This window comes from Leptolyngbya sp. Heron Island J (genome assembly GCF_000482245.1).
GTDB lineage: Bacteria > Cyanobacteriota > Cyanobacteriia > Phormidesmidales > Phormidesmidaceae > Leptothoe.
Map to the genome: position 1 here is coordinate 1 of NZ_AWNH01000019.1, position 57671 is coordinate 57671.

Here is a 57671-nt window from a genome sequence, read left to right on the forward strand (position 1 = left end):
CGGTCGTTTGATCTTCCAGTACGCCTCCTTCAACAACAGCCGTTCCTTGCACTTCTTCTTGGGTGCCTGGCCCGTTGTTGGTATCTGGTTCACTGCACTGGGTATCTCCACGATGGCGTTCAACCTGAATGGATTCAACTTCAACCAGTCCATCATCGACTCTCAGGGTCGTGTTGTGAGCACTTGGGCTGACGTGATCAACCGCGCCAACCTGGGTATGGAAGTCATGCATGAGCGTAATGCTCACAACTTCCCGCTCGACTTGGCTGCTGGTGAAGCTGCTCCTGTTGCTATGGTTGCTCCTTCCATCAACGCGTAGTCGTCTTGGTTTTTTGTAACCTAGATTAGTCGAAAGGCCCTCTATCTTCGGATGGGGGGCCTTAATGTTTTAAATGTGTTTTCTATAAATAATTTTCTAATGAGAAAGGGAAGCTTTATAGCTTCTCTTTATGGCTAATGATTCAGATGACTTTTTGAATGAAATTAACTAATCTTAGAGAGATTAAACGTTGAACTTGAAGCTCTCTACTACCGTTAATTGAAGCCTGATTAATAGGCAAGAGTTTCCAGTGTTTCGCGCAAATATCGTCTGACTAAGTGCTCCAGTGGAGTTTTGTCCAAGATATCAGAGGGTAGTTCTGACTTCCAACGCTGAAACCCTGCACTATTACAGATAGCGCGTTGTAAGCTTAGCCACACATTTGTGTCTTCAGAGCTAAATAGATTAGAGGATATATTAGCCATAGGTTTCCCTGCGTAAGCTGACTTAATAAATACTGCAGTGTATTCTGTTATTACCATAACGCAGCTATCCAGGAGATGTTGTGCCTATAGTCACGGTTTGTATTGAGTTATTTCTAGCTCTCATACAACAAAGGGAGACCGATTTAAAAGCTTCTCCCTTTGTTGCAATTTTTTGGCAAAAACCTATGGGGCATGAACAGATTTCCTAATAGGTTTTGCTAGCACGATCTTAATTAAGAACGACCTGCTAAAGTACGTCGTTTCGTCACCATCTTAAAGGCTTCGATCCGATCTCCTTCTTGCCAATTGCTGAACTTGTCAACACCGATACCACACTCAAAGCCGGAAGCTACTTCTTTTACATCGTCGCGCATACGCTTCAATGAATCTAGATTGCCTTCGTATACCTGAGAGCCATTACGCATAACGCGAATCTTACAGTTGCGTGTCACCTTGCCAGATAGCACGTAGCAACCTGCCACAGCTCCTTTACGGACTGGGAAGACCGCACGAACTTCGACTTCACCTAAGGCTTCTTCCACCAATTCAGGCTCAAGCAGACCTTCCATAGCGCCTTCGATATCTTCAAGGAGCTTATAGATGATGTCGTAGTCGCGAATATCCACGCCCAGTCGATCGGAGGCCTGCTGCGCACCCGGTGCAAGGGTTGTATTGAAGCCGATGATGACAGCGCCACTGGCAGCAGCTAGGTCAACATCAGTCTCACTAATTTCCCCTGGGGCAGCCATCAGCACTCGGATTTGTACCTCGTCTTGAGGCAGCTGCTGTAAAGATGCCAAGATAGCTTCGACAGACCCTTGAACATCTGCCTTCAGTAAGATGTTCAGTTCCTTCAGTTCACCTTCTTGGGCTTGGGCTGAGAGGGTATTTAAGGTAACCCGACGGGATGCCATAGCCTGCTGTAGCCTTGACTGACGCTGGTCAGCAGCACGATTATCAGCAACGGCACGCGCTTCTTTCTCGGATTCAAAGACTTCAAACTCATCACCTGCTTGGGGGACGTCGTTTAAGCCTAAGACCTCTACGGCAAAGGATGGCGATGCTGCTTCGACCCGGTTTAGTCGATCATCCAGCATAGCTCTCACTTTACCAAAGACAGATCCGACCACCATCGAGTCTCCGATCTTCAAGGTGCCGTTCTGTATGAGTAAAGTTGCAACTGGGCCCCGTGCTTTGTCTAGGTTGGCCTCAATAACGGTGCCCCTTGCCAGTCGGTCAGGATTAGCATGGAGATCCTCAACTTCAGCCTGTAGCAAGAGCATTTCCAGCAATAGATCTAGGTTCTCACCAGTGAGGGCACTGACGGGTACCATGATGCTGTCGCCACCCCATTCTTCAGGTACAAGACCTTGCTCCATCAGTTCTTGCTTAACGCGGTCGGGGTTAGCTGTTTCCTTATCGACTTTGTTGATGGCTGTGACAATGGGCACTTGCGCTGCTTTTGCATGGCTAATTGCCTCGATAGTCTGAGGACGGACGCCGTCATCAGCTGCAACTACTAACACTGCGATGTCGGTAACACGAGTACCGCGAGCTCGCATGGCTGTAAATGCTTCGTGGCCAGGTGTATCTAGGAAGACGACTTGGCGACTATCGCCATCGTGATCAACGTCAACATGGTAAGCACCAATATGCTGGGTAATACCACCTGCTTCACCGCTGGCAACCTTGGCTTCACGGATGGCATCTAGTAGTGATGTTTTACCGTGGTCAACGTGGCCCATGATGGTGACCACAGGTGGCCGCTGCTTCAGGTTCTCCAGGTCACCTTCGTCTAGCATCTCAGTGGTCTTCTTCGCTTCAGACTCGGCCTCAGCGGTTTCCACTTCAATCTCAAATGCTTCCGCTACCATCTTGGCTGTGGGAATATCCAAGGTCTGGTTGATATTGGTAGCAATGCCTTTGAAGAATAAGAACTTGATAACTTCAGTTTCAGGTTCTCTAATTTCCTGAGCTAGCTCATGTACGGTTAACCCATTGGTGAGCACAATTAGTTCAGGCTTTTCTTCGACGACTTCGACTTTGCGATCGCGCCGATTATTTCGTGACGACCCACCCCGACTGGGCATAGAGCGACTCTTAACCGTTGCTGGTTTGGCCTGACTCTGATGGGACTTGGGTTTTGGCGGCCGCATTAGCGAAATACTGATTGGAGTTGCAGCGCTATCTCCAGATAAACCAGCCTCTAGCTCGTCGATATCATCGTCATCGTCCAGACGCTGGGCGCGGCGTTTCTTCGTCGCATTCTTGCTTGCGCGCTGCCGCATTTCCTCTTCTTCACTTTCTCCACGCGGCTTACCTCGTTTGGGCGGACGTGCTGGTGCTGCAGGCCGACGAACATCAGGCCGACGAGGCGCACCGACCAAAACAGGTCCTGTATTCTCCTCAACTTCAGCCCCTTCACCGTTATCCAACTGACCGCTGTCAGAACCATTGGGTTTTGGTCGACGAGCCTCAACAACAGGCTTAGGCTTTAAGCTGGGCTTTTCCTTCAGTAAAGTAGGCTTCGCCTTGACTTCTCCAGCACTAACCTCTGTAACTGGAATCTTCTTACCTTCTGAATCCCCCCGATCTCGCTTCACCATCTTCGGCCGTGGTGCAGGTGAACGCGATGGCGGTGATACCAACTTAGGTTGAATTAGCTGTGGTGTAGATTCACCCGAAGAGTCCTGGTCGGCTGGCTTTTGACCAGATGCGGCAGCAGCTGGTCTGGACGCAGGTCGAGGAACTGGCTTTTGCGGCGGCTTGATCGCCGGTTTAGAAGGCCCTCCTGGGCGGTTCGGTGGCTGCCTGAGGTTGTCTGAAGGTTGCTCAGAGTCAGAGGAAGCATGTGCAGGAGCCTGAGGTTGTGCAGCCCTCCTCTCAGGAGGACGTGGCTCCGGTGATTGATGTCGCCGAACTTCTAATATCTGCTGCTTGCGAACAGGGCGATTTGGCGCTTTCGGCTTTGTCAGTGTTGGCTTTTGCTTAGGTTTAGGAGTCGGTTTTTGCAGTGATCGCTTTGGTGTCCCTGCTGCAGCCGCACGTATCCGCTCCGCATCTGATTCAGTAATGGTACTACTATGACTTTTTACCGCAATTTCTAAACGTTCACAGATGGCCAGAATATCTTTATTGTCTAAATCTAACTCCCGAGATAACTCATATATCCTGACTTTGCCATTGTTCATCCAAATATTCCTCGCAATTTTTCAAAAAAGGTGTCACATAGACTTACTGCCCTTATCGAAACGACATGACATCTTACCCTTGGGCATATGGGCAATATCTAATTTTATCGACTGTTGCGACTAATGTGATCAGTCTATGATCGATAAAATTGATGCTTACCCCCATCCTCGCTCAATAATATTCTGACAGGTTCGGTGATTTCTGACCGAAAATCAGCACAGGTCTTAAATTTTACCTTAGCATCAGCCCTAAAAAACGTCTTTGGGTGGTTCGGTTATCCCTGAATCTGTTTATACAGTTCTTCGTAAACTTCCTCGGGAATAGCTATTCTGAGCGCCCGACCCAGTCTGTTTTTTTTGTGAGCTAAATTTAAGCAATCCAACTGAGGACAGAGATAGGCCGATCGCCCGCTACCTTTGTTGAACTGAACCGTACCTGTTGGGTGAGTGCGGACAACTCTCAGCAGCTGGCTGCGATGAACTACCTTACGGCAACTAATGCAACGTCGGTGGTTGATTGGCACAATAACGCCCTATTCCTCCTCATATGCAGGTACTTCAGTTGCGATCGCTGCTGTTTCCTCTTCCTCAGCAGCAGCGGCTTCTTCAGCTGCCCTTTGCGCCGCCGCTGCCAGGTTCGCCGCTTTAATAGCTTCCATCTGAGCTGCTAGAGCTGCCGCCGCTTCCTCTTCCTGCTTACGTTTTGCTTCTAGCTGAGCCCGTACTTTTTCATCTTCAGCCTCATAGTCATACTTGGCTGAATCTTTGATATCGATTTTCCAACCAGTCAGACGTGCCGCGAGACGAACATTCTGTCCTTCCTTACCGATAGCTAAACTGAGCTGATCATCGGGGACTAAAACGTGTGCCTGACGATCCTCAGGATTCATCAGACGAACCTCATCGACGCGGGCGGGGCTGAGGGCATTGGCAATATAAGTCGCCGGATCCGGAGACCAGCGGATAACATCTATTTTTTCACCCCGCAGTTCATTGACAACTACCTGGATGCGAGACCCTCTTGCACCAATACAGGCCCCTACAGGATCAACGTCCCGTTCCAGAGTGTCTACGGCAATCTTGGTTCTTGGACCAACTGAGCGCGATGGCGGATTAGCTTCCCGTGCGACGGCAACGATACGCACCACCTCGTCCTCGATTTCGGGGACTTCATTAGAGAATAGCTCGACCACAAGGCTAGCATCGGCCCGAGAGACCAGAAGCTGGGGGCCACGATGGGAACCCTCTGAAACTTTCTTTAGAGCGACGCGGAATGTAGCATTAGCTCGATAGTTATCATTCGGTAGCTGATCGCGCTTAAGCAACTCCGCCTCTACGTCAGGTTGGCCCACGCCGCTGCTAACGGCCATAATCACGGACTGACGTTCAAACCGCAGAACTCGCGCTTGTAGGATAGTGCCTTCTAGATCTTGAAATTCTTCCTGAATCAGACGCCGCTGCTGATCGCGCAGTTTTTGAGCTAACACCTGTTTGGTTTGAATGGCGGCCATCCGACCAAAATCCCGTTGCTCTGGCGTAACGTCGAGGACGACTTCGTCGCCAACCTGGGCCTCTGGCGCAACTTCGACCACTTCCGCCAAAGAAATTTGATGATCGGGGTTTTCAACTGCCTCGACAATCATCTTGCTAGATAAGACTCTAAAGCCTTCTTCTTCAGGATCTAACTCGATTGAAAAATTATCGAAATAGTCTTCATCAAATTGAGCACTATCCATGCGGCGAGTACGGCGATAACGCTCGTACCCTTTGAGAAGAGCCTCGCGCAAGGCTTGTTCTACGGCGGAACGCGGTAGATTCCGCTCGCGGCTAATGCCCTCGATCATTTCTTGTAGGCTTGGCAGACTAACCATGGACATGGGCTCTCTTCTCCTTAGACAAATAGACTTTGATGCGCATAAAAGTTAAGAATGATGCTGATTTAGACCTGGTATTCTGGCGTGGCGGTTATCAGCGTATTGATCCATGGCTATGCTTCAACTTGATTGCTTAGCTGGACCGTTTCTATTAGCTCATTGGGTAAGGCAACACGCCGACCTCGTTGACTAATGGCGAGTTTGTTGTCTGTTCGTTCTAACAATGTACCTACCCATACCTTTTTGCCTTTATGGGGAGTATGCAGCGTGACTTCAATGGCAAACCCCTTGAAAACGATAAAGTCGCGCTCGGTCTGGAGCTGATTAGAAACTCCAGGGCTGGAAACTTCTAGAACATATGCATCTGGCAGAGTGTTAGAGATTTCTAGGGCTTCACCTAATGCAATGCTCATCCGTTCGCAATCATTGAGACTGGTATCTTCTTGTGTGAGGTTACGAACGTCAACGCGTAAAACCGGTGGGGTATGGTTGGTTTGAAAAACTGCGCCCACCACCTCCAACCCCAAGTCAGTGGCGATGGGGGTAGCTATTTCAAGGACCTGTGGAATAACAGGATGAGCCATGGACACGTAGTAAATTAAACAAAATAAAAAGTGGGCCTTAAGGTCCCACTTCCGACACAATCATTCTTGAACTGGGGCAGTCAGGGGCCAGTCAAAAGTTGACTTAAATAGTACTAGTACTATGGGCCTTTGCCGCGTTACACAGTTTAGCGTGTTTTTCTTTGCTTTGATTCAATCCCCGTTGCTTGAAAAAGATCGGCCACTGTGGTGCAGTAGTTGTCGATGCCGAAACTGGCAGGGGTCAGGGGATTTTGATAAGTAAAGTGACGATACTTTAAACAAAAACGATCCCAATCCTCCATGCGCACCTTAAAGAGCTTGATAAAAAAGTCAATCAGGCTTTGAGAAAGGGGAATTTGAAAGTAAATGGAGCGGCCAAGATAATGACTGACGGCAGCAACGGCATCGTCCACTGCCAGGGCCGAATTGCCTAATACCAGTTCCCTGGAATCGCCTGCTTGGGGACTATGGTCTACTAGGTAAGTGACAACCGTAGCAACATCTTTGGCGTGAATAAAGTGCAGGGTGCCGTCAGCACTGAAAAATCGAATTAGGTCGATCCATTTGGTAACTTCCGTCAACCCGCTGGATATATGGGAATAGGGTTTGTTGGTATCACCACCAAAAACGAGGGTAGGGAAGAGGGTGGTGATGTTTGGGAAAATTGCTAAATCTTTGAGCTTTTGATGGCACTGATATTTGCTGCGAATATAGTCGAAGGATACTTGACCTGCTTCTCGGAGGGGTTGGTTTTGGCGGTCTAAAATGCTGGCTGTTGAAAAGTAAAGTACCTGACGAATTCGATCTGGATCGAGCAGGGTCATTAGCTTTAAGTTAGCCGTGACATTGATGTCATAAATTGCGGGTGCGCCTCCCCAAGATGTGGCGATGAGGATGGCGGTATCTATTGTGCCTAGCAGATCAGAGAATTGCTCTATTTCGCGGATATCGCCTTGCAGGATATGAACTCTGGATTGATTGGTGACGTCTAGCTGTAGTTTGTCAGGGTTGCGCAACAGCAGGAAAAGTTCGTGCTCGCTGTTTTGAATTAGGCTTTCAAGGACATAATGGCCAATACAGCCACTGGCACCAGTAATAAAAATTCTCTGCGGTGACGATGGGATGGCTTGTACCAGTTGACTCACGGTTTAATCGAGCGCGATACGCGATATTTAAGTATCCATACTATTACTTTGCGTAACAGTTATGACAGCTGGTGTGACGCCTCGCTGAATGAATTATATAAATTTGCAGCCCATGCTTGGTTAGCTATGGACTGCAGATTTACGATCTCTTTATCCGTGGAGCGAGCTTTAGGCTGGGACCGCCATTAGCTCTTCAAGCTGTTTAGCGGTTTCAAAGAAATGCGCTGCGTTTTCTTCGGGGGTACCAGGCAGGATACCGTGGCCTAGATTCAAAATGTGTCCACCCCGACCGGCTTTACGGACGGTGTCGAGGATGCGATCTCGAATAAAGTCCTTCGACCCAAACAGAACACCTGGATCAACATTACCCTGGACCTTCATGTTGGGACCCAAACGACGACGAGCATCAGCCATGTCAACAGTCCAGTCGACACTGATGATATCCACACCAGACTCTCCCATCAGTTCCAAAACACCAGCACTACCGCTGATATAAAGAATCAGTGGCGTATCTGGATGCGTTTCTTTAACCTGCCGTACCACCTGTTGCTGATAGGGCAGGGCAAAAGTGCGATAGTCTTCAGGGCTAAGCTGGCCAGCCCAAGAGTCAAACAGCTGCACCACTTGAGCGCCACAGTCAATTTGGTAGCGCACATAGGTGGCAATGCCGTCTGCCAGGTGGCTCAAAAGCTGATGTAGCATCTTGGGCTCAGAAAATGCCATGCCCTTGATCACAGAGTAGTTCTTAGAGCTCTTACCCTCAATGGCATAGGCAGCCAATGTCCAAGGAGATCCGACAAAACCTAGCACTGTAGATTCGTTGCCAACCTCTTGACGCAGGGTGGTCAGAATCTTACGGATGAAGGGCAAATCTTCCTCGGGATTTAGCGGACGCAGGGCATCAATCTGCGCTTGAGTACGAATGGCGGGTTCAATGATGGGACCTTTGCTTTCCACAATGTCAAAGGGAATGCCCATGCCTGGCAGCGGGGTCAAAATGTCGGAAAACATGATGACGCCATCGGGGCGAAACGCGCGCCAAGGCTGTAGTGAAATCTCAATAGCAAGGTCTGCATTTTCAGAGCGCTCACGGAAGGATGGATACTTTTCCCGTAGATCGCGATATATCTTCATATATCGACCTGCCTGACGCATCATCCAGACCGGTGGTCGATCCAAGATTTCGCCCTTGGCGGCTCTCAACAAGTAGGGCGTTTGATCGGGTTGGGTCATTGAAATCTCACCACAGACTAAAAAGGTTTTTAATTCGCATTTGTTAGCTTATCATTGCGAATTAACCTCAATACCTGGAGACGTTTGACTTGTGTAGGTTTTGGCCAATGAACTGATGATTTTGACGTGACCGTCACAGCGTAAACTTAAAGGCAGATAACGAATTGTGGCCCCATGTGTCATTTTATTCAGACCTATTCATGCAGAATGTGAACTTTTTTAAAAAGCAAGGAGGGCGGTGGTTTTCTCAACGCACCACGCACTACTTAAAAACAGGTGGCTCTAAGGCGGGGAAATCGGATTTAGAGATTACCTATTTTGATGAAAATGACGATACTGTTGTGCGTCTCTGTGGTGAAGCTCACTGGCCAGCTGCAGATGCTGTAGGAGGTCTGCGGATTGTGCAAAAAAGTACCATCATCGGTGGTAAGACGCGAAACCAGTCGACATTGTTGGTTGCGATCGCAACCGATGACAAAAGTGGCAAACTCCTCAGTCAGCCCGAGGGCCAACCCATATCGCAGCTCAGTCAGTATCGATTTGAAAACGATGTACTGACAATCACGACTGATGCTAATGGTCTGCGTGCTGAAGAAAGATGGTGGTTTATTACCGATAAGCTCCGGATGCGCACCCATGTTCTAAGCGACAAAGAAGGCCAAACCATGGCGTCTTTTTGTTCAGAAATTCGCTTAGGAGATGTTAGTGCCTAGCCAGGCGTTTGCTTCGCAGTGTTGGTTGAAATGGCTGTATGGGAGACGACTCAGTCAGATAAACGTGTCCCGAAGTATTCTTTGCATTTTTATCTCTGTTACTGGATGCATTTACGGGATGACTGGATTTATCGGCTGACTCCCTGCGAGATGTGCTGGCTTGATAAACCTCTACTAAAGTGTCTTCAGCCTTGACCGGAAAAGCTTTGATCGATAACCCAGACAAATCACCATAGCCCATAGTAGAGTCAGCAAATTCTATGTTTGTTGGGGGCGGTAGTTCATCTTGGGATATCAGCGATAGCGAAATGTCCCGAGTGTCTAATTTTTCAATGTCTCTAGCGGGTTGAGGCATCTGAGTCATCATCGATGTAGACAAGCGCAGCTGAGTTCCAAGCTGAGCAGAAATTACTTGCTCAAAACCAGAGGTAAAGTGGCAAACCGGCTGTCCCCGTCGCTGCCATATTGCGAGGATATGCTCGACAGAAATAATTTTGTAGCGTCCCTGATAAACAGCCTCAATAATGGCATCTCGAATCCAGGGAGCACGATATTGATGGAGCCAATATAAGACCTGGCTTTCAGGACTATACTGCTCTAATTCCAGGCTAAAGGACTTGATTAGAGTAATAGCCTGTTGTGCTTCTCGTCCTAATTCTGATGACACCATCACTACTTAACCCTTAGCCCAAACTATTAGCTACTAATCTATTCATTGCCCAGTTGACAATTTCCTAATACGTTTGGGAAGTAATATTCACAAGTTTATCTAACCTCTATTAGTATTCACCTCAGCTTTGAAGAATATTACGCGGCTGTGCTGGCTTTATACAGGTTGGAGCAGCTGAGATCTTAGCGCTGTTCTACGACACCACTTTCTACTCGCCGAATATTACGTTCATCAAAGGGGCTGCCAGTCCCAACCCAGTTAAAGTCGCTGAGTCTAAAACCGACAGAGCCTGTCTCGCGAGTAGGGCTGTAGCGCAACACTAGACCATAGGTGCGGCGACTGTACTGGAAAATAATGTCAGTATTTATTTCCTCTGCAGTATTAATGTTGATTGATGTTTGAAAGCCCAGCAAAATAGGCCCAAAAATTTGCTGAAGGATACCAAAGCTAACAACGCGACGGTCTACATTGCGATCGAACAAAAAGGGAGAGCTATCGCTAGATAGAATATCTTGAGAGTAGCCAAGATTAAATCGGGTATAGTCAAAAAAATCTTTGGATAGATGGCCGACTTGACCATCAATGCGGATATCTCCAGAGATTTCTTCTTGAAAATCGCCGCTTGTGTAGTACGAGCCGACACCCAGTAGACTAGCGCTGAGCCGTAAGAAAGGAACTAATGGAACTGGGCTATAGCGTAATCCTTCATTTTGGGTAGCCGGTAAGGGGGCACCCCTCCACAGGCTGAAGCTTTTTCGCAAGCGTGCGCTAGCCTGCATACGACCTAATGTGAGCAAATCCTCATCCCCACCACGTCGTGGTCTACCGAGAAGATCAGTTCGGTCAGTTCTAGCAGTTATCAGCTGCCCACCTGCTTGATAGGTCAAAAGCAGACCACGGCCATCTAAGTTAATCGTTGGGGACTCGATAACTGAGCCGATGCTGGAACGTACATTCTGAAAACCTAGAGTGCCGTTAAAGAAGCGATCGCGATAACTATACTCTGTGGTTAAACGATGGTTTCCGATCAGGTAGCGATTACGAATATTGCCCCGCAGGTTATCTTCGAGCTGATCAAAATCTAGACCTGTTAATGTGGTGCGAGCAGAGAGCTGCGATCTACTGGACAAACGCGTATTGAAGTCGAGTTCGAATCCGAAGACCTCTGGATCGGTGAACCCCTGATTAGAAGCACGCTCTAAAAAGTACTGGGGAGTAATCGTTAAGTTAGTAGATTCATTCTCGATGACTGAAAACTGACTTTCCAGAAATACACCGCCACGATCTTGAGAGTCGCTCCCAATATTTACCAAAAAAGGATTAATTTGATTGGACTCAGCGGCTCCACGATTAAGCACATAGCGTGACTTCAAAATCGGGAGTGATAATCCTTGGTCGAATACCAGTCGCGGCCTTTCTGTCGTGAGCAAATCGGCCGTAGGGGATAACGTCACTAACGTCATCCGGTCGGTGCGAAATTCTAGCTCGGGGGGAGAAAACGGGTCATTAGTTAACCTGACGTCTTCTGCTACCCAGGTCTCAGCATCAAACGTGACTCTGGCTGCTTCAAACCGTAGACGTCTAATGCCACCTTCGCTTTGAGGCAACGAGCCTGACGTGGGACCCTCGAGACGAGAGCTGAGTTCAAATCCGCCAGCTCTTGTCACGTCCGTCACCTCTCGATCTGGATTAAGCGGGTCGAATACTGTCTGACTAGTAACGATACCCTCAGTGGGAGAGGCAAAGTCGTCTTCGAGATCGGGTAAAAATAGTTCTCCGCGAGTTTCAAAGATGGTGCCTGCTTCCTGAAGCAGGCTATATTCAGCCCGCTCCCCTCGCACTTCTTGTTCGCCACGAGTAAGAATGACATTGCCCTCTGCTAAAACATAGCGGTTAACCAAATTCACCCATAGTTCATCAGCTAGCAGCAAGGCATTGTTTAGCTGAAATACCGCATTGCCTCGGGCAATGACGACCTGTCGCTCAGAGTTGAAAATTTGAGTATCAGCTGTGATTTCTAGCTTGGAAAGGTCTAAAGGTTCTGAAGCCTCTGTTGCCTCTATCGCAGGCATGCCATCAGCTGGTTCCGAGGTTTCAGCGGATGGAGAAGGCGGCTCTGACTCTTCAGGAGCTACGGCAGGATCTTCTTGGGCTTCAGCTTCAGCGTCTGTAGTGTCTGCGTCTATCTCGAAATCGTTCGGAGCTTGCTCATCGAAATCGATGGTATCTAAATCGCTCTCTTCTAGGTTCAGCTGTTCGACATTTTCAAGATCTACGGCCTCTGTATCTATGTCGCTGGGAGCTAATGATGGTTCAATCGCATCTTCGATCTCGGCTGGCTCAAGATTCTGAATAATGTCTGTATCTAGCACTCCATCAACTGCATCTAAAGTCTCATGATCAATGCTAGGTAGCTCCGGACCTGACTCAACTTCTGGCGGTAGCGTTGGTAATTGAGTCAGATTAGGCGTTGAAAAATCGTCAGACGCTGGCTCTGACAGTTGCTCAGCAGGCAGCAGACTTCTAGGAGAAGAAAAAGCCGGAATAATACTATGGGTGACTCGACCCAGGGATGGAGAATGACTGGTAAGAAGGTGCTGTGCTCCACTATCTGGCTTGAGTTTGGGAGCAACTGTGCTGATAGAGACCGTTGATAACTGATTTAGGAGAGGTTCAGGAGGTAAATCGATTGGGGCCATGGATAGTGTTAAAAACGGCCAATGGTCAGCATCATGCTAACCCTCATGAACACAAGCGTCGAAATAGCCCCTCAGATAGGCACTGAATGGCATTAAAAACTCCTTAGCTGGGCTAGCCAAGGAGTTTAATCAAAATTAATTGGAACTCTTTCGGAACTAGCGTTTAGCAGAAATTATTCCATATCTTGACGACCAGGATTCCGAGCAGGGTCACCATTGAGGAAGCCGAAGATAAACAGACCTACGAAAAAGGCAACAGTCAGATATACAACGATCTTTAGAGTCAGCATCGGGAGTCTCCAGCACAGACACTTAAATTTATATAAACTCTATTCTATCGCAACATTGAAGTCATCGAGTGTTTGTACTTAGCGTTCTTTGGGTATGCGTGTTTATGGGAGGCTTTAGGGAGAAGATGGACGGGATGTCTAAGTAGCTAACACCTGTTTAATCCATCGCCATGATGGCTACCCCACTCACCATAATGGCTGCACCCAGTAGGCGTTCTTTGAGTCCTTTTTCGCCAAATACAAGATAGCCAAATCCAACGGAAATTAAGGCGCTCATGCGTTTGACGGCGATTACCTGAGCGACTGGAGCCATGGTTAAAGCAATAAACTGTAGCGTGACGCCGACTGAATTAAATAAACCAGCGAGGCTGATAAATCGGGCTTGCGATCGCAACTCCCCTAACACACATCCAGCCCCCTGCTGCCATGCCCGCTGGGCTACAAATGGCACCATACCAACAGCAATCGTGCCAAATAGCGACATTCCCCAAAACAACGAAGACGAATTTAGAGTGCCGACTTTGTCAAAATTTGACGTGATGCTCCACAAGAAAGCCACACCGATCATCATCCGGCTGCCTGAATTGACAGCCATAGCTCGCAGTGGAGCCAGGGTAAATCCATCCCTGGGTTTGAGGTTCAATACGTAGGAACCAATAATCAGCAAGATTACCCCGATAGCATCCAGTTCCGTTGGCCATTCCTGCACAATGAGCGGGGAGGTCACTAGCAGAAACAATGGGGTTAATGTGACCAACGGTACTGTTAGGGATAGATCGGCAATCTTAATTGCTCGGGTATAGAGCGTAAACGCCAAAATATTTAAGCCACCCCCAATCAGCAGTGCTAGTCCAAAGTCTGGTCCCAGGGTGGGTAATCCTTCCGTAGCCAGCATCAACAAGCCCATAATCAAGGCTCCAACCGAGGTAAATCCCAGCAAGACGGAATATTCATCCAAAGACTTTAAGGCTTGTTTGCCAGTGGCATCTTTCAGGGCCTCGCAAAGAGCAGTACCGCTGGCGAGCATTAACCAGAGCATAGGGATTGTGGGGTATGGGTAATGAGTGCAAAGCTATCGTTAGACAGCTTACAAGGCTGGCCAAAGATTAACGTGCCGTCATTAACTCACAACTAGACTCTTCCAGTGCCTAACTGCCGCAGCAGCGATCAATCCCCAGACTGTCTAGCAACAAATCTCCGACGGCGTTCGCAATGGCAAATTCGCTATAGAAACTTTTGGAAAAATCAAACGATTGCATCTCTGTCAAAATTGCCATCACCAGCGGAATCAGCTCATTTTCCCCTTCCATGCGCTGGCGGACAAAAACCTGAGAGGCTCGCTGGGCAATGTCCTGATTGACAGCTTCTGGTAAAAACTCGGTGTCTAGCCACTGCTGAAGCGATGCACATAGCCATTCGCCTTCCTGCTGTGGATTTTTAGAGGGCGGCAAGGTAACGGATTGAATCGGTTCAGTCATATCGAATGCAGCAGTGAAATCTGTACTTTTTCAGTTTTAGATTCTTTTAGGGTAAGTTTTTTTAGGCTACGGTAGGAGAAGGGTTTGAAGAATGTAACGGGCGAGTCCCCTTGTCGCAGCTGCTATGGCTTACTCGATTCCCCACATTTTGCAATGCTATGCCCAGGGCTATTTTTTAATGGCCGATAGCGATTACCAAACACTCAACTGGTATTCCAGCCGTAAACGCGCACTAATTCCATTAGATGACCGCTTTCGTTATCCGAAGTCGCTACGTCGGGTGCTTAACCAAAATCGGTTTGAGATTGCGTTTAACCGGGATTTTGATGCGGTAGTCGAGGGCTGTGCCAATCGAGAAACGACCTGGATCTCCGATGAACTTAAGGCGATCTATCGCATGCTGCACCGGGCGGGCCATGCCCATAGCTTTGAAGCCTGGCAGGGGGATCAGCTGGCAGGCGCTATTTTGGGCATTGTGCTGGGGGGAGCGTTTATCGGCGAGTCAATGTTTTTTACGATCCCCGATGGTTCGAAGGTGGCGATGGTAAAGCTGGTGGAATGGCTGCGATCGCAAAACTTTCTGCTCTTCGACGCCCAAATGATGAATCCTCACCTTGCCCGTTTTGGCGCATACATCGTCGAAAGTGAAGTCTACGAAGACATTCTGTACCAAGCTATCCAGCGACCTTGCCAGTTTTTGCCCCTATCGGCGGCTGAGCGGACTCCAGCAATGAGGCGGCAGCTTCACTTATATCGAGGCCGCGAATAGGTGAGTGGCTGGTGTAAATTCTTTCTAGATTGAGTACATTGCTTTTGCTCATCCTTTTGCCCATTTATGGATGCAATCCCTGACATCAGCCCCGGATTTGTCGGTGTAAGTTTTCTCGCGTCGTTTATTGCCTGTTTTTTCTCTAGCCTGGCGGGTGGAGGAGCTGGGTTAATTTTGCTGCCTATCCTGCTGCTACTAGGATTACCCTTTGTCAATGCTCTGGCTTGTCATAAGTTGGCCGTTGGTTTTATTGGCTTGGGCAGTGGCTATCGTTATACCAAAGCTGGGCTAATCGATTGGCAAATGTTTTGGTGGACTGGGCTGGCAGGCGTGCCTTTTGTCATCCTGGGCACTCGATTCGCCGGACAGCTATCCAGTGAAACCATGCGACCGATCCTGGGGGGTGTGATTTTGACCATGGTCGCTGTTGCCTTTTTGCGTAAAACCGATCATTTAGAACATCAACCCCGACAAATGTCCCCCAAGCTATGGCTGCTGGCATCGTTGATGCTGCTTCCCATGGCCTTTTACAGTGGCTGGATTACGGCAGGGGCGGGTATTTTTACCACCTATCTTTATTTATTGTTTTTCCGGTATGACCAGCTGCATGCTACGGCGATGACCCTATCGGCCAATGGCATTTTTTGGAATATGGTTGGGGCTGGGGCTCACGTATTTCTTGGGAATACGGTGTGGTCGTTGGCTCCCGGTCTAGTCGGTGGTGCTTTGCTGGGCAGCTACTGTGGGGCCAGTTTGGGGATCAAAAAGGGCAATAAATTTTTGCGGTTTATTTTTCTGACGTCGGCGTCGATTACTGGAGGGTTGTTGTTGTTGCGGTAAGCGGCGCATCCACAAGAGATAGGGCATCCCTGGTGGATGCACCTACGAGACTATTGTTCTTGGGATAAATGGATGGGAACCCACTGGCAGACTAGCGTGCCATTAACCCGAGTCCAATGGGCCACGAGTTGAGATCGCTGCTGAGGGCGAGAATCTTTGGGAGGAACAGCGCGATAAACAGTGGTTGGGTTTGCATAAGTAAGCATATAGGTGTCCTCCTCAGGGACGATTTACAATAGCTAATTCTCAGGAGTACTTAATCTGACTGGTCTGAAGGTCAAACATTCAATCCAGGGATCAATCTCCAGCAGTTCATCACTAACTTTTATTGATTTGAAATGTATTGAAAGATACATCACTTGTTTTTCAATTTCGGGTAGCCCAACTTAAACACACTGTTTTTAGCCTGAGTTTTGGGGTGTTAGCTATTCGTTGAGTAGCTAGAAAGCCTTGCTCCAATGTGGCTTGAGCGACCTTGATAATTTGTCGATATCGACATTTATATTGCTTTACATTGCATAGAAAGCTGGGGGAGTGGTGAGGTAAGGTCGGCTCATCGTCGTCTCATTTTGGTGAGCGATAAGCTATTTCACGCCCCTATTGTTGTCCTACCATGACTGCTGAACACGCTCGCTTACAGACTCAGCCAGATGCTTGGAAATTCTGGGGACCTTACCTGAGCGAGCGTCAATGGGGTACTGTTCGTGAAGATTACAGCGCGACCGGTGAAGCCTGGGATTATTTTTCCCATGCTCAATCCCACAAACGGGCTTATCGCTGGGGTGAGGATGGGTTGTTGGGGATTTCTGATGAAAAACAGCGACTTTGTTTTGCGCTGGCGCTGTGGAATGGAGAAGACCCAGTACTAAAAGAGCGGCTCTTTGGTCTAACGGGTAACCAGGGGAACCATGGTGAGGATGTAAAGGAGTATTACTTTTATCTGGATAGTACGCCGACGCATTCTTATATGAAGGCGCTCTATAAGTATCCGCAATCGGCCTACCCTTATGACGAGCTGGTGACGGAGAATCAGCGGCGCGATCGCACTGCCTTGGAATACGAACTTCTAGACACAGGCGTCTTTGACGAAAATCGCTACTTCGATGTCTTTATCGAATATGCCAAGGCCGCACCCGAAGACATTCTGATTCAAATTACCGTTACAAACCGAGGACCTGAGACTAAAACTCTGACCGTATTGCCCACTCTCTGGTTTCGTAACACCTGGAGCTGGAAAGAACATGCAGACAAACCCAGTCTTAAACTAGCTGACACTCAATCAGGTTTTAGCATTCTAGAAGCTGTTCATTCGGGTTTGGGCAATCGCTGGCTCTACTGTCAGAGTAAGAATTTGGTACAAAAATCTCCGATTTTGTTCACGGAAAATGAGACTAACTACCAGGCGGTTTTTGGTGCTACCAATGCTACTCCCTATGTCAAAGATGCTTTTCATCGCTATGTGATTCAGGGTGAGTCAGCTGCTGTAAATCCTGATCTGATGGGGACTAAGGCTGCGGCACTCTATGTATTGACCGTGGCACCTGGAGAGAGTCAGGTTATTTGTCTGAGACTGAGTGACCAACCGCAACTTGCAACTCCTTTTGGCGAATCTTTTGCCACTACTCTGGCTGCTCGACAACAGGATGCAGACGACTTTTATCGCAAAGTTTCTCCGTTTCCGATGCCGGATGAGGAGAGAGCGGTTCAGCGTCAGGCGTTTGCTGGCCTTTTGTGGACTAAGCAGTACTTTGAGTTTGATGTCAATCGCTGGCTTCAGGGCGATCCGACGACGCTGAAACCGCCAGAAGGTCGCCAGCGCAATCGGGAATGGATTCATCTTGATGCTCAAGATATTATCTCCATGCCCGATAAGTGGGAGTATCCCTGGTTCGCGGCATGGGATACGGCGTTCCACTGCATTCCCCTGGCTATGGTAGATCCGGAGTTTGCCAAGTATCAGTTGGATATCATGACGAGGGAGTGGTACATGCATCCCAATGGTCAGATTCCGGCCTATGAGTGGGCATTTGGGGATGTGAACCCACCGGTGCATGCCTGGGCAACGTGGCGGGTTTATAAGATTGAGCAGAAGGTGAAAGGGGTGTGCGATCGCACCTTTCTAGAACGTGTTTTTCAAAAGCTCCTCCTCAACTTCACCTGGTGGGTTAATCGCAAAGACTCCGAAGGCAATAATGTCTTTGAAGGTGGCTTCCTGGGGTTAGACAATATCGGCGTTTTTGATCGCAGTTCTGACCTGCCCACTGGCGGACATTTAGAGCAGTCTGATGGCACCAGCTGGATGGCCATGTACTGCTTGAATATGCTCACCATTGCCCTAGAGCTAGCCAAAGAAAACCCAGTCTATGAAGACATGGCCACCAAGTTCTTTGAGCATTTTCTTTACATCGCCGATGCCATGAACCATATCGGCCAGGAGCGTACTCAGCTCTGGGATGACGAAGACGGCTTTTTCTACGATGTGCTGCACTTTCCCAACGGCGACCGACAGCGTCTCAAGGTCCGGTCAATGGTGGGTCTGATTCCCCTCTTTGCAGTCATGACTCTGGAGCCCGATTTATTAAAACAGGTACCTGGATTCAAAGAACGGCTGGAGTGGTTTATCAACAATCGTACTGAGCTAAAAAAGAATGTCGCCTGTATGGAAACGGCAGGCGTGGGTGCTTGTCGTATGTTAGCTCTCTGCTATGCCACCCTAGGAAAAGTTGAACCAACTGACAAATTGCGTCGCATCCTTGCCAAACTGCTAGATGAAAACGAGTTTCTCAGCCCCTACGGCATTCGTGCCCTATCGCGCTACCATGCCGAGCATCCTTACTGTTTCAACGCTGATGGCGAAGAGTTTTGCGTAAATTACGAACCGGCAGAATCCAGCAGTGGCTTATTTGGCGGCAATTCCAACTGGCGTGGTCCCATCTGGTTTCCGGTGAACTATTTGCTGATCGAGTCGCTCCAAAAATTCCATCACTACTTAGGTGATGACTTCAAAATTGAATGTCCTACTGGCTCAGGGCACTGGATGAATCTGTGGGAAGTGGCAGCAGTGCTTTCCCAACGACTAACTCGTATTTTTCTCCCAGATTCTGAGGGTAGTCGGCCTGTTTACGGTGGCTTATCGACTTTTCAGCAAGACCCCCACTGGCAGAACTATATTCTTTTCCATGAATATTTCCATGGTGATAACGGTGCAGGCATCGGAGCCAGCCATCAAACGGGCTGGACTGGTCTAGTGGCTAAGTTGATTCAGCAGCAAAGTGAATATGGTGCATATCGAAGCGTTTGATGACTAACGAGCAGTTAGAGTTACCCATTGAGATGGCTTTTCGATTGGGCAGTTAATCGGAATAGAACAACGGAGGTATTGAAGCCATTGCTTGGAATCGTAACCCAATACAGCCAATCATGTTAGTAAGAAATCTATCGTTAAATTAACTAGATATAGCGCTATAAATCGGCTAACCTTATAATCCATACTCTACAGCTAGTGGCTAACCCAACGCTTCAGGTAGCAAACTCCATAGAGTATACTTGTACTAAAATAGGCGCACGCTATGTCCTTTGTTGGTTTGCATATCCACAGCGATTACAGCTTGCTCGACGGAGCCAGTCAGCTCACACCGCTGGCTGAAAAAGCCGTCGAAATGGGTATGCCCGCCATTGCCCTCACCGATCATGGCGTCATGTACGGGGCCATTGAGCTGATCAAAACCTGCAACAAAGTAGGGATCAAGCCCATCATCGGCAATGAGATGTACTTGATCAACGGGGATATCACCAAGCAAGAAAAACGCCCCCGCTACCACCAGGTCATTCTGGCCAAAAACACCCAGGGCTACAAAAACCTGGTTAAGCTCACCACTAAGTCCCATCTGGACGGTGTCCAAGGTCGTGGCATCTTTTCCCGTCCCTGCATTAATAAAGACCTGCTGGAGCAATACCACGAAGGGCTGATCGTCACCAGTGCCTGTCTCGGTGGCGAAGTCCCCCAGGCCATTATGCAAAATCGCCTGGACGTCGCCTATCGTGTAGCAAAGTGGTATAAAGACCTCTTTGGCGAAGACTACTACTTAGAAATCCAAGATCACGGCTCGCCGGAAGACCGTATTGTAAATGTGGAAATCGTTCGCATTGCCCGCGAGCTAGATATCAAAATCATCGCTACCAACGACTCCCACTTTATTTCCTGCGTGGATGTCGAAGCCCACGACGCACTGCTCTGCATCCAAACTGGCAAACTCGTTACTGAAGACAAGCGCCTACGCTACAGCGGCACCGAGTATCTAAAGTCCGCAGAAGAAATGCGTCGCCTTTTCCGCGATCATCTGCCCCAGGACGTCATCGACGAAGCCGTAGCCAATACTCTGGGAGTGGCGGAAAAAGTCGAAGCATACGATATCCTCGGCAACCCACAGATTCCAAATTTCCCAGTGCCTGAGGGGCATACCGGCGAAACCTATATGGCTAAAGTTTCCCGCGATGGTTTGCTGGAAAGATTAGAGATTGCTTCCTACGAGGAGGTCCCCAAGGAATATCAAGACCGTCTGGAATACGAAATCCAGATGATGCACCAGATGGGGTTTGCTACCTACTTCCTGGTGGTTTGGGATTACATCAAGTTTGCCCGTGATAACAAGATTCCGGTGGGGCCAGGACGAGGTTCTGCAGCCGGGTCTCTGGTGGCTTACTGCATGGGTATTACCAATATTGACCCGGTGCACCACGGTTTGCTGTTTGAGCGATTCCTGAATCCTGAACGAAAGTCTATGCCTGACGTCGATACCGATTTCTGCATCGAAAAACGGGAGCAGGTAATTGAGTATGTGACAGAAAAGTATGGTAAGGACCATGTCGCCCAGATTATTACCTTTAACCGTATGACCTCCAAAGCGGTGCTTAAGGATGTGGCCCGTGTGTTAGACATTCCCTACGGTGAATCCGACAAAATGGCGAAAATGATCCCGGTGGCTCGGGGTAAACCTGCCAAGTTGAAGGTGATGATTGATCCTGAGAAAACCCCTGAAAAGGCATTTCAGGAGAAATATGAAAGCGGCGATCTGGTCCCTGGAACGGCAGTCACCTACCAACGCTGGCTGGATATGGCCATCACCATTGAAGGCACCAACAAAACCTTTGGCATGCACGCGGCGGGGGTGGTGATCTCAGCTAAGCCCCTGGATGAACTGGTACCGCTACAGCGCAATAATGACGGCGCAGTCATTACCCAGTACTACATGGAAGATGTGGAAGCCGTGGGTCTGCTAAAGATGGACTTTTTGGGGTTACGCAACCTCACCATGATCCAAAAAGCAGTGGATTATGTGGAGCAAACCCGAGGCAAAACCCTCGACATGGATAAGGTGGCCTACGATGATCCAACAACCTATAAGTTACTGGGGCGAGGTGAGCTGGGTGGTGTCTTCCAGCTGGAGTCCTCGGGGATGCGGCAGATTGTCCGTGACCTCAAACCGGATGGATTGGATGATATTTCGTCAGTTTTGGCTCTATATCGCCCAGGCCCGCTAGATGCTGGACTGATTCCCAAGTTTATTAACCGGAAGCATGGTCGGGAACAGATCGACTATCCCCACGAACTCATTCAGCCGATTTTAGAAGAAACCTACGGCATCATGATCTTTCAGGAGCAGATCATGAAAATTGCCCAGGATATGGCGGGTTATTCCCTAGGAGAGGCAGACCTGCTACGCCGCGCCATGGGTAAGAAAAAACAGTCAGAAATGGACAAGCACCGTGGCAAGTTCATTGAGGGCTCTGTCGCGAATGGTGTGCCTAAGAAAACCGTGGAAACCCTCTGGGACCAGATGGTTAACTTCGCTCAGTACTGCTTTAATAAGAGTCATTCCATGGCCTATGGCTATGTCACGTTCCAGACGGCATACCTCAAGGCGAATTATCCGGTCGAATATATGGCGGCGCTGCTGACTGCCATCAGTGGCGATCAGGATAAAGTACAAATGCATATTGCTAACTGTGTCAGCATGGGAATCGAGGTGCTGCCGCCGGATGTAAACCGCTCAGGGGTGGACTTTACGCCGGAAGACAATAGCATTCTGTTTGGTTTGTCGGCAGTACGAAATGTAGGGCTGGGTGCAATTGAGACGATTTTGCAGAACCGAGCTGAGGAGGGGCCATTTGGGTCGTTACCGGAGCTGTGCGATCGCATCGATCTTCGTGCTGTCAATCGCCGTGCCCTAGAAGCGCTGATCCACTCTGGAGCCCTAGACGGTCTCAACAACAATCGGCGTCAGCTCATGGCAGATCTCGAATTTGTTGTCGACTGGGCCCAGTCCCGTGCCAAGGATCGTGAGATTGGCCAGGGCAATATCTTTGACATGATGCTGGGTGGTGGTGATACTAGCAAGCCTAATCAGAACAACAATGCCAGCGCCTACGAAGCTGCACCCAAAGCCCCATCAATGGAAGACTATGATCCACAAGAACGGCTACGTCTAGAAAAAGAGCTACTAGGCTTCTACATTTCTGATCATCCACTTAAATCCATACAGCGCCCGGCACGTATTCTAGCGCCCATTAGTCTGGCTGAACTCGCTGAACAGCCCGAAAAACTGACTCTAAGTGCGATTGTTATGGTCAGTGCCATGAAACCCATCACCACTAAAAAAGGTGACAGTATGGCAATCCTACAAATTGAAGACCTTAGCGGCCAAGCTGAGGCGGTTGTTTTTCCGCGTTCCTATGCCCGCATCGGCATGCATATCAAGGCTGATGCTCGATTAATGATTTGGGGTAAGGTCGACCGTCGAGATGATCAGGTACAGCTAATTATCGATGATGCTGAACCGATTGAAGATGTACGCTTAGTGACCGTTGAACTGCCTCCATCCATTGCGGGCGATATTGTCCAGCAAAACCGTTTACGCAATGTGATTCAAAATCAGCAAGGGGAGGATAAACGCGAAGCTAAGGTCCCCGTAGTTGCCATGATTACTCACCAAGGGCATCGTCAAGTGGTTCGTCTTGGCGCTCAATTCCGAGTTAAGGATCCAGATGAAGCGGTATCTGCTCTCAAAGCAGCTGATTTTCAAGCCAAGACAGCACCGCTCGTCAGTGCCTAATGTTGCATGTTTCCCTGATGATCTGAAATTTTGGGGAACGCTATTGAAGGTTCTAGCAAGCTCTAGTGCTGATGTTGACTCCTTCCTGTGGCAGCATTTACCTGGAGACACTTAATTTTTATCACCGAGTGGTCAAGATGCAAACCTCATGAGGCAGACTGACCTCATGGGGTTTGCAATTGAATTGTAAGGATTATGACTAAGCAACTCGATAATACAACTGCTCTGCGCTGTGCCCATCTCGCCAACGAGGTTTATCGAGACTTGAACGCTCGGCTGCGCTTCAGTATTGTGCCTGATATTGTGCCTAAGTTTTTTGATATTAAGGAAACCGATACTCAAGTCGCTCTGCTAGAAGATCCTGATACTCAGTGTGGTTATGTCGTTTTTCGTGGCAGTAATGCTGATCGTGATTGGTTAACGAACTTAGACTTTGCTCAGTGGTCTACCGTAACCGATGCTGTGCTTGATAATAAACAGCTGGATTATCCTGACGTTTATGGAGAATCGAGTGCTGGTGTGAAAATGCACACAGGGTTTACCAAAGCCTATCTAGCAGTACGCTCTCAACTTCACGCCCTCGTTAAGCATAGTGAAGTCACCCATTGGATTGTGACGGGACATAGTTTGGGTGGGGCCTTGGCAAAATTGTGTGCTGTGGATTTGCAATACAACTTTTCACCAGCTGTCTCAGTCGAGGTTTATACATTCGGAGCCCCGCGTGTCGGTAATCGGGCTTTTGCAGACTCCTATAATCGCCGTGTTCCTAATACCTGGCGGTTTGTAAACGGTAATGATGTAGTTTGTGGACTCCCCCGTCGTTGGCAAAACTACCGTCATGTCGATGCTCGGATCAGGTTTAAGGTTGGGTTCAGTTGGCGAATTATCTCAGGTAGCTTACAAGATCACCGTATTGATCGATATATTGCGGCACTGACTAAGCGTGTAGATCGAGAAGGTTAGTGGCTGTCTGAATACTAAGAGATTCCTTGGTTTGATTTGTAGCTAAAGATGTCAATGGTATATTCCGAAATAAGTGCCTAGTGCTTACCTTTAAATTCTTAATATCTGAGTCTTTTACAACAGACCTAAAGGATAGTTATGAAAAAAACGGGGCGACGCAGTAGCAATATCGACGATCGCCGTGGCGGTGCAAGTTCTCTGGTGGTCGGTGGGGGCGGTTTAGGTGCTTTGTTGCTGGCTGCAGCTGTGACAATGCTAACTGGAAATCCAGGCCCCATTTCGGATCAAGTTGCTGCACCACCGACCCAATCGCCTGCTCAACAGCAGCAAACATCGCCAACTGAGGATGAACTGGCTAACTTTATCTCCGTTGTATTGGCCGATACGGAGGATACGTGGGGGCAAATTTTCCAGGAGGAATTCGGTCAGCCTTATCCTGAGCCTACCTTAGTTTTATTTTCTGGGTCTACGCAATCGGCCTGTGGTCTTGGCCAGGCTGCAATGGGGCCGTTTTACTGTCCGGCTGATCAAAAAGTTTATATTGATCTGAGTTTTTATAATGATTTGAAAACTCGTCACCAGGCTCCTGGGGATTTTGCCCAAGCCTATGTCGTTGCCCATGAAGTGGGGCATCATGTGCAGAACGTTTTAGGTATTTCTAGTCAGGTTCGACAGCTTCAAAGTGGTGCCAGTGAAGTTGAATCTAATCGACTGTCTGTGCGCTTAGAACTCCAAGCGGACTGTTTTGCCGGTGTGTGGGCCAATCGTGCTGATCAGGCCCGCGATATTCTTGAAAGCGGTGATATTGAAGAAGCTCTCAATGCGGCTAGTCAGATTGGTGATGATCATTTGCAGCAACAGTCCCGTGGCTTTGTAGTGCCGGAATCATTTACTCATGGTAGTTCTGCCCAGCGTATGCGGTGGTTTAATCAAGGTTTAGCAACGGGCGATATTGAGCAGTGCGATACGTTTGCTGCCAATCAGATTTAGGGCGGTTTTGTCTGTGATTAGAGTTGGGTTGCGGTTGCTCAGGTCTTATACCAAATCCGAATTCATCAAACCCGATTAAAAATGGACGGTTCTGTAGGGGCATCCCCTTGTGGGTGTCCTTTGATATCGGACGCTATCAGTCAGGATTTCGTATGAGTAGCTATTGTTTATATCCGTATTTTTACGGATGATTAGAGTGGGTAGGTGAGTCAGGGGTACAAAACTATACTCCGTGAAATCTCGCTGTTTTTTGCTAAATATCAAGCCTTGAAGAAGATGTCAAAATCACTGAGGTGGTCGACATCTAAGTAGAGATATCACTGATGAAGTATTGTTTGATACTCGTCTGTGATGATGACTAAGTCGACTGCATTTTTGAGGGTTGCGATCGCAACTACTATTCTCTTAGCAGGTGAGATCGCGCCTGCTAGCGCCAAAGTAAGAGTTCTAGATTTTGAAAAAGATGCCCTGGGTAATGACCTGAGTGGAGGTACTCAAATTCATGATGATTGGGCGGACTGGGGCCTCACTATCACCGGCAAAAACTACAAAACTGGTAATAATAATGCGCCTCTACTGCTCTATGACACCAGTAAGTCTGGGGCAGACAACGATTTGCGTACTGGCACAACCTGGGGCACCGTCAACCAAGGCAATGCCCTCATCATTCAGGAATATAACAATGGCAGCTATAACCTGCATAAACCTGATGATGAGGCACAAGGCGGTCATGTTTGGTTCAAATTTGAGCAAGAAATTGGGTTTCAAAAGTTTTCCTTGCTCGATATCGACGATAACTTTGGAGATGCTGCCGGTACTCAAGTCCGTGTCATTGGCAAAAATGCCGATGATAAGAAAGTTCTAGATATTAATGTCGACGATCTAATTAGACGATTTGCAGATACCTATACCAATCCGGATCACACCAAAAGTCAGGGTAAATCCCTGACCCATTCGTATACCAACGGTCTGGGCGAAGATATCGATGTCACTATTACCCAAGTCGGTAATAAGCGTGACGATAACTCAATGTTTGAGTTTAAGTTCGACGAAGCTACGGTCCAGAAAATCAAATTTCAGTACAACGGGGTTAGTGGAGCCATTGCAGATTTACAGTGGGATGACCATACGACTGAAGAACCACCACAGCTACCAGAACCCTCCGTCAGCCTTGGACTCATGATGATGGGGTTGGTTGGTTCTTGGCAGTTTTTCACAAGGCGTCCGCAGCCAGATTAATCAAAAGTTACGACACTGCGAATTGACTGGCCTGTATGCATCACATCAAAAGCCTCGTTAATTTGCTCAAGTGGAAAAGTGTGGGTGATCAGGTCGTCAATGTTGATCTTGCCATTCATATACCAATCCACAATTTTAGGAACATCGGTACGGCCTCTGGCTCCACCAAACGCCGTACCTTTCCACACTCGTCCCGTGACTAATTGAAACGGGCGCGTTGCAATTTCCTGACCTGAGGCAGCTACACCGATGATGATGCTTTCACCCCAGCCCTTATGGCAGCACTCTAATGCTTGGCGCATCACCTGCACATTGCCAATGCACTCAAAGGTATAGTCAGCCCCACCTTTGGTTAAATCCACCAGGTAAGGGACTAAATCTCCATCCACGTCTTGGGGATTGACAAAATGGGTCATGCCAAACTTTTCTGCTAGGGCTTTTTTCCCAGGGTTAAGATCGACCCCAATAATCATGTCTGCCCCCACCAAACGGCAGCCCTGGATCACATTCAGGCCAATACCCCCCAGTCCAAATACGATTACATTGGCACCTGGCTCTACCTTGGCAGTATTAATCACAGCCCCAATTCCCGTTGTGACCCCGCAGCCAACGTAGCAAACCTTATCAAAGGGGGCATCTTCTCGAATTTTAGCTAGGGCGATCTCAGGTACAACGGTATAGTTGGCAAACGTTGAGGTCCCCATGTAGTGATAAATCGATTCATTTCCCAACCGAAAGCGACGAGTGCCATCGGGCATGAGCCCGCGACCTTGAGTACTTCGAATCGCCTGGCATAGGTTGGTTTTACCGCTCAAACAATACTCACAGGCACGGCACTCCGGCACATAGAGAGGGATGACATGATCGCCAGGCTTCAGGCTTTTGACATCATCACCTACGTCAACAACTACACCAGCTCCTTCATGCCCCAAAATGGCTGGAAATAAGCCTTCTGGATCTTTACCTGAAAGGGTATAAGCATCAGTGTGACAAACACCTGTAGCCTTGATCTCAACCAACACTTCACCAGCTTTCGGCCCATCTAACGTCAGCGTTTCTATTGTTAGGGGTTGACCAGCCTGATGAGCAACAGCGGCTCTCACTTCCATAATCTATTCCTCTGCGCAATTGCTTCTGCCAGGGTAAATGATGAGAGTAGTAGATTATCAACCCGTTATTCAACTGTAAAGAAATGCCACGAGAGTTTATCAGGAGTAGCTTTGCCTCCTTAATCAACCCAGCCAATATCATCATCAGAGAGCATACTATTCTGTTCGCCTCGTTGGATGGCATATTCTGGAATAGCTTTGTATCCGCTGGGGCGATTGCGTAAACTTAACGTATTGCGGTTAGTCGCTAGATCAGCCCCATGGATAACTTTGGGTGGTGTGGCTTCTGGCTCAGGAGTCTCCTCTTTTTGGGCTGTGATCTGCCGAATTGTATCCTTGGCGGTTTCAAGTTCTTCAGTAGCCTTGGTCAGTGCATCAGTTTTTTCTACTGTGGCCTTTTGTGCCGCGTCTAAATCATCCTTGAGTTCAAAGATCCGAGCTTGATGAGTTTTCAGATCATCCTGTAGCTCAACAATCTGTTCCTGAGCCTGTTTGAGAGCCCCTTCTAAATCAGCTATCTGCTTTTCCAGGGCCACTGTGTTGCTAGCCTTTCCAGTAGGAGCTTTGGATGTAGTTGATGCTTTGCTTGTACGTTTCCTTGTCCGACCTGTCCCTGTAGCTGCTTTCTTGGGTGTGTCGGAGCTTGTCTGGGTTTCCTGAGATACGTCTTCTACTGGAGCTTCTGCAGCCTCGTTCGATTTTTTGACTTCTTCTTTGAGCAGGTCGGCAATGCGTTTTTTTGTCATAATCTTTTCCAGTCCCTGAGAACTTCAGCAGCAACTCGATAGTAGTCGGCCTGTGCTTCCTGAGCATTTGGCCCTTTCCATTGACTGATAGCGCAACCTTCCATAGCAGCTCGTTCGTGGGCTTTATAAGTCCGTATGTATGTTTGAAAAGCCGAAATATCTAGCTCCTCCAGCATGATTTGAGCTTCTTGCGCTTCCTTTAAACTACGGGAATCAACCTTTGTCAGCAATACCCGGTGAAAAACCCCAGAGGGTTGAACAATCGTTTTAACAGTTGTGATCAATGCGGTCACGTCCATTGGCGCTGGTGGTGTAGGCAATAGTAGATAATCTGCCAATTGGATTACAGCACCTAAGGAATTAGAGTGTAGCGCTGGTGGCGTATCGATCACAATTAGTTCGTAGTCAGCAAGGGTCTTCAGCTGCTCCAGCATTGCGATATCGGTTTCGTGAGAAAAATCAAATGCCTGATGTACCCGCTCCAACCACCAAGTTGCAGACCGCTGGAGATCGCTATCTATCAATAAGACGCGCCGATCTTCTGCAAAAATTGCAGCCAAATTAACGGCAGTGGTTGTTTTGCCTACGCCCCCTTTTCCATTCAGAATCACAAGGACTTTAGGAGCTATCTGCTTCCCTTTTACCTTAGCCACGACTCATTACAGTAATAGGACCCTAGTGTTAGGTGTTGATCGTCAAGATAGATGAGTTTGGCTGCATCTAAACCTCAACCTCTCGCCCATTGTAAAGACTCATGGCTCGTTCGATACCTTTACGTAAGCTAAACTCTATGGCCTCGTCTGCAAGATTGACAGCGGCATCCATCACCTTGCGCTCATCTGGGGCAAATTTACCAAGAACATGCCCTACAACGACCTGATTGGCCTGGCTTTCTAAGTTATTAGCCCGACTGATTCCCAAGCGTAGTCTAGGAAAGGTTTGGGTGCCCAGGTGAGAAATAATTGATTTCATTCCATTATGCCCACCGGCTGAACCTGACAGGCGCAGACGCAGTTTGCCTATAGGTAGGTCCATGTCGTCATAAATGATCAGCACATCACTTGGTGATAACTTGTACCAATCAACGACAGCTCGCACCGCCTGACCAGATCGATTCATATATGTGTTGGGCTTGAGCAAAATAAGACGATCACCCGCCGCAGTACGAGTTTCGCCGACACTCCCGTGGAACCGCTTATGATTGGTTAGTTGTATTGCCCAACTCTTGGCCAGGCTATCTATGACTTCAAAGCCAATATTGTGCCGTGTACGCGCATACTTTTGGCCAGGATTACCCAGTCCAACTAGCAATTTTGGCGCTGGTAGAGAATCAGTATTTGTAGTCGCCATCCTAGTGCCTGAAGCTTTTATAACTTATGTCTTGGCAGCATTTTGTCAGAGCACTGATACCCAAGCTAAAAAGTTAAGCAATAAGCCCTGTACAACTTTGCAGAATAGCCACTGGCCTCTAGCAAAATATAATCTGAAGACCGAGATGATTAAGCAAGGTAACTGCGTCTAGGCAGTCTTATCAGTAGCGATGTTGGAGTCATTCTCGGTTACCTGACTTTCATCAGCTGTTTCGGGCTCTGGCTGAAGTGCTTTTGGTTCAGCTTTTTCCAAAGTTGCTTTCATTGGCTCAGCAACAGTTTTCTCGATGCGAGCAGCTTCTTTCTTAAATTCGTCTTCAAACTCTTTAGAAGCGTCCTGAAATCCTTTGATAGCCTTACCCAGGCTACGACCTATTTCAGGTAGCTTTTTGGGGCCAAATACCAACAAGGCAACCATCATAATTAGAGCCATCTCTGGCAGACCAATGCCAAAAATATTCATTACAGGTAAACCTCCCGCCGATATTGACTGCTGTGAACGTTTGCTCCAAAAATAGCCTGACCGCTATGGCATTCGTGACTAGTCTTTCAACACATTACTAGTAAAGGGGATAGGCTAGCGAACCTATCCCCTCCAATAGCTTTCAAATTTCCACGGCGTTGTCTCAATGCCTCAGCACTTCAACATTCCATGTACTCATGAAATTGGCCTAGAAGCTTAAGCCACGCCAATCCACGTCAACTCCCTGAATTTGAATAGAGTTATTGTAAAGCTGCAGAATGATGAGTAAGAAAACAAGGAAAAGCGCCATAAATACTCCCATTAAAGGAGTAGTACCCCAGCCGGGGGCGACTTTACCGTATTCAGAGTTCAAAGGTTTAAGAAGATTTCCCAACCGAGTTTGCTGTGCCATGGGCGTAAGTACCTTAAGGTCACTTTATATTCTGTAATATCATAGATTTTACATCCTCTAAGCCTTAAACGATCCTATGGATTCTGCAACAGTTCTTATTATTTCGGTGGGCGCTGTCGTCATCGCCTTTACCGGGTTGGCTGTATATACAGCATTTGGCCCCCCTTCCAAGCAGCTGGCTGATCCGTTTGATGATCACGAAGATTAATAGCCCCGTTGATCTAGCTGCAAGGGTTTACGTCTTGATGTGACCTCACAGATAAAAGAGAGGCGCGCGGATGCTGCTGCAATCTTGCGGCAGCAGTGCCGATGGTTCTAAGTGGTGATAGAATTAGATGCTTCGGGTGAGTACGGTCGTTGTTCTTTCTGTTTGGAAGCCGCTGTGCTCCAGCACTTTAGAGTGAGTGCTGTTACTCAATGTTTATGTATGTAAAACTTTCGGATAGACCGTTTCAACACAATTATGATCAAACTGCGACTGAAGCGTTACGGCAAAAAGCGTGAGGTGAGCTACCGGATTGTGGCTATGAATAGCCGAGATCGTCGTGATGGTCGCCCTTTGGAAGAGTTGGGTTTCTATAATCCTAGAACTGATGAAACTCGACTTGAGGTGCCCGCTATTGTGAAGCGCCTTAAGGAAGGTGCTCAGCCCACTAAGACTGTGCAGCGTATCCTTGAAAAAGCTAACGTGTACGAGCAGTTGAAGGCTTAGCCTGAGCACGTAGTTGGTTCTCTCTGCCTTGGGTCTACAACTTTTTAGCTTGGTGAAAGAGCTTTTTTCTAGTTGATGATCTGAACTGCAGGAATGAGTTTTTTAAGTTGCAATTTGCTGTATGCGCTACTGCTGTTAGTGAGTGACGGATGTGCCTGACTTTGAAGCCCTAGTTAAATTTCTAGTAACTCCTTTTCTAGAGTCTCCTGATGCGTTGAGGTTGGATTTTGAGCCGTTGTCGGATGGTCAGCGTCTCTGGGTTCGGGTAGCCTTTGATGGTGAAGATAAAGGTCGTGTCTTTGGGCGCGGGGGGCGTAATATTCAAGCTATTCGTAAAGTACTGAAGGCGACAGGTTCGCTACACAACTGTTCAGTGCATTTGGATGTTTACGGTGAATCATCTCACGACTCTAATGGGGGTGCTTCGGATCGTGGTCGCCCGCGTGGTGGCCGTAACGGCGGTGGTGGACGACCACGACGTAGCGGCGGTCGTCCGCCAGGGCCTAGTAGGAATCCCAGACGTAATTAAGGTTAAGGCAGCGCTGGCGTATTGTTAGGTCTTGGTGCTGAGTAACTGGTGTATTTGGTGCAGATGCTAGATGTCTGTGGCCACAGAATTGATTGGCTGTATGGAAGGTGCCTTTACGTTTGAATTTGATTCGGCTGAGCAGGCCATGGCCATGTCCGGATATCGGGAGGATGCGGTAAAACGGATCTCCCAGCAGACAGGGGCTAAGCTGGTCATGCGGGGTACCACTTTGTTGATATCAGGGACGCCAAACCAGATTGAGCGTTCTAAGCGTTTGGTTTCATCACTGAAGTCTATTTGGTCCCAGGGACAGACAGTCTCTGTTGCTGATGTGGCGACGGCAGTGCATGCTCTAGATACTCATCGAGAAGATGACCTGGGGCAGTTACACGGTGATGTCATTGCCCGTACTCGTCGGGGAGAGACAATTCGAGCAAAGACCTTTCGGCAGCGTAAGTATGTCAGTTTTTTGCGTACTAACGATCTGATTTTTTGCACTGGACCAGCAGGTACTGGAAAGACATTTTTGGCGGCTATGGTGGCTGTTCAGGCAATTCTAGAACAGCAATATGAACGATTGATTTTGACTAGACCTGCTGTCGAGGCGGGKGAGCGTTTAGGGKTTTTACCAGGTGATTTGCAGCAGAAGGTCGATCCTTATTTGCGACCTTTGTATGATGCACTGCATGAGTTAATTGACCCAGAGCGAATTCCTGGTTTGATGGAACGCGGCATTATTGAGGTGGCTCCGCTGGCGTATATGCGTGGCCGAACCCTTAGTAATGCATTTGTAATCTTAGACGAGGCGCAAAATACAACGCCTGCACAGATGAAAATGGTGCTGACGCGTTTGGGATTTAAGTCTCGAATGGTGGTTACAGGCGATATTACGCAAACGGATTTACCGAGTGAGCGGCAATCAGGCCTATCGATGGCGATGAAGGTTCTGAGAGACGTTGATGGTATTGCATTTTCGGAATTGACTAAGGCTGATGTTGTGCGCCATCCTCTGGTGCAACGCATTGTGGCAGCCTATGAAAAATATGAGATGTAGATGGGATTCTCCATCTACGAGCTAGATGCTCTAAATTCTTTACATCTGGATGTTGGACGGTACTGAAGGCAGCATTGATTATGGCGATTCTCCATGGAAGTTGGCTCCCGACACAGCAGCGGTTTTTTGTGTGGGCTGAGACATGGCGCAGGCTGAAAACCTCTGACAGTGAGTGGCGTGTTGAAGCTCATCCTTACTGTTTAACTAAGGATGAGTTTCCAGCGTTGCTGACGTCAGAAAGTCGTTGGGATTTGAGTGTATTGCTAGAGCGCCTTCAGTCTCGTTGGTGTGAGCAAGTGCTGTCAGTGCCGACGGTACTGGAAGATGCTCAGCGATATCCTCAGCTGTCTGGACAGGCACAGAGTCTAGAGGCAGCGACTGTACTCTATCCTTGGCGGGTGTCGGGAGTATTATTGCCTGCGGCGACGGCTCTCAAATTATTGACAGGGGTACCTTTGGGGGCTGGTTCTGGTTTGGTTGGTGGGGATCTGCGCTACTGGTCGCATATGGCGCGTTGGAGTCTGGATTTAATGGCACGTGGCAAGTTTGTGCCTACGGTCAGTGCTGATGGTAGCGGCGCGATCGCAACCTGGCAGTTATTACTCAACAGTGCGACTGATCAGGCTCGATTACGGCAGTTTTGCGATCTCATGCCTTTAGTTTGTCGGCTCTATCAACCCTGCAAACCGCAGCCTCATCAAGCCGCCACATCCAAAACCACCAAAAAGACTAAAACGACCAAAGCTAAATCTAATCAAAGATCAAGTACAGACTCCACTAATCTGCCAGTGGTCGTTGATTTTCCAAAGCCCTCATCCCCGTTACTTCAAGAATTCCTGGGGAGCATAGTATCGGCTAAGGTGTGTGAGTTAGCGCAGATGCAACCCCTGCCTGCCACTGCTCCTCTTAGTAAAGACTTACCACTGCGTGAATGGATAGCCGCCCTGACCCAGGAGAAGAAAAAGCGATTTGAATCTACACCAGCAGGGTTAGTTCGTCTCAATGAAGCCCTTAATACCTGGACAGCACCTCTACAAAACCTCACCGCTGATTCTCTAGATTCATTACATGTGGGTTTTCGTCTGCTCCCTCCGCCCACGGGCGAACTGGATTGGACGTTGCACTATGGCTTAGAGGCATCTGACGATCAAAACTTTTGTCTTGATGCTCAAACTATCTGGCAGCACCCAGTGGATCAGCTAAACTACCGTGGGCGTACGGTGGAAGCTCCCCAAGAAAAGCTCTTGGCCGGTTTGGGAAGAGCTGCTCGTCTGTGTGAGCCCATTAAACAAACCTTGGGAGAGCCCTGTCCAAGAGCTTGCACCCTCGATCCGATTCAGGCTTTTGAATTTATCAAAGCCACGACGAATCGTCTGCAGGATAATGGTTTTGGAGTAACTCTGCCGGAGAATCTGGTCGATCCGACTAAGACAAGTGCCAGCCGGTTAGGCTTAAGTGTTAAGGCGATGGCTCCTCCCCGCAAACAGCAACGCCTGGGGTTACAAAGTCTGCTCAATTTTGAGTGGGAACTTTCTATTGGGGGGCAAAATGTTAGTCAAAGCGAGTTTGAACAGTTAATTGCCCAGCAAACTCCTCTTGTAGAGGTTAACGGCCAGTGGGTAGAACTGCGTCCTCAAGATGTTAAAGCCGCGCAGTCTTTCTTTACGAGTCGCCAAACAAAAAATAAGCTGTCTGTCGAAGAAGTATTACGCATCAGCAGTGGTGATGGACAGCTGATTGATAAATTGCCCGTGGTGTCTTTTCAGGCATCAGGCAAGCTAGACGAGCTGATTACAACCCTGACAACCGGTAACCAAAGCCTGGAAGAGATTGATGAACCTGATGGATTTGAGGGCAAGCTTCGTCCTTACCAGGCACGAGGCGTTTCCTGGCTTTCATTTCTAGAGCAATGGGGCTTAGGAGCCTGTCTGGCCGATGATATGGGTTTGGGTAAAACCATTCAGCTCATTGCTTTTCTGCTTAATCTCAAACAGCAGGATGTGTTATCTAAACCAGTCTTACTGATCTGCCCAACATCGGTGCTGAGTAACTGGCAGCGGGAAGTTAAGCGTTTTGGACCTGACCTCACAACGCTGGTTTACCACGGGGATAAACGCCCCAAGGGCATGACGTTTGTTAAGCAAGCTCGAGGAACAAATTTGATCATCACGAGCTATACCCTGGCCCATCGTGACCTTAAAGAACTTAAGCGGGTGGAATGGCAAGGATTGGTGTTGGATGAAGCGCAGAATATTAAAAACTCGGATGCTAAACAATCCAAGGCTGTACGGGAGTTAGAAAGCGATTTTCGTATTGCTTTAACCGGTACTCCAGTGGAGAATCGGTTGTCTGAACTGTGGTCCATCATGGATTTTCTGAATCCCAATTATTTAGGCCCCAAAAACTTCTTTCAGCGGCGCTTTGCCACCCCAATTGAGCGTTATGGTGATACCGATTCGCTACGGACCCTGCGAGGTTTGGTCCAACCCTTTATCCTCAGACGTTTGAAGACGGATCGCAGCATTATTCAAGACTTGCCTGAAAAACAGGAAATGACAGTGTTCTGTGGACTGTCTGCTGAACAAGCGAGACTGTATCAAAAAGCTGTGGATGAGGCCTTAGTTGATATTGATGAGGCAGACGGTGTTAAGCGGCGGGGCATGATTTTAGGCTTGCTGGTCAAACTTAAGCAGATCTGTAATCATCCCGCTCAATATCTCAAACAGGCATCTCTAGGTAAACAGCGCCGTTCTGCTAAGCTGCAGCGTCTGAACGAGATGCTTGAAGAAGTGATCTCGGAAGGTGATCGAGCCCTAATTTTTACCCAATTTGCTGAATGGGGAAATCTGCTCCAGATGCACTTAAAAGAGTATCTGGGCGAGGAGGCTCTATTTCTCTACGGCAGTACCTCTCAGCCTGCTCGTGAAGCTATGGTGGATCGCTTCCAGCAAGATCCTAACGGACCAAAACTATTTATTCTTTCCCTCAAGGCTGGTGGTGTCGGTCTTAATCTGACCCGTGCCAACCATGTATTCCACTTTGATCGCTGGTGGAACCCGGCTGTGGAAAATCAAGCGACTGATCGCGCCTTTCGGATTGGGCAAACCCGCAATGTCCAGGTACATAAGTTTGTGTGCAGCGGCACTTTGGAGGAGCGCATTAACGACATGATCGAAAATAAAAAGGCTCTGGCCGAGCAGGTTGTAGGTGCTGGTGAACAGTGGTTAACGGAACTAGATACAGATCAGTTGCGAGAGCTGTTGCTACTCGATCGCAAAGCCGTGATTGACGAAAGCTGATTTAATGCATGGGGCCAGCTAGTTTAACTGGCTATACGTAAAGTAAATGTAATCAAACCACTGATGCGTATAAACTTCTGGTGAGATTTTGGATACGTTTGCTTGCTCCCTGGGCGTTGTGGAGGTTCTCAAAAATCTTGCTATCCATCGTAATTCAGTGTTTTGAGGGCTACATACGTCAGGATTTTTCCAATAAAACTGTGCCACTGAAAAACCTGGACTAATCCTGATCAGGCTGTTTGACAGCGGTTGATATTTAGTTAGATATGGCCCTCGACGCAATCTTAGATGTTGCCGATCGGGAATAGCCTTGCTGAGTGATGTAGATCTCAGAGTCACCTTGATGTGAGTCACTTGGGGTTTACCACCGTCACTCTACGCTAAGTATGGGTGCGTCAGTCTAGCTCACAAGGTTCACACTCGTGCTTGGAGCAAATTCCCAATTTTGCGGTTGTTTACCGCTCTATTGGCTCGGGCACACTACATCTACGAGGGCTAGACGGCCTTGACTGTTCTTAAAGCTACACCGCCCATGGTTATGGATGCAACGTCTTATCAAACCACTGCAGATGCTGATTTGACAGCCCCCAGCTCTGTTGCTCTCGCTACTACCGATCCTGTGAAGGAAGAGCCTAGCGATACTGATATTAAAATGCTGCTGTCGAAGGATGATGATGGCGCTGTAGATAATTTAGACGTTGATAAATTAGCGGTTGCCCCCGGACGCCGTACAACTGATTTGGTTCGTCTCTATCTACAAGAAATTGGACGCGTACGTCTGCTAGAGCGAGACGAGGAAGTAGCTGAAGCTCAGCTGGTCCAAAGCTATATGAGTCTTTTAGAGCAGCGTAAAGAAGCGGCTGCGGCTGAAAGTGGAATTTTAGCGACCTATGAACTGCTGTTGGAAACTCGCGATCGCATGGCGGCTCAATTGGGTCATCGTCCTTCTCTAGAGCGCTTAGCTAAAGAGTGTGACATTGCGTCTGCCGATTTGAAGCCAACCTTGCAGGCGGGTAAACGTCAGTGGGCTGAGCTAGTTGGCATGTCTGTTCAAGCGCTAGACGAAGCGTGTCATGAAGGAATTCGCGCCAAAGAGCACATGATTAAGGCGAACCTGCGCCTGGTTGTGTCGGTGGCTAAAAAGTATCAAAATCGAGGTCTGGAGCTTCTAGACTTAATTCAGGAAGGTACTTTAGGCTTGGAGCGTGCGGTTGAGAAGTTTGATCCCACTAAGGGCTATCGATTTAGCACCTATGCTTATTGGTGGATTCGCCAGGGCATTACTCGGGCGATCGCAACCCAGAGCCGCACGATTCGTCTGCCGGTTCATATCACCGAAAAGCTCAATAAAATCAAGAAAGCTCAACGCAAGATCTCCCAAACCAAAGGGCGAACAGCCACTGTGGAAGATATCGCTCGCGAGCTAAAGATGACCGCACCTCAAGTGCGTGAGGTGCTTCTCAAGGTGCCCCGATCTATTTCCCTAGAGACCAAAGTTGGTAAAGAGCGGGATACAGAACTGGGCGACCTTCTAGAGACTGATGCCTTATCTCCTGAAGAGCTGGCGGTTCGTGATGCTCTGCGTCGTGATTTACATCAGCTTCTAGCTGACTTGACCACACGTGAGCAAGAAGTCATTCGTCTAAGATTTGGTTTGGGCGATGGTGTGCCTTACTCCTTAGCTGAGATTGGTCGCACCTTGGAACTATCTCGAGAGCGAGTTCGCCAAATTGAATCTAAGGCACTGCAAAAACTGCGTCAGCCTAAGCGACGCAATCGTATTCGTGATTATCTAGAAGCCTTGAGCTAGTCTCTGTCTGCGAGAGGCGTTTCTCCATACAGCACGTTTTTGAGCCGGTGATGTTTACATCACCGGCTTTTTTCCGAATAGATATTTTCTTGATAGATGTTGGTACTCTAAGACGGATGTTTTGGGGTTTGGGCGCTGATTGCAAGCGTTACAAACGCGTATAACCCTTTCCAGGTAAAGACCTAAGAGTTTCATTAAGTGGAACCCTTGCCTGAAATTGCCAGTCCGATTCATTAAATCTAGTTAACTGCGATCGCAAATTATGGCTATTTTTTACGTTCAAGCGAATGCGCCTAATACCAACAATGGTGATTCTTGGGGAACGGCCACTAGTTTGCAGACAGCCTTGGCAAGCGCTAATGCTGGAGACGAGATTTGGTTAGCTCAAGGGACCTATAGTCCCGGAAATAACCCTGCGGATACCTTTACCGTCAATCAAGCCGTTCAACTTTATGGTGGTTTTGATGGTACCGAAGCCACCCGTAACCAGCGGGATTGGCAGGCTAATCAAACAATTATTGATGGTAATGGCGACAATAATACGGTTGTCACCGCCCAGAGCACTGCGAATGAGGCGCTAATTGACGGTGTCATTATTCAAGGAGGAGATGCCGTTGACGATGGTGGGGGTGTCTACAATCAAGGGGGTGGCAAGCTAAGACTACAGAACACAATTATTCGCGATAACCAGGCTGCAGATGATGGTGGTGGGATTCGCAATAATGGTGAGTTAGTCATTATCAATAGTAGTGTCATCAACAATACATCCATTGGCACTACAACCACGAGCGGTGGTGGTGGCCTTTTAAATGCCTCTGGTGCATCCGTCACGATTATTAACAGCACTTTCAGTGGCAACACGGCACGTAATGGTGGTGGCGTTCGTAACGACGGCATTCTAGATTTAACGAATAGTACCCTCAGCGGTAATATTGCTTCCGAAAGCGGTGGTGGTCTTTCAAATACCGTTAATGTGGTAGCGCCAGGGATCGTGATCGGTCGTGCAACGGCTACTATTGCCAATAGCACTATTACTAATAATGAGTCTCAAAATGTTAGTGCACAGCCGAATAATACGGGTGGTGGCGTCGCAAATTTTGGTGTTGTAACAGTCACTAACAGTATTATTGCGGCCAATGTTGATAATGATGACATCGTTGACATCAACTTCTTTATTGGTGCTGGTTCCACTACAACGGCTGGTAATAACCTGATTGGCAATGGCGATTCCACGCCTGGCCTGACTAACGGTAGTAATGGTGATCAGGTAGGTAGTGCTGTCACTCCCCTTGATCCACAGTTGGACACCTTGCAAGCCAACGGTGGCTTTACTCAAACCCATGCTCCATTAGTGGGTAGTCCAGTCATTGATGCCGGTACTGCCGGTACTGTTCCTGCCGATGCGTTTGACCTAGATGATGATGGCAATGTTGCAGAGGCTATTTCCGTTGACCAGCGAGGTGTTCCGTTTGCTCGATCAGTCGGCACTACGGTGGATATTGGCGCTGTAGAAGGTTCAGTTGCGCCTGTCGGTATTACAATTACGCCAACCACAGGTCTTGTGACGACAGAGGCAGGCGCAACCGCCACCTTTACAGCAGTCCTGACCAGTCAACCGAGTGATGTGGTCAGCTTAACTTTCACGAGTAATGATCCTACTGAAGGGACGGTTATCCCTAACATTACGTTTTCTACAGCTAATTGGGACCAACCCCAAACAGTCACCATTACTGGCGTTGATGACACCGATGATGATGGCGATGTTGCTTATATCATCAATACCGATGTGACTAGTACAGATACTCGCTATAGTGCTTTGGTGCCAACGGCAGTAGCTGTCACCAATCAGGATAATGATACGTCTTCGGGTGGTCCTGGTAGTTCTAGTAGTTTGACTTCCCAAGATGAACGACTGCTTGTCGGTGGCACTGGCGATGTATCTGTTGAAATTTCCATTAGTCAAAATGCATCTGAGCAGGTCAGAGAGATCATTGTGTTTGCCACAGATACCAGTGGTGCAGTCAATGGTTTGACCGCCAGTGATGCTGGCTACTTAGAGGCTGTGCTAGATGCGGCGCAAGTTGTTTTTTCTACTCTAGAAGCAGGAGATATTGCAGACTTTGAACCCCAAAAAACGCTTACCGTAGCGGCTGGTAGCATTCTGAAATTTGCCATTATCGATGACGGTAGCTTAGATAGTTTGCGCCGTGGCACGGGCGGCACGATTAACATCACAGGGCTCGATGGCCAGACAGATGTGGTCGAATTACAGGCCTTGAGTGATGGTTCTATTCAGGCAGGGTTTCGCCAGGGGCAAAGCGGAACATTTGATCAAATAGTGATTAATACCATAGCTGTGGAGGAGACTTTGCCCATTGGTGCAGGTCTGCAAGGTCTGAGTAATGACTCTGAACTCATTGATTTACGATCTCAGACAGGGACGTTAACAGCCACCATTGATATTTACCGTGAAGCCGCATTAGATAATGTGGTCGGTCTGTTTGTTGTGGAAAATGAACAAGGTCAAGTCCGTGATGCTCTGGGGATATTACTCAGCCCTGGCGATGAGGGCTATGGTGCAGCAGCCTTAGCTCAAAGGGTTAACTTAGAGTTAACCGGCACCAATGGCGAGGCCACACGCTATACCAGTGAGATTCTAGGTGGGCAGCTTTTATCTACCTTTTTAGTCGTGGATGGCACTGTTGCTGACTTACTAGATAGCGATGTGAGTAATGATCCAGCTATCTACTTTACGCATATTGCCGGTAATAGCGATGGGGCAGACCACGTCAGGCTTCTAGGCAACAACGCCTTTGGTTTTGAAGATTTGCCGGGTGGCGGTGATATGGACTTTGATGATTTGGTTATGCAAGTTCAGTTTGCCTGATATTCTGCCGTCATCCTATCTACAATAAAAAATAAAAAAGCCAGCAGCTACAACAGCTGCTGGCTGGACAGGAGCAATCGCTGGAACAGGAAATCACATTTTCTCGCTAGCAGAGATGATCAATAAGTACAGCGACAGTGGAAGCAAAGGCTGTAATGCCGAGCCCGACAAAGGGATTTTGACCTTGGCTCACGGCAAATGAGGTAATGATGCCTGCACCGAGAGCGGCAATCATAAATGCACCTAACCAATCTTTCTGGGCGTTGTACATAGGGCGCAGCTAGAGAAGAACTGAACGACTGAGATCAAGCTATCACCACGCTCTAGCCTGCATAAAGTGAAGCGTACATTCTGTAATCAAGATTTAGGGTCAGAGATGTTTTGTTACAAACTCTCGACACTGTACTACGTACAGACTGTTCTGACTGCTGTGATTAGTTGGCGCACTTTTGCTAAATCCTTATGGCCAGGGGTGGTTTCTACGCCACTGGATAAATCGATGCCATCGGGTGACAGCAGCGATAGAGCTTTGGCTACATTATCAGGACGCAGTCCGCCAGCTAAAAACCAAGGTTTTGGCGGATGAAAAGTTTGTAAGGCTTGCCAGTCTAAGGTGTGGCCGGTACCGCCTAGCTGTTGAGGGTGGTAGGCATCCAGTAAAAAGGTGTCAACGTAGGGGGCATAGTGGTTGACTTGTGCGAGATCCTGAGAATTTCGAATCCGCAGAGCTTTAATCAGTTCTACCTGGGGCATGGCCAACCGAATTTGCTGACATTCGGTCGGGGACTCTTGACCATGCAGCTGTACGCCGCTAAGTTGACCAATGGTTACGGTTTGCTTGATGAGGTCGAGGGAGGCATTGGCAAAGATGCCAATGCGGTCAACTGGCGGCAGGGCCTGGACAATGGTACGAATTGTCTCTGGGGTGACATACCGTGGAGATTGTTTGACACAAATAAAACCGAGTACAGTGGCTCCCATGGTTGCGATCGCAACAGCCTGGTCTACTTGAGTGAGGCCACAGATTTTAATCCGCATAGATAAAGATTCGGAAATCCAGTAACGCTATTGGTAAAGCCTCTCACTAAAATAAAGGCAGTTCTTGGAATTTGGGTAATTCGTAGTCTAAATCACATTCAGCCTCGGGGGTTTCCCTGGCAAAACCTGACACTTTTGGCTCAGTTATTTTATTAAGACCGTTCTTTAAATCCTCTTCCTGGGTCCCTAGGCATATCAAAGGTATATCACTATGCAATCCGGTTGGCGCGTTGGCGCAATTTTCGGCATCCCCCTATTCATTGATAGCTCGTGGTTTTTTATCGTTCTCTTGATGACGTTTGCCTACGGCAGCGATCTTCGCAACGATGGATTCTCCTTCCCGATAGCAACTGTAGTGGGTTTGGTGATGGCGCTGCTGTTGTTTGGTTCTGTCCTGCTCCATGAGTTAGGGCATAGCCTGGTAGCACGACGGCAGGGGATTCAAGTTAACTCAATCACCCTATTTTTATTCGGTGGTATTGCCTCAATTGATAAAGAATCTAAAACCCCTGGACAGGCATTTCAGGTGGCGATCGCAGGGCCGATGGTCAGTTTTTTCCTGTTTTTGGCTCTAAGTGCGATCGCCTTAATTTTGCCAGCGCAAACGGTTGTTACCCAGGCAGTGGGGACTATTGCTCAAATCAACCTGGTATTAACTCTGTTTAACTTAATTCCAGGGCTGCCGTTAGATGGTGGTCAGGTCTTGAAAGCTCTGGTTTGGAAAATTACTGGTAGTCGGGTTCAAGGAGTGCGTTGGGCTGCCAGGGTAGGTCAGTTACTGGGGTGGATGGCAATTACAATCGGCATATACGCCTATTTAGCGACTCAGCAATTTACCTTCCTGTGGTTTTCACTACTGGGGTGGTTTGCGGTGCGTAATGCGGGTGCCTATAACCGAGTCAGTGATTTACAGGATGCGATCGCTAGTCTCAAGGCGAAGGATGCCAGTGTGCGAGAGTTTAAGGTGATTGATGCGAATTTAACCCTGCGAGAATTTGCTGATAAACAGCTACTCCAGGAAGGCAAGTCTGTGATGTATTTTGCGGCTTCAAACGGTCGTTATCGAGGCATGATTTCCCTCGATGATTTGCGTCAAATTGAGCGGAGTCGCTGGGAAAACATGACACTGGCTGAGTTAGCCCATCCGTTATTAGCACTCCCCCATGTGCGCGAAGAAACGCCGCTATCTAAAGTGATTACAGATCTAGAAGAAAATGAGCTGCGGCGTATCACTGTCTTATCTCCGGCGGATGCGGTTGCTGGCACCATTGACCGAGGCGATGTAGTACGGGCATTAGCGAGACGACTCAATTTTCCGATTTCAGAAGCCCTTATTGATCGCATCAAAGAAGAAGGAGCCTATCCATCTGGACTACAGCTAGCAGCCATTGCAAGAAATGCTGAGTAATTTTACGCCTGGGGATGATTACCTAAAACTTTTGCTCTAACCGGAGACGACTGTGGAGATTAGCCCTAAAAAAGGAATTTCAGCGATTTGTCTCACTTCTCAATCAATTCCTGCTTTGTATCAGTCGCAGTCAATGTATGGATATCAGGCCCCTAGACAACCGATAGATTAGCCAAAGTATATTCAGTGATTTGTCCATTGGTTGTTGAGTACGGTGGCAGCTAACGTATTGTCATAGTTGAAATGGTGCATGGCGATGTCGCTTGCACCTTTTGGTCAGCAACAATTTTTATGAAGCATTGGTTATGTAAATCTGGGTGGCGATTGCTGCCTGGACTTTTGGTGGCAGGGTTAACCCTGATAGCTGCCCGTACAGATATTGGATTATCTCTTGAGCACAGGATTTATAGTCATTTATTTGGAGTAAGAGGTGAGCGTCCATGGGATGACCGGGTGACCCTAATTGAAATTGACGGACCAAGCCTGACGGCCATTGGTCAATTTCCCTGGCCCCGTCATTACTACACTGACTTACTTAATCGGCTGGCCCTGGCTAACTCCAGCGTGATTGCGTTTGATATTCTGTTTGCAGAATCTACTGATTCTGATCCGGCACTGGCTGAAGCCATGGCGCACCATGGCAATGTTGTGCTGGCTACTGCATGGAATGAACAACGGGGGGTGATTGGGCCTAATGCTGATGTGGTGGAGGGTGCGATCGCAACGGGACATATCCACTACCATGCTGATGCCGATGGCATCACTCGTACCTATCCTTCGAGAATCAATGGTATTCCAGCTTTAAGCATAGCGGCTGTGCAACGCTATGCGGACAATCCGACATTGGAGAATAGCGACTTACTAAAGCAAAACCTTTGGCTAAACTGGCGTGGACTTACCCAAAGTGCTCCCCGTTACTCATTCGTGGATGTATTGAGTGGAGAAGTTCCAGCCTCAACGTTTGCCAATAAGATTGTGTTTATTGGTTTTACAGGTGTTGGTCTCGATGCTATGGCTACACCCTATGACCAAACCCCACCCACTGCGGGAGTTTATCAACATATTGTCGCTGCTAATAACTTACTCGCCCAAACTCATCTGAAGCCCATTATTTGGCCTATTTGGGCAATGTTTATGCTATTGAGCCCAGCTCTGGGTTATTGGCTCTCATATCAGCGTTTAGGAGTTTATGGGCTAGCTAATGTGATTAGCATTGTGGTGTGGGGCAGTGCGGTGATTTTAGCCTTTAATCATAATTACTGGATGCCTAGCATATTGCCCGTCAGCAGTGTAGTTGCTACTAGCCTTTTGACTAGACTGACGCAACGATTGCAAGAAAACGCTGGGCGACAACAGCAATTGTCTAAGCATGCTCAATCCACTGCATTGACACGCAGTTTATCTCTAGAGTCTCCAATGGGTAGCCAGCAGTCGCAGTCTGCTGACTATGGACTGCCAGGTCGCCTGGATAGATGCAGCTAGTCATGGAGTTAGGCACAGTATTTTGACTGGGCAAAGACTGTTGCCTGTTCGATTTCTGTTTGAGACAGTGCAGCTGTCTCAAGGCTAATGCCAAAGACATCCTGAGCAGTATCTGCCAGCGTTTCAGCGATCACCGTTGCCTGTAAGTTTAACTGGGGAGGTGGTGTGATAGTTGTGCCAAATACCTTTTCAACTAGCTCAGGAGCAGGCATGAGCCGCATGGAGCCGTGTTGCAATATGTACCCGTCACGATAGAGCTGGGCACTGCCAATAGCTTTGTAACCGCCCTCTACAACTAGATCAGCCGCAGTCGCTGTACCAAAACAGTTAGTAGAGCGCTGGTAGCTATGCTTATCGGCCCCTAAGTGCAGAGAAACCCCAAGACGTTGCCAGCCTTGGACTAAAAACTGACATAGATGGGCGTAAATATCTCGACGTCGACCACTGTATCCAGAGACAATGAGACTGTAGGTTAAATCGCCTTGATGTAGAACCGCCCGACCACCGCTCGGCCGCCGCACTATATCCAGGGTATGCCCTTGCCACTTTAGATCATGCCAGCTCGCCGGATAGTGCCGCTGATGATATCCCAAAGAAATGGCAATGGGCCGCCATGTATAAAACCTCAGACATGGCGGCCCATTGCCTAGACGATGTTGTTCTAACAGCCATTCATCAATCGCCATTTGAGTAAAACCGGAGGCTTCGAGCGAGGGAATTAGCCGCCATGTTTTAGCCATAAACTAACTAGCAGGATACTTCTCCTGAAGTACGTCATCCATTTCATCAGCAATGGTCGCGACAATTGTCATCAGTCGAGAAATTTCACCGGGGTTAATATCAGCCAAAATTCGACTAGCTAGCACTAAAACCTCTTGATTAGAGATGCCGTAGCAGGCCTCAAACGTTTCTCCACAGTTCATTGCCAGCAACTCCTGCATCAGAGCGGTTTGATTGGCCACTGGTAACTTCAATAAAGGAGACCAGACGGTTAAGGTGTCTTCGTTACCTATGCCTGTAAGTTGTACATACACAGTTACACTGCCATAGGTAAACTTCCAAAGGTATCCGTCTGCATCGCGACTCACCATGGCATTACCCCCCTGATCGAGGCTGGCAATGACAGTTTCAATCACGTCTACATGGCTAGCTTCAAAGGTCTCAGTGCCAGCGCTAATCGTTTCACCACCAGTTCCAATATTCAGAGGACTCATAGGTTTTACTTACTCCTAATAAATCGCATCGATAGTATGAGCATGACAAGCTGCTGTCAGGCAACATATTAACCCAGTGAATATCGTTGGCAAGTTCAGGTTCCTGCTGACAATATTCACTTCACTGTATCGACGTTTTTCTAGGAAAAGCGCCAGGAGCTGATTTTTTCAGATTCCTACCTAATAGTTGGAGAAAGCAGGCTGGTGGCGAATCAGACTTAAAAACTCCTCGCGAGTTTTTTGATCATCTTGGAAGACACCAAGCATGGCGCTAGTGACCGTCCAAGAGCCGGGCTTTTGCACACCACGCATAGCCATACACATGTGGCTAGCTTCCATGACAACGGCCACACCTTGAGGTTCGAGAACTTCACTGATAGCTTCAGCGACCTGGCGCGTTAGGCGCTCTTGCACCTGTAACCGCCGAGAGTACATTTCAACAATTCGGGCTAATTTGCTCAGACCGACAACTTTCTGGTTAGGGATATAAGCGACATGGGCTCGTCCCATAAATGGCAGCATGTGATGCTCGCACAAGCTAAAGAAGTTAATATCACGCACCAAAACCATTTCATTGTGCCCTTCATCAAAGATGGCATTGTTGACAAGGGTTTCTAAGGATTGGGTATAGCCCTGGGTGAGAAAGCGCATGGCTTCAGCTACACGTTTTGGGGTTTTGAGTAAGCCTTCGCGCTCAGGATCTTCTCCTAATTCAGCCAACATGGTGTGAACAGCCTGCATGAGTTTTTCATTATTGGCAGAAGGTTCATGCAGTAAAGCCTCGTGCCCTTGAGTTTTAGACCGATCAGGCCGGACAGATGCTTCTAGTGACTTGCCAATCATGCTGCTAGCTTTAGAACCGTTAGTAGAGCTGTTAGTGGAAATGACCATGGTGTGGGTGAATTAACGTCTGAATAGTGAGCAAAAAAGGGGGGCCTGGGCAGGCAAAAATTGGCCAAGCATCCTTGGCCTGATTCAATATGCGTTTAGGGAATCACAGGGCTCCTCCGCTTGGCATAATAGTCAGCTCTTCGACCACCGCCCCAGGGGGGAGTAGTGCAGTTTGCAAGATGGCATTGGCCACTAAATCAGGGGTCAGCATGCCGGAGCGGTCAAAGTCAGCTTGAACGGTGTCTGTATCCCAGAGTGGCGTGTTGACGGCTCCTGGCAAAATGGTGACTACGCGGATACCATGCTCGCGTTCTTCTACTGAGATAGCTTTAGATAAGGCTACAACTGCTGCTTTACTGATGCCGTAAGCACCCCATTCAGGAAAGGCCTGGCGAGCTGCAATTGATGCCACATTGATGATCATCCCGCTGCTGCGCTCTCGCATGCCGGGCAGTACTGCTTGAATACATTGGAAAACGCTGGTCACATTGAGATCGATGACCTGACACCAATCAGCCAATGGCATTTGGTTGAGTGCACCTGTGTAGCCCATGCCAGCGTTGTTAACCAACACATCAACAGGACCAAAAGTTTCTAATATGCCCTCCACTTGCTCCCTGACTTGCTCAATCACACCCAGATCAATTGGAAAGCTTTGAGCTTTAACTGGTGCGATCGCACTAATTTCATCTGCCAGTATTTGCAGCTTATCCAACGAACGACTGACCAATGCCACATCAAATCCGGCTTGAGCAAAGGCCAGGGCAGTAGCACGACCAATGCCAGTGCTAGCACCTGTAATTAATGCGCGACGATTAGGAGCGATGTTCATGCAGAAGGCATCAATGGAATGCAAGTTAAAAAATCACTTAAAAACAATGTTAACAAATGTTGCGAAGATTGTGGCATTTTAAGTGGAAGAGATTTTTGTAAGCCTGGTAGAAATTAGGTCTTGCGGGAGTTGCATGCGCAGAGTAACAACTCATTTAGCTCTCATTAATCTTTAATCTTGCTAGAGTGAGGCTAAAAATAGTCAATAAAAGCATCCAAAAATGTCTTAAAGCTCTCACTGATAAAGTGCGATGGCCCGCATGTCCATTCATCGCAATACTTACCAACGTGCTAATTAAGCGGCTTCGGAGAAGACACCAATTTGCCGAAACTTACGATAGCGTTCCTGCCGACGTTGTTCTGGTGACATGGCTAACAATGTTTCAAGGTTCTCCAAAAGAGCTGACTCTAATCCTTCTGCCGCTTTGATGGGATTTGAGTGAGCTCCCCCAGTAGGTTCAGGTAAGAGATGATCCAGAATACCCAGGTTTTGCAAGTCCCAGGCTGTTATCTTTAAAGCCTCAGCAGCTTGTGAGGCACGAGATGCATCCTTCCACAGAATAGCAGCACACGCTTCAGGGCTCGCTACGGTATAGACAGAGTGCTCAAACATAATGAGCCGATCGCCGACACCAATCCCTAAGGCCCCGCCGGAGCCACCTTCACCAATCACCGTACAGATAATTGGGCTATCGAGACGGAACATTTCTCTAAGATTATGGGCAATCGCTTCACCTTGTCCCAGTTGCTCCGCTTCTAGTCCAGCCCAAGCTCCGGGAGTATCAATAAAGGTAAAGATTGGCATTTTGAACCGATTCGCATGTTCCATCAAGCGCATAGCTTTGCGATAGCCTCCTGGAGAGGCCATGCCAAAATTGCGAGCAACATTATCCTTAGTATCTCTACCCTTTTGATGACCAAGCATGACGACCGAATGGCCGTGGAAACGTGCAATCCCTCCCACCAAGGCTAAATCGTCCTTGCCAGAACGCCGATCACCATGCAGTTCTATCCATTCCTCAGAAATAGCCTGAATGTAATCTAGCGTACTGGGCCTACGAGGATGACGGGCAACTTGAATCCGCTGGGCTGGTGTCAGACTGGTAAAAATCTCTTGTCGCAGTTGCTGGGCACGTGACTCAAGCTGCTGGATTTGTGCTGAAACATCAACATCATTATCCTCCGCCAACGCTCGTATCTGCAGAATTCGAGACTCTAGCTCGGCCAAAGGCTTTTCAAAGTCGAGCAAAATAGCCCGTCGTTCTGTTGTTGCCATAACAGTTTTAGGTACTCCAGCACTGCATCCACCCTATCGTAAACTGCCCCCAAAAAACATTGGCTGCCTAGTGAACAGTGATGAGAGATAGTCGATCGATATATTTAGGTTATCAGTAAGGGACGAAAGCCATGTTTGACAGAGGCTGCACCAATCTGTTCCATCTTCTCAAGAGTGATCTGATTTCTACCCCAAGAGAAATTAGTGTGACACTTCTCGAACTCTAACAGCATTGACTCAGCAAAACAGGCAAATAGCTGTCGAGCCGGTACATCCATGGCCACGATGTGCATAATGCGCCAATCGATATCTAAACTGTGTTCGACAATGCCGCCCTTAAGTACATGAATGCCAGGGTGATTAAACTTACTGTCAATATTTTTAGGGTAGCCACCGTCAACCATCAGACAGGGCTGCTTCAAAGTGCTGGGATCTATGTCAATACCCTTGGGCATGCTCGCCACCCAAACAACTACGTCAGCCAAAGGCAGAGCTTCTTCTAAGCCCATGACTTTACCCATGCCAATCTCGTCTTTGAGGTTATCTAATCGCTCCCGATTACGGGCGACGAGTAAAAGGTCCTTAACACCAGTGTTGTGGCTTAGCCAGCGACAAACGGCGCTACCAATGTCTCCGGTTGCACCACATACAGCCACTGTGGCTTGAGTGAGGTCAATGCCATGTTGAGGAGCTGCCTGCTCAACTTGTTGACAGATGATGTAAGCAGTATGTGTGTTACCGGTCGTGAAACGCCGAAAATCTAGCTCTAAGTTTCGTACGCGACGAATTTGCTCGAGCTTAAAATTCTCAAAAATAATTGAGGAAAATCCGCCCAAAGCCGTAATATTAATCCCTAACTTCTGAGCCTGCGCCATGGCATTGAGAATTTTGCGAGTGGCTGCTTTAATACGTCGCGTTGCCAACATTTCGGGAAGAAAGCACGACTCCACGTAGCGTCCCTCAATAACTTGGCCAGTGGCGCTGGTCACCTTAATGTCCTCCACCACAAGGGGAGGAGCGCTGCACCAAAAATCCAGACCCTGGTCGCCATACTCTGGGTATCCCAAATCACGGGCGACCGATTGGGCATGATCTAAGCTAGTAAGATGTCCGATTAAGCCAAACATTAGGGACGTTTCTATAAAAAACAATCTTAGCAAATTAGACTACAACAAAACGTTACAGTCATGCAGTTCGTAGCGGCACAGCTGTACGGTTGTCCTGGCTGTGCGATTGCAATGAGAAAGGAGGCTGGTCGCCTGACCAGCCTCCTTTCAAAGATCTAGGAAACTTATGCCATTGCTAGTCCCTGGGCGGAAAGCTTCATAACTTCGCGACTTGTGAATCCGATATTGCTTAGTGCTTCACCGTAGGTAATCATGAAGTCCTCTACAAGAGCTTCCTTTTCCATGCCTAGAACGGCGGCATCATCAGCTACTTCGTTTAACATCTGCCAAACCAAAGGCAGGTTTTGACGATTAGCTTCTTCTAATTCAGCCTTTGCTGTTTCAAAGTTAGCTTTGAGCCATTCCTCGCCAAAATTGAGGTGCATGTACTCGTCTTTGACTACACCCTCAGTGATTTTTCGAGCAAAATCATCGGCTACGGGAATGTAAATGTTATAGGCAGAAATAGCAAAGGTTTCAATAATCAGGGACTGAATTAGTAAGCAAGTCACAATCTTGCCCTCATCCCGAGCTTGCCTGAAGTTATCATGCAGTTTGGAAAAGAATATCTTCGCAAACTCCATGTCTGGCGTTACATTCAGGTTTTTGCCACAGGCTTGGAAACCTTTCATGTGACGATTTTCCATGCGAGCTAGCTTAATGAGCTCATCTTTATGCTCGTTCAGGTTTTCAGCTAACTTTTTGTAGTTATCGTTAGCTTCCAATTCTCCTTCAATGACGATTGCGTTGATGCGACTGTAGGCATCTTTGTATGCTTCACTCTGAAAATCGAGCGTTGGGCTGGCCTCAAGCTGCGGCATATCTGTCCAATTCCTGCATTACAATAACCACTCGCTGTCCATATCCAAGCTATGGCCTAGCACAATTGCTGCGGTTAACTTAAATATTGACACCTGATTTCACACTTTACACCCTATCAGTATTGTAAAAATGTTTGTGGAACCAGCTAAAGTGCCGCAACCCTATTTGTTTGCAAGTATTCTAGGATGATCTATTTAGAATTTTTATCTATTAGATTGAAATTGATGCAAGCGATCGCATCAAGGCCTTGAATGCTGTGATGCTTTTCAGCGCATGCCCACAGTAGGCAATGAATTTAGACGTTATCGCTGTGATTTGTCTGGCTAAATTCTGGCTAAACTTATGTTGAGGCCTTAATCAACTTCACCCAAAACTTGGAGCCGAATTGTCTTGGTGGAAGGGCTACTGGAGCTACCGAGCTGAATTTCAATGATTTCATTTGTGAGCGGGGCTAAAGCACTCAGGAGTGCTCGCAAATTAGGCGTGCTTTCTCCACTATCAACGTAAACCCGTTCTGCGAGCTTATTGAGCCGTCGCCAAGCCGTGTATAGTTTTGCGGTAGCCTGTTCTAACTGAGTTGCTTGATTGACCAGATCTGCAGTGGAATTTAGGCATCCTACACGTAAAGCTTCTTCCAGGGCCTGTTCTAAATCGACGACATCTGGGTCAATGGTTTGAACCTGGCTGGCTGCAGCAATGTATTTGGATAGGTAGCGAGCTTCAGAGGTGATTTGCTTAAGGGTATCTACATCTGGATTCCGAGCGGCTTCGGTTCGCAAGGTTTCCTGGTGACTAGGGGGAAGTTTTTCCATTTCCTTAACCAGCGGTGTGAGATACCGTGTTGGAATAGTGTTATTAGCAGCTTTTTCTCTCACCGTTTCGGGAATCAAGTCTGAGGTCATGGCTGTCCATTCATCCGCCAGCTGCTTGACCTCCTTGCGGGTAATCTGCTCTCCGCGACGAGCGGCTTCGGTAACCATTTGCTGAACTTCTGGAGCGGCCTGTGATGTTTCGACAAAGGCACGCTTACTGAATTGGTTAACGGACTGCTCGTTTAGCAGGCCCTCTTTGAGTAATTCATCGGCACTGTTGCCTAGCTCAATCAATCCATAGGCCTGACTCTTACTGATTTCTCTCTCTTTTAGCCAATTTAGGAAACCAGTGCCGCGCCCATCGCCGCCTTGCTTTTCGCGATCTCGAACTGCTCTTAAAATACGACCACGCCAAATATCGGTTTGCAAATCAAATCGGTCACAGACTTGCCAGGCGACATCGATTTGCTGATTAAAATCGTGTTCAGAAATGTTGGCGTCGCTGGGATCGGGAATTTTAAAGTCGAGCGTGACGTTTTGGTCTGGGTCGCCTTTGGTGATATCGGCCACAAAATCGGCTGCTCCAACCATGTAATTCCTCTATTCCACTGGCAATTTAACAGGCTTATTATCCTACAGTTGGAAGACCCAACGCACAAACAGTAGGGAAAGAGTGGCGACTCCGATCACGATGATCAATAGTCCTGCAATTAATACGATCGCAAATAATTTATCTGTTCGCCGACTGGGGATAGGCTGGTGAAGATGCCGTTCTAAAAGGGCAACATTACGAGCATTGGCTTTCCAGACAACATCAAATAGGTCTCCAACCATCGGGACCGTACCGATCACTACTTCAGTCAGAATATTGAAGCCCATGCGTCCCAGCGTCGCTGCAGGGACGCCTAACCTGGCGGCTTCTGCCACCACATAGATGGAGATGATTCCTGCCACCAAGTCGCCGCCACCGGGGAGTAGGCCAATGAGAGGGTCCAAACCAACGCGATACCCTATCCCTGGGATTGCGATCGCATTATCTAGAACGCGACTAAGGCCACGCAGTCGCTGCAGGGCCAATTGCGAGTTGCGTTCTGCAGCCGTTGGCGGTGAATCAGAGAGGGGCATAAATGATAATCACATGCTTTGCAAATCACTAGAATGCTACACGCTTCAATCAATCGAAAGCATAGCTCGCGAAAAACCTGAAATTTTGTCTAGAAAATTGATGCAGCGTTAGCTTCGGTAACCGTGCCAGCTAACGAACGTTACAAGCTGTTTGAGCCACACATTGCCATCCTGACTTGGTGCATAATGTCACCATCTAAATGACCCGTCTCTCGTCCAATTATGAAGCAATCTAGAAAAATTTTACGCCGTGCTCTGCTTATTCCCACAACGTTACTAGCGCTTGGCATGCTGAATGCCAGTAAGAGTGCAATAGCTCAGATATACAATCCTATCGAGCTATCGGGAGAGCGTGAAATTAACGATACGCTTTCTGAAAATGACATTCCCACAGGGGTCGGTGGTTTTGCCAGAGACTACAGTGTTGAGTTATTTGAAGGTGACCAAATCACCATTGATGTTATTTCAGAGGAGTTCGATACGCTAGTCAGCTTAATTGGAGATGACGGCACCACTGTCAGCGAAAACGATGATGGTCCAGATGGCTCAACCAATTCATTATTGTTTGCACGCATTTCCAAATCTGGTCAGTACACTGTAAGAGTCAGGTCCTATGCTGGTCAGGGTGAAGGAGCATTTTATCTGAAGCTGGCTCGCCTCCGAGAGATTGAGGAATAACTGCAGGCATGAATCGCTGCAAAAACAACAAGTTCTCAGAGGCCTGTAATCCCTTTCTATATTGAAGATTAGGCATCTAGAAACTTGGTGTCGCAGCTAAAGAAAAAAATATCCTGAGTTTTAGCTTGCTAAGGGTTCCACTCTTTTGCTAACTTGTTTAGGCGCACAAGCGAAGGCAGTCATGCCGCTTGTTGCCGGGATAGCTCAGTTGGTAGAGCAGTGGACTGAAAATCCTCGTGTCGGCGGTTCAAGTCCGCCTCCTGGCATCGCCGGAATACCGGCAGTTGTGGGTCGTTGCCCGAGTGGTTAATGGGGGCGGACTGTAAATCCGCTGGCTACGCCTACGTTGGTTCGAATCCAACACGGCCCACCACCAGCCTTCATAGCTCAGCGGTAGAGCACTCCCTTGGTAAGGGAGAGGTCACGAGTTCAATTCTCGTTGAAGGCTTTGCAGTTGTGGAATCTGAGCAGCTGAAGGTTCATATTGTGTTTATCTATATATGTCTAGAGATATAGTGCAGGCGCTGTAGGCTCTTCATCAAGTTTCCTTGTTTTTTGGGGCACGCTACCTGAGATAACCCAAAATCAACCATGCTATGACTTCTCGATCTGAAGCCCTCCAGACGTTCGTCAATTTCTGTAAGCAGTACATTACTGGTGATGAAAAAAGTGAGGCTCAGACATTTCTAGATCGTTTCTTTCGGGCGTTTGGCCATGAGGGAGCGATGGAAGCGGGAGCAGTCTATGAAAAGCGAATTCGGAAGGGTAGCAAAAAGGGTAAGACGGGCTTTGCCGACCTGGTTTGGAAGCCTCGCGTTTTGATTGAGATGAAAAAGCGTGGGGTGGATCTGTCTAAGCACTACTCCCAGGCGTTTGATTATTGGCAGCGGGCGGTACCGAACCGGCCCCGCTATGTGTTGCTGTGCAACTTTGATGAGTTTTGGGTTTATGACTTTGATATTCAAATTGATACGCCCATAGACCAGGTGCAGCTGGAGCAGCTACCTGACTGTGCTGGCACTTTTGGCTTTATGGAGGTGAGGGAGCGTAAATCGGTCTTTGGGAATAACCAGGTTGAGGTGACAGAAAAAGCGGCTAGCCGTATGGGGCAGCTGTTTAGGCTGCTACAGGAGCGGCTCATTTGTGAGGGGGAAGACGATCATCAGCGGGCTGGCCAGATTGCTCAGCGGTTTGTGTTGCAGTGTGTGCTGGCGATGTTTGCAGAGGACCGGGGGTTATTACCTGAGACGTTGTTTGTGCGGTGTGTTCAAGATTGTCTCGGTGGTGAGAGTTCCTATGACTTGCTTGGTGGGCTTTTTCGGGAGATGAATACCTCTGGAAAGACGCCTGCCGGTCGATTTCAAGGAGTGGATTATTTCAATGGTGGGCTATTTAATGAAATTCATCCGCTAGCGCTGACTAAAAAGGAATTGAAGTTTTTAGAAATATCTGCTCTGGAAGATTGGAAGAAGGTACGGCCTGCGATTTTTGGCAATATTTTTGAGTCAGCTATTGATCAGAATGAACGCCATGCTCATGGGATTCATTACACATCTGAAGCGGACATCATGAAAATTGTTCGTCCGACGATTTCTCGGTATTGGGAAGCTCGAATTGAGCAGGCAAATACGATTAAACAGCTTGAATCTTTACAGCTAGAATTGCAAACTTACCGAGTCCTTGATCCGGCTTGTGGGTCAGGGAATTTTCTATATATTGCCTATCAAGAACTTAAGCAGATTGAGCAAAACTTGCTGGATAAAATTGCTTCAAAACGACGATCTGATCGTCGTGATCAAATACAAATGGGGTTTGTTACTCCTAATCAGTTTTTTGGCATTGATAATAATCCGTTTGCTGTGGAATTAGCACGGGTAACTTTGATGATTGCCCGGAAGGTTGCAATTGATCGATTGGGATTATACGAACCAGCATTGCCATTGGATACTCTTGATCAAAATATTGTTTGCAAAGATGCGTTGTTTACAGAATGGCCTAAAGCAAATGCAATTATAGGAAATCCTCCATTTTTGGGAGGCAATAGGATTCGTCAAGAATTAGGTGATTCATATTATGAAGAAATTTCCAAAAAGTTTCCACAAGTAAAATATCAAGTTGATTTTTGTTGCTATTGGTTCCGTATAGCTCAGCAAAACTTAGCGCCCAAAGGGCGTGGTGGGCTAGTTGGTACAAATACCATTAGTCAAGGGAACAGTCGCTCAGCTTCTTTGGATTACATGGTAAAAAATGGTAGCCATATTCATGAAGCGATCTCAACTCAAACATGGTCAGGAGAAGCAAAAGTCCATGTCAGTCTTATTAATTGGATTTACGAAAAACCATTAAAGTTTTATTTGGACAATCAAGAAGTTCGAAGGATCAATGCATCATTACAACCAAACATAGATGTTTCAAAATGTGAAAAACTATTATCTAACAGTAATTGGTGTTCTGAGGGAGTCAAACCTACTGGAAAAGACTTTATAGTTACTCATGAAATAGCCCTATCTTGGATAGAAAATGATTCAAAAAATCAAGATGTGATAAAGCCATTATCTGATGCTGGGGACTTAGCTAAAGCTCCTCATGGCAAGCCAAGTAGATGGATAATTGACTTTAATGAGATGAGTCTTGAAGAGGCTAGTCAGTATACTTTGCCGTTTGAACATGCAAAGACTAAAGTCAAACCTTATCGTGCAGAAAATAGACAGCCTATTTTGAAGGAACAATGGTGGAAATATGAGCGTCGAAGGCCTGCGATGCGGGAAAGAATTTCTCTATTAAAATGCTATTTCTCTGTTCCAGCGCACTCAAAATGGTTTATTTTTCTTCCAGCACCCACAACATGGTTGCCTAGCAATTCTACAAAAGTTGTTCTTGCAGACGATTTCTATATCCTTGGAATATTATCTTCAAAAATACATAGAGATTGGGTTAAAGCACAGAGTTCTACTTTGAAAGGTGATACGAGATACACTCACAAAACCTGCTTTGAAACATTCCCTTTTCCACAAAATCTACTAGCTAAAACAGTGGAAACTATTCGTTCTAAGGCCTATAAACTCCATGAGTATCGAAATGGAGAAATGGAGCAAAAGCAGTGGGGTATCACAAAGTTATACAACGAATACTTCGACGAACCAGTCAGCCAACTCCATAAACTCCACAAAGAGTTGGATGCCCTCGTCATGGAAGCCTATGGTTTTAATGAGAGTGACGATATCCTAGAGCGTTTGTTGGAACTCAATCTAGAATTGGCAGCTAAAGAACAACAAGGTGAGCCAGTTGTGGGCCCATGGGCCCACACGGCTGAGTAGGCTTAACTAATAATGAGGGCTGGAGATGTCTGACTTTTTTCCTTGAAGGCTTTTAGCTGAATGAATTTATAGTTAAAACGGTGTCCAGCAGGGTAGCCAGTCACCCCAGGCAATCAGAAATCCTTGGAATGGCGTCCGGTCTTCAAAGAATTCAGCTAACTCCTCAAATGAGCTGAACCCGTCTGCGATCGCAAGCTGTTCGAGTTCCTCCCCAATAAGAGGAGTGCTTTTGATTAACACCTGCCTTCCATCAATACTGATAGGCAACACCGCTCTACATGTGGGGTCTGGGTCAATCAGCTTGGAGCAAGCTTTAGTGCGCATTCCGGTGTACAGCTGAATGGGCTCACCTGCGATCGCATGTCTCGTTTTGCGGGGTGCTCTAATGGTCTGCTGTTTGGCTCCACTTTTGATTAGTGGTGCAAATTGCTTTTTGAAGTTGTAAGCAACCATATCAACCAACCTCCAGCCTTAATTGACCGCGTCTTTCAAGCTTCAACTGCTTTTTTACAAACATTGATGATGGCTGCAGGTCATAGCGGCAATGACACGGTGCACACAGCGCTTTAAGGTTGGTGCGATCGCAATTCTCAGGCCTATGGTCAAGGTGAGCCACGGTCAGCGTAAATCGTTGAGGGTGAGCCTTGATTTCAGCCTCAGATATAGATATGTGCTCTGGCCAGCTT

The 57671-nt window shown here is 47.8% G+C and carries 51 protein-coding genes, 3 tRNA genes and 1 pseudogene (1 of these 55 running past the window's edge); 23 read left to right on the forward strand and 32 right to left on the reverse strand.

Annotated features, from left to right (window positions below; genetic code table 11):
* Nucleotides 1-319, forward strand: a pseudogene (locus tag N836_RS74445) (photosystem II q(b) protein); the annotation flags it as partial.
* A 230-nt stretch (nucleotides 320-549) separates the two neighbouring features.
* Here N836_RS74445 and N836_RS45810 read toward each other — a convergent pair.
* The 7 genes from N836_RS45810 to hemE all read right to left on the reverse strand — a co-directional run bounded on the left by N836_RS45810 (nucleotide 550) and on the right by hemE (nucleotide 8771).
* Nucleotides 550-744, reverse strand: coding sequence for a hypothetical protein (locus tag N836_RS45810; RefSeq protein ID WP_023071378.1), 195 nt, complete (start codon nucleotides 742-744; stop codon nucleotides 550-552).
* A 233-nt stretch (nucleotides 745-977) separates the two neighbouring features.
* Nucleotides 978-3935 carry a translation initiation factor IF-2 gene (infB, locus tag N836_RS45815; protein WP_023071379.1) on the reverse strand — a complete coding sequence of 986 codons (2958 nt, stop codon included), beginning with the start codon at nucleotides 3933-3935 and terminating at the stop codon, nucleotides 978-980.
* Nucleotides 3936-4210: 275 nt separating this feature from the next.
* Complete coding sequence (locus tag N836_RS74450) at nucleotides 4211-4459, reverse strand: YlxR family protein (protein WP_071789028.1); 249 nt, start codon at nucleotides 4457-4459, stop codon at nucleotides 4211-4213.
* 9 nt (nucleotides 4460-4468) lie between these two features.
* Complete coding sequence (gene nusA / locus N836_RS45820) at nucleotides 4469-5812, reverse strand: transcription termination factor NusA (RefSeq protein ID WP_023071380.1); 1344 nt, start codon at nucleotides 5810-5812, stop codon at nucleotides 4469-4471.
* 110 nt (nucleotides 5813-5922) lie between these two features.
* Entirely contained in the window at nucleotides 5923-6393 is a 471-nt protein-coding gene (gene rimP / locus N836_RS45825; RefSeq protein WP_023071381.1) for a ribosome maturation factor RimP, read from the reverse strand.
* Between the two features lie 146 nt (nucleotides 6394-6539).
* Nucleotides 6540-7538 carry an NAD-dependent epimerase/dehydratase family protein gene (locus tag N836_RS45830; protein WP_023071382.1) on the reverse strand — a complete coding sequence of 333 codons (999 nt, stop codon included), beginning with the start codon at nucleotides 7536-7538 and terminating at the stop codon, nucleotides 6540-6542.
* Between the two features lie 168 nt (nucleotides 7539-7706).
* The gene (gene hemE / locus N836_RS45835) at nucleotides 7707-8771 is read right to left on the reverse strand and encodes a uroporphyrinogen decarboxylase (protein WP_023071383.1); all 1065 of its coding nucleotides are present in this window, start codon (nucleotides 8769-8771) and stop codon (nucleotides 7707-7709) included.
* Nucleotides 8772-8971: 200 nt separating this feature from the next.
* Here hemE and N836_RS45840 point away from each other — a divergent pair, with 200 nt between their 5' ends.
* Nucleotides 8972-9484 carry a phycobiliprotein lyase gene (locus N836_RS45840; RefSeq protein ID WP_023071384.1) on the forward strand — a complete coding sequence of 171 codons (513 nt, stop codon included), beginning with the start codon at nucleotides 8972-8974 and terminating at the stop codon, nucleotides 9482-9484.
* On the opposite strand, the gene N836_RS72945 is transcribed toward N836_RS45840, so the two are convergent.
* The 5 genes from N836_RS72945 to N836_RS45855 form a co-directional block, all read right to left on the reverse strand.
* On the reverse strand, nucleotides 9474-10154 hold the full coding sequence (locus tag N836_RS72945; RefSeq protein ID WP_023071385.1) for a hypothetical protein: 681 nt from the start codon (nucleotides 10152-10154) through the stop codon (nucleotides 9474-9476). The two genes, N836_RS45840 and N836_RS72945, sit on opposite strands and share 11 nt — an antisense overlap.
* Nucleotides 10155-10336: 182 nt before the next feature.
* Nucleotides 10337-12853, reverse strand: coding sequence for a DUF3769 domain-containing protein (locus N836_RS45845; RefSeq protein ID WP_023071386.1), 2517 nt, complete (start codon nucleotides 12851-12853; stop codon nucleotides 10337-10339).
* A 173-nt stretch (nucleotides 12854-13026) separates the two neighbouring features.
* Nucleotides 13027-13143 (reverse strand): photosystem II reaction center protein I, encoded by a 117-nt coding sequence (locus tag N836_RS74455; RefSeq protein WP_023071387.1) that lies wholly within the window; start codon nucleotides 13141-13143, stop codon nucleotides 13027-13029.
* A 157-nt stretch (nucleotides 13144-13300) separates the two neighbouring features.
* Entirely contained in the window at nucleotides 13301-14182 is an 882-nt protein-coding gene (locus N836_RS45850) for an EamA family transporter (protein WP_023071388.1), read from the reverse strand.
* Between the two features lie 109 nt (nucleotides 14183-14291).
* Nucleotides 14292-14621, reverse strand: a complete 330-nt coding sequence (locus N836_RS45855) for a hypothetical protein (RefSeq protein ID WP_023071389.1) — start codon at nucleotides 14619-14621, stop codon at nucleotides 14292-14294.
* Nucleotides 14622-14745: 124 nt separating this feature from the next.
* Between N836_RS45855 and aat the strand changes: the two genes are divergently transcribed.
* Nucleotides 14746-15390 (forward strand): leucyl/phenylalanyl-tRNA--protein transferase, encoded by a 645-nt coding sequence (aat, locus tag N836_RS45860; RefSeq protein ID WP_023071390.1) that lies wholly within the window; start codon nucleotides 14746-14748, stop codon nucleotides 15388-15390.
* Nucleotides 15391-15456: 66 nt separating this feature from the next.
* On the forward strand, nucleotides 15457-16230 hold the full coding sequence (locus tag N836_RS45865; protein ID WP_023071391.1) for a sulfite exporter TauE/SafE family protein: 774 nt from the start codon (nucleotides 15457-15459) through the stop codon (nucleotides 16228-16230).
* Nucleotides 16231-16280: 50 nt separating this feature from the next.
* On the opposite strand, the gene N836_RS76385 is transcribed toward N836_RS45865, so the two are convergent.
* The gene (locus tag N836_RS76385; protein ID WP_023071392.1) at nucleotides 16281-16436 is read right to left on the reverse strand and encodes a hypothetical protein; all 156 of its coding nucleotides are present in this window, start codon (nucleotides 16434-16436) and stop codon (nucleotides 16281-16283) included.
* Between the two features lie 407 nt (nucleotides 16437-16843).
* On the opposite strand from N836_RS76385, the gene N836_RS45870 reads away from it, so the two are divergent.
* The 5 genes from N836_RS45870 (at nucleotide 16844) to N836_RS45890 (ending at nucleotide 26534) form a co-directional block, all read left to right on the forward strand.
* Nucleotides 16844-19531, forward strand: a complete 2688-nt coding sequence (locus N836_RS45870) for an MGH1-like glycoside hydrolase domain-containing protein (RefSeq protein WP_023071393.1) — start codon at nucleotides 16844-16846, stop codon at nucleotides 19529-19531.
* A gap of 268 nt (nucleotides 19532-19799) precedes the next feature.
* Nucleotides 19800-23342 carry a DNA polymerase III subunit alpha gene (locus N836_RS45875; protein WP_023071394.1) on the forward strand — a complete coding sequence of 1181 codons (3543 nt, stop codon included), beginning with the start codon at nucleotides 19800-19802 and terminating at the stop codon, nucleotides 23340-23342.
* A gap of 195 nt (nucleotides 23343-23537) precedes the next feature.
* A complete protein-coding gene (locus N836_RS45880; RefSeq protein ID WP_023071395.1) occupies nucleotides 23538-24305 on the forward strand; it encodes a lipase family protein in 768 nt (255 codons plus the stop codon).
* Between the two features lie 138 nt (nucleotides 24306-24443).
* Entirely contained in the window at nucleotides 24444-25295 is an 852-nt protein-coding gene (gene ypfJ / locus N836_RS45885) for a KPN_02809 family neutral zinc metallopeptidase (protein ID WP_023071396.1), read from the forward strand.
* Nucleotides 25296-25646: 351 nt separating this feature from the next.
* Entirely contained in the window at nucleotides 25647-26534 is an 888-nt protein-coding gene (locus N836_RS45890; RefSeq protein ID WP_023071397.1) for a hypothetical protein, read from the forward strand.
* Here N836_RS45890 and N836_RS45895 read toward each other — a convergent pair.
* From N836_RS45895 to psbH, 6 genes are all read right to left on the reverse strand, one after another.
* Nucleotides 26531-27643, reverse strand: coding sequence for an S-(hydroxymethyl)glutathione dehydrogenase/class III alcohol dehydrogenase (locus N836_RS45895; RefSeq protein ID WP_023071398.1), 1113 nt, complete (start codon nucleotides 27641-27643; stop codon nucleotides 26531-26533). The genes N836_RS45890 and N836_RS45895 overlap by 4 nt on opposite strands.
* Nucleotides 27644-27762: 119 nt before the next feature.
* Complete coding sequence (locus N836_RS45900; protein WP_023071399.1) at nucleotides 27763-28389, reverse strand: hypothetical protein; 627 nt, start codon at nucleotides 28387-28389, stop codon at nucleotides 27763-27765.
* Entirely contained in the window at nucleotides 28386-29042 is a 657-nt protein-coding gene (locus N836_RS45905; RefSeq protein ID WP_031291896.1) for a ParA family protein, read from the reverse strand. The genes N836_RS45900 and N836_RS45905 overlap by 4 nt, the downstream gene beginning before the upstream one ends.
* Before the next feature lie 67 nt (nucleotides 29043-29109).
* On the reverse strand, nucleotides 29110-29739 hold the full coding sequence (gene pth, locus N836_RS45910; RefSeq protein WP_023071401.1) for an aminoacyl-tRNA hydrolase: 630 nt from the start codon (nucleotides 29737-29739) through the stop codon (nucleotides 29110-29112).
* Nucleotides 29740-29907: 168 nt separating this feature from the next.
* Nucleotides 29908-30222: a TatA/E family twin arginine-targeting protein translocase gene (locus N836_RS45915; RefSeq protein ID WP_023071402.1), complete on the reverse strand. Its 315-nt coding sequence runs from the start codon at nucleotides 30220-30222 to the stop codon at nucleotides 29908-29910.
* 208 nt (nucleotides 30223-30430) lie between these two features.
* Nucleotides 30431-30634, reverse strand: coding sequence for a photosystem II reaction center phosphoprotein PsbH (gene psbH, locus N836_RS45920; protein WP_023071403.1), 204 nt, complete (start codon nucleotides 30632-30634; stop codon nucleotides 30431-30433).
* 76 nt (nucleotides 30635-30710) lie between these two features.
* Here psbH and psbN point away from each other — a divergent pair, with 76 nt between their 5' ends.
* The 7 genes from psbN to N836_RS45955 all read left to right on the forward strand — a co-directional run bounded on the left by psbN (nucleotide 30711) and on the right by N836_RS45955 (nucleotide 40925).
* Nucleotides 30711-30842 carry a photosystem II reaction center protein PsbN gene (gene psbN / locus N836_RS45925; protein WP_023071404.1) on the forward strand — a complete coding sequence of 44 codons (132 nt, stop codon included), beginning with the start codon at nucleotides 30711-30713 and terminating at the stop codon, nucleotides 30840-30842.
* A gap of 255 nt (nucleotides 30843-31097) precedes the next feature.
* Nucleotides 31098-31346: a 30S ribosomal protein S16 gene (gene rpsP / locus N836_RS45930; RefSeq protein ID WP_023071405.1), complete on the forward strand. Its 249-nt coding sequence runs from the start codon at nucleotides 31098-31100 to the stop codon at nucleotides 31344-31346.
* A gap of 151 nt (nucleotides 31347-31497) precedes the next feature.
* Nucleotides 31498-31875, forward strand: coding sequence for a KH domain-containing protein (locus tag N836_RS45935; RefSeq protein WP_235071043.1), 378 nt, complete (start codon nucleotides 31498-31500; stop codon nucleotides 31873-31875).
* Between the two features lie 70 nt (nucleotides 31876-31945).
* A complete protein-coding gene (locus N836_RS45940; RefSeq protein ID WP_023071407.1) occupies nucleotides 31946-32929 on the forward strand; it encodes a PhoH family protein in 984 nt (327 codons plus the stop codon).
* An 80-nt stretch (nucleotides 32930-33009) separates the two neighbouring features.
* On the forward strand, nucleotides 33010-36228 hold the full coding sequence (locus N836_RS45945; protein ID WP_023071408.1) for a DEAD/DEAH box helicase: 3219 nt from the start codon (nucleotides 33010-33012) through the stop codon (nucleotides 36226-36228).
* A 538-nt stretch (nucleotides 36229-36766) separates the two neighbouring features.
* Complete coding sequence (sigC, locus tag N836_RS45950) at nucleotides 36767-38038, forward strand: RNA polymerase sigma factor SigC (protein ID WP_031291900.1); 1272 nt, start codon at nucleotides 36767-36769, stop codon at nucleotides 38036-38038.
* Nucleotides 38039-38300: 262 nt separating this feature from the next.
* The gene (locus N836_RS45955; protein WP_023071410.1) at nucleotides 38301-40925 is read left to right on the forward strand and encodes a DUF4114 domain-containing protein; all 2625 of its coding nucleotides are present in this window, start codon (nucleotides 38301-38303) and stop codon (nucleotides 40923-40925) included.
* A 106-nt stretch (nucleotides 40926-41031) separates the two neighbouring features.
* Here N836_RS45955 and N836_RS76970 read toward each other — a convergent pair whose 3' ends face one another.
* Together N836_RS76970 and N836_RS45960 are read right to left on the reverse strand one after the other, a co-directional pair.
* Entirely contained in the window at nucleotides 41032-41196 is a 165-nt protein-coding gene (locus tag N836_RS76970; RefSeq protein ID WP_006516763.1) for a hypothetical protein, read from the reverse strand.
* A 134-nt stretch (nucleotides 41197-41330) separates the two neighbouring features.
* A complete protein-coding gene (locus N836_RS45960) occupies nucleotides 41331-41963 on the reverse strand; it encodes a phosphoribosylanthranilate isomerase (protein WP_023071411.1) in 633 nt (210 codons plus the stop codon).
* Nucleotides 41964-42174: 211 nt separating this feature from the next.
* On the opposite strand from N836_RS45960, the gene N836_RS45965 reads away from it, so the two are divergent.
* Both N836_RS45965 and N836_RS72950 read left to right on the forward strand, forming a co-directional pair.
* Nucleotides 42175-43371, forward strand: a complete 1197-nt coding sequence (locus tag N836_RS45965; RefSeq protein WP_023071412.1) for a site-2 protease family protein — start codon at nucleotides 42175-42177, stop codon at nucleotides 43369-43371.
* A gap of 291 nt (nucleotides 43372-43662) precedes the next feature.
* Nucleotides 43663-44853, forward strand: coding sequence for a CHASE2 domain-containing protein (locus N836_RS72950; RefSeq protein WP_051394528.1), 1191 nt, complete (start codon nucleotides 43663-43665; stop codon nucleotides 44851-44853).
* 8 nt (nucleotides 44854-44861) lie between these two features.
* Here N836_RS72950 and N836_RS45970 read toward each other — a convergent pair whose 3' ends face one another.
* The 9 genes from N836_RS45970 to N836_RS46010 form a co-directional block, all read right to left on the reverse strand.
* Entirely contained in the window at nucleotides 44862-45593 is a 732-nt protein-coding gene (locus N836_RS45970) for a lipoate--protein ligase family protein (protein ID WP_023071414.1), read from the reverse strand.
* A gap of 3 nt (nucleotides 45594-45596) precedes the next feature.
* A complete protein-coding gene (locus N836_RS45975) occupies nucleotides 45597-46067 on the reverse strand; it encodes a YbjN domain-containing protein (RefSeq protein WP_023071415.1) in 471 nt (156 codons plus the stop codon).
* A gap of 180 nt (nucleotides 46068-46247) precedes the next feature.
* Nucleotides 46248-46958, reverse strand: coding sequence for a GTP cyclohydrolase I FolE (gene folE, locus N836_RS45980; RefSeq protein WP_023071416.1), 711 nt, complete (start codon nucleotides 46956-46958; stop codon nucleotides 46248-46250).
* Between the two features lie 103 nt (nucleotides 46959-47061).
* Nucleotides 47062-47790, reverse strand: a complete 729-nt coding sequence (locus tag N836_RS45985; protein WP_023071417.1) for an SDR family oxidoreductase — start codon at nucleotides 47788-47790, stop codon at nucleotides 47062-47064.
* A gap of 294 nt (nucleotides 47791-48084) precedes the next feature.
* Nucleotides 48085-49065, reverse strand: coding sequence for an acetyl-CoA carboxylase carboxyltransferase subunit alpha (locus N836_RS45990; RefSeq protein ID WP_023071418.1), 981 nt, complete (start codon nucleotides 49063-49065; stop codon nucleotides 48085-48087).
* 104 nt (nucleotides 49066-49169) lie between these two features.
* Complete coding sequence (locus tag N836_RS45995) at nucleotides 49170-50192, reverse strand: long-chain acyl-[acyl-carrier-protein] reductase (RefSeq protein ID WP_023071419.1); 1023 nt, start codon at nucleotides 50190-50192, stop codon at nucleotides 49170-49172.
* Between the two features lie 164 nt (nucleotides 50193-50356).
* Nucleotides 50357-51052 carry an aldehyde oxygenase (deformylating) gene (locus tag N836_RS46000; RefSeq protein WP_023071420.1) on the reverse strand — a complete coding sequence of 232 codons (696 nt, stop codon included), beginning with the start codon at nucleotides 51050-51052 and terminating at the stop codon, nucleotides 50357-50359.
* A gap of 354 nt (nucleotides 51053-51406) precedes the next feature.
* Nucleotides 51407-52456: a hypothetical protein gene (locus N836_RS46005; RefSeq protein ID WP_023071421.1), complete on the reverse strand. Its 1050-nt coding sequence runs from the start codon at nucleotides 52454-52456 to the stop codon at nucleotides 51407-51409.
* Nucleotides 52457-52498: 42 nt separating this feature from the next.
* Nucleotides 52499-52990 carry a DUF4112 domain-containing protein gene (locus N836_RS46010; RefSeq protein ID WP_023071422.1) on the reverse strand — a complete coding sequence of 164 codons (492 nt, stop codon included), beginning with the start codon at nucleotides 52988-52990 and terminating at the stop codon, nucleotides 52499-52501.
* Nucleotides 52991-53212: 222 nt separating this feature from the next.
* On the opposite strand from N836_RS46010, the gene N836_RS46015 reads away from it, so the two are divergent.
* The 5 genes from N836_RS46015 to N836_RS46035 all read left to right on the forward strand — a co-directional run bounded on the left by N836_RS46015 (nucleotide 53213) and on the right by N836_RS46035 (nucleotide 56985).
* Nucleotides 53213-53668: a PPC domain-containing protein gene (locus N836_RS46015; RefSeq protein ID WP_023071423.1), complete on the forward strand. Its 456-nt coding sequence runs from the start codon at nucleotides 53213-53215 to the stop codon at nucleotides 53666-53668.
* A gap of 193 nt (nucleotides 53669-53861) precedes the next feature.
* Nucleotides 53862-53934 (forward strand) — tRNA-Phe (locus N836_RS46020).
* 22 nt (nucleotides 53935-53956) lie between these two features.
* Nucleotides 53957-54041, forward strand: a tRNA-Tyr gene (locus N836_RS46025).
* Between the two features lie 3 nt (nucleotides 54042-54044).
* A tRNA-Thr gene (locus N836_RS46030) sits at nucleotides 54045-54116 on the forward strand.
* Nucleotides 54117-54264: 148 nt separating this feature from the next.
* The gene (locus N836_RS46035; protein WP_023071424.1) at nucleotides 54265-56985 is read left to right on the forward strand and encodes a DNA methyltransferase; all 2721 of its coding nucleotides are present in this window, start codon (nucleotides 54265-54267) and stop codon (nucleotides 56983-56985) included.
* Between the two features lie 72 nt (nucleotides 56986-57057).
* Here the strand turns inward: N836_RS46035 and N836_RS0137305 are convergent, their stop codons facing one another.
* Both N836_RS0137305 and N836_RS46040 read right to left on the reverse strand, forming a co-directional pair.
* The gene (locus N836_RS0137305; protein WP_023071425.1) at nucleotides 57058-57438 is read right to left on the reverse strand and encodes a hypothetical protein; all 381 of its coding nucleotides are present in this window, start codon (nucleotides 57436-57438) and stop codon (nucleotides 57058-57060) included.
* A 1-nt stretch (nucleotide 57439) separates the two neighbouring features.
* A protein-coding gene (locus N836_RS46040; protein WP_023071426.1) for a hypothetical protein crosses the window boundary here: on the reverse strand, nucleotides 57440-57671 show its 3' portion. The gene runs 167 nt beyond the window's last position; only the last 232 of its 399 coding nucleotides appear in the window; the start codon falls outside the window, past its right edge; its stop codon occupies nucleotides 57440-57442.

Bases quoted from the DNA above. Each gene is read 5' to 3' on its own strand.
- ypfJ (WP_023071396.1), top strand. From the start codon at position 24,444: ATGAAAAAAACGGGGCGACGCAGTAGCAATATCGACGATCGCCGTGGC.
- infB (WP_023071379.1), bottom strand. From the start codon at position 3,935: ATGAACAATGGCAAAGTCAGGATATATGAGTTATCTCGGGAGTTAGAT.
- N836_RS45865 (WP_023071391.1), top strand. From the start codon at position 15,457: ATGGATGCAATCCCTGACATCAGCCCCGGATTTGTCGGTGTAAGTTTT.
- psbN (WP_023071404.1), top strand. From the start codon at position 30,711: ATGGATTCTGCAACAGTTCTTATTATTTCGGTGGGCGCTGTCGTCATC.
- N836_RS72950 (WP_051394528.1), top strand. From the start codon at position 43,663: ATGAAGCATTGGTTATGTAAATCTGGGTGGCGATTGCTGCCTGGACTT.
- N836_RS45895 (WP_023071398.1), bottom strand. From the start codon at position 27,643: ATGGAAGTGAGAGCCGCTGTTGCTCATCAGGCTGGTCAACCCCTAACA.
- N836_RS45965 (WP_023071412.1), top strand. From the start codon at position 42,175: ATGCAATCCGGTTGGCGCGTTGGCGCAATTTTCGGCATCCCCCTATTC.
- N836_RS46035 (WP_023071424.1), top strand. From the start codon at position 54,265: ATGACTTCTCGATCTGAAGCCCTCCAGACGTTCGTCAATTTCTGTAAG.
- N836_RS46005 (WP_023071421.1), bottom strand. From the start codon at position 52,456: ATGGTTGGAGCAGCCGATTTTGTGGCCGATATCACCAAAGGCGACCCA.
- N836_RS45985 (WP_023071417.1), bottom strand. From the start codon at position 47,790: ATGAACATCGCTCCTAATCGTCGCGCATTAATTACAGGTGCTAGCACT.
- N836_RS46015 (WP_023071423.1), top strand. From the start codon at position 53,213: ATGAAGCAATCTAGAAAAATTTTACGCCGTGCTCTGCTTATTCCCACA.
- N836_RS45955 (WP_023071410.1), top strand. From the start codon at position 38,301: ATGGCTATTTTTTACGTTCAAGCGAATGCGCCTAATACCAACAATGGT.
- N836_RS45875 (WP_023071394.1), top strand. From the start codon at position 19,800: ATGTCCTTTGTTGGTTTGCATATCCACAGCGATTACAGCTTGCTCGAC.
- N836_RS45845 (WP_023071386.1), bottom strand. From the start codon at position 12,853: ATGGCCCCAATCGATTTACCTCCTGAACCTCTCCTAAATCAGTTATCA.
- hemE (WP_023071383.1), bottom strand. From the start codon at position 8,771: ATGACCCAACCCGATCAAACGCCCTACTTGTTGAGAGCCGCCAAGGGC.
- rpsP (WP_023071405.1), top strand. From the start codon at position 31,098: ATGATCAAACTGCGACTGAAGCGTTACGGCAAAAAGCGTGAGGTGAGC.
- N836_RS72945 (WP_023071385.1), bottom strand. From the start codon at position 10,154: ATGGTGTCATCAGAATTAGGACGAGAAGCACAACAGGCTATTACTCTA.
- N836_RS74455 (WP_023071387.1), bottom strand. From the start codon at position 13,143: ATGCTGACTCTAAAGATCGTTGTATATCTGACTGTTGCCTTTTTCGTA.
- nusA (WP_023071380.1), bottom strand. From the start codon at position 5,812: ATGTCCATGGTTAGTCTGCCAAGCCTACAAGAAATGATCGAGGGCATT.
- psbH (WP_023071403.1), bottom strand. From the start codon at position 30,634: ATGGCACAGCAAACTCGGTTGGGAAATCTTCTTAAACCTTTGAACTCT.
- pth (WP_023071401.1), bottom strand. From the start codon at position 29,739: ATGGCGACTACAAATACTGATTCTCTACCAGCGCCAAAATTGCTAGTT.
- N836_RS76970 (WP_006516763.1), bottom strand. From the start codon at position 41,196: ATGTACAACGCCCAGAAAGATTGGTTAGGTGCATTTATGATTGCCGCT.
- N836_RS46000 (WP_023071420.1), bottom strand. From the start codon at position 51,052: ATGCCGCAGCTTGAGGCCAGCCCAACGCTCGATTTTCAGAGTGAAGCA.
- N836_RS45990 (WP_023071418.1), bottom strand. From the start codon at position 49,065: ATGGCAACAACAGAACGACGGGCTATTTTGCTCGACTTTGAAAAGCCT.
- N836_RS45970 (WP_023071414.1), bottom strand. From the start codon at position 45,593: ATGGCTAAAACATGGCGGCTAATTCCCTCGCTCGAAGCCTCCGGTTTT.
- N836_RS46010 (WP_023071422.1), bottom strand. From the start codon at position 52,990: ATGCCCCTCTCTGATTCACCGCCAACGGCTGCAGAACGCAACTCGCAA.
- N836_RS45900 (WP_023071399.1), bottom strand. From the start codon at position 28,389: ATGACAAAAAAACGCATTGCCGACCTGCTCAAAGAAGAAGTCAAAAAA.
- sigC (WP_031291900.1), top strand. From the start codon at position 36,767: ATGGATGCAACGTCTTATCAAACCACTGCAGATGCTGATTTGACAGCC.
- N836_RS0137305 (WP_023071425.1), bottom strand. From the start codon at position 57,438: ATGGTTGCTTACAACTTCAAAAAGCAATTTGCACCACTAATCAAAAGT.
- folE (WP_023071416.1), bottom strand. From the start codon at position 46,958: ATGGTCATTTCCACTAACAGCTCTACTAACGGTTCTAAAGCTAGCAGC.
- N836_RS45890 (WP_023071397.1), top strand. From the start codon at position 25,647: ATGATGACTAAGTCGACTGCATTTTTGAGGGTTGCGATCGCAACTACT.
- N836_RS45945 (WP_023071408.1), top strand. From the start codon at position 33,010: ATGGCGATTCTCCATGGAAGTTGGCTCCCGACACAGCAGCGGTTTTTT.
- N836_RS45995 (WP_023071419.1), bottom strand. From the start codon at position 50,192: ATGTTTGGCTTAATCGGACATCTTACTAGCTTAGATCATGCCCAATCG.
- N836_RS45880 (WP_023071395.1), top strand. From the start codon at position 23,538: ATGACTAAGCAACTCGATAATACAACTGCTCTGCGCTGTGCCCATCTC.
- rimP (WP_023071381.1), bottom strand. From the start codon at position 6,393: ATGGCTCATCCTGTTATTCCACAGGTCCTTGAAATAGCTACCCCCATC.
- N836_RS45870 (WP_023071393.1), top strand. From the start codon at position 16,844: ATGACTGCTGAACACGCTCGCTTACAGACTCAGCCAGATGCTTGGAAA.
- N836_RS45975 (WP_023071415.1), bottom strand. From the start codon at position 46,067: ATGAGTCCTCTGAATATTGGAACTGGTGGTGAAACGATTAGCGCTGGC.
- N836_RS45855 (WP_023071389.1), bottom strand. From the start codon at position 14,621: ATGACTGAACCGATTCAATCCGTTACCTTGCCGCCCTCTAAAAATCCA.
- N836_RS45840 (WP_023071384.1), top strand. From the start codon at position 8,972: ATGCAGAATGTGAACTTTTTTAAAAAGCAAGGAGGGCGGTGGTTTTCT.
- N836_RS45850 (WP_023071388.1), bottom strand. From the start codon at position 14,182: ATGCTCTGGTTAATGCTCGCCAGCGGTACTGCTCTTTGCGAGGCCCTG.
- N836_RS45810 (WP_023071378.1), bottom strand. From the start codon at position 744: ATGGCTAATATATCCTCTAATCTATTTAGCTCTGAAGACACAAATGTG.
- aat (WP_023071390.1), top strand. From the start codon at position 14,746: ATGGCTTACTCGATTCCCCACATTTTGCAATGCTATGCCCAGGGCTAT.
- N836_RS45915 (WP_023071402.1), bottom strand. From the start codon at position 30,222: ATGAATATTTTTGGCATTGGTCTGCCAGAGATGGCTCTAATTATGATG.
- N836_RS45960 (WP_023071411.1), bottom strand. From the start codon at position 41,963: ATGCGGATTAAAATCTGTGGCCTCACTCAAGTAGACCAGGCTGTTGCG.
- N836_RS76385 (WP_023071392.1), bottom strand. From the start codon at position 16,436: ATGCTTACTTATGCAAACCCAACCACTGTTTATCGCGCTGTTCCTCCC.